We start from the raw sequence: 44326 nt of genomic DNA on the forward strand, positions 1-44326 counted from the left end.
GCGTCATCGTGATGATGTTTGAGCCAGTAATAAAAGGTGGCCGGGTTCAAATCGTGTTGCCGGCAATAGTGTTGTTTAGTTAACCCGCTCTGTTGCCAGGCGTCGAGATGCTGTTGCCGTTCACGGTGAGAATGCCGTTTTGCCATATTTTACCTCAGGTTCGTTTTATTGAGTGAGGGCAGCATGTGGCAGCAGAGTTTTGTTAACAATATGAGTTTGCCGGACGCTTACTAAGCTGCAAGGTATTTTGCTACGACAAACGAGGCGTAACGTTAATCTGGAATACGCCTCGCAAAAAGTATGAGGAGCTTATTTGACTGTAACCTGTCCGTTCATCAGCATAGGGAGAAGCCAGTCGCGGAGCATGGTGAGTTGATGGTTTTCTTTTGTCAGTAATTCAATTTTTTCAAAGACAGATTCTATTTTTATTGCATACTTATCGATTAAATCAATATCATCAGGCAATGCCAGATTAGTATATTCAATATCGCTTGAAACAATTGAGTTAAATACTGATCCAGTAGCCTTAATTTTAAGATGATGTATCAACTCTTTAGTAAGATAATACAAAAATACAAAACTCACTCCTTGTTTCGCTCTCAGTGCATAACATGACTGATTCATAGCCATAGGCACAGCATTCAGGGCAAGGCGACCAACCGATCCTCTTGCAGTAATAAATATTGTATTTTTTTCAAAGAGGCGCGTACTACTGTTTTTTAGACCAAAATCAGTAATGCTGTCCTGCGTATTCAGGCTATAAATATTTTTATCTGAATCCGTTGGCGTAAAAAATGGAATAGATCCGTTCCAATATTCAGGTTTTGTCTTTTTGGGAGTTCCACCGCCTAATAAATTAGCTAAAGACAAGATATTCGAAGCGCACCAACCCGCCGGAATTTCCCGTTTCAGGATTGGGTTATACACCATTTTCCCGCCGGAGGTTTTATACGGTTTGCCATTAGCATCAGGGAAATCAAACTGTACAAACCAGTAGTCGTATAGCGTTTTCGCCATCGCTTCCAGTTCGGTGTTAATGCGGTTGTTGATATTTATTTTCATATCAATTATTTCAAGAACCGTTCGTACTTTTATCTGAATCACAGGATTATTTATAGCAGGAACTGCCATTTCATGAAGCTCATTTCTGTTTACACCCGGCACGGCGCTTTTATCAGATGTACGAATTCGTCCTAAACAACTAAGAAGATAATAAATATATTTGGGGTCATTCCCCTTAAATTCTTGCACATACAAAGCCGTATTATGTGGCCAATAATTCCCCTCAACATAATACATTTCGCCTAGAGTGCCATATCGTCCGGTGACGACTCCGGGTCCCTCAACTTTATATTCATTATGATAGCCTGATGTCCCGGCAGAACTTATTACTGGATACGGACCCGCAACCCTGCTCCTTTCAGGTAAATCATACCCTCTTTTGAGAGTAATCAGATCCCCCAAACGCTTGTAAGTTACTTCACTCATACTTCAACCCCGCCAGTTGCTTCTCAATCTCTACTTCTAACTCGCGTGATTGATTAAACAGACTGTCCAGATTATCGGTAAATCCTTTCATCTTGGCGGCAAACTGTTCCGGCGTCATATCGACATACTCAATTTTCACGTCAAAATATTGCCCGGCGCTGAATGAGTAGTTTTTCGCTGCAATCTCATCATAAGAGACCACCACGGAGAAATCGTCTTCGCGCCACTTGTTATTAAATACTTCGCAGATGCGTTTCTCTTCTTCTTGCGTCAGCACCGTTTTCTGATTTTTACCGTCTTTGACCTTTTCGCCCAGATTCGAGGCGTCGACCAGCACCACGCCCTCTTTGTTGCTGTCGTCAATAAACAGAATCGAGACATTGGTGCCGGTGGTGGCAAAAATATTCGACGGCATGGAAACCACGCCCGCCAGCATCTTATTTTTCACCAGATGCTCACGAATACCCTTATCAATCCCCGACTGCGCGGTGATAAAGCCGGTCGGCACCACCACCGCCGCTTTACCACCCGGTTTCAACGAATAAATAATGTGTTGCAGGAACAGTTGGTAAATCTCCATCTTGTCCCTGGCTTTGGCTTTAATCTTTGGGATCCCGGCGAAGAAACGCTTCTGATTCTCTTTACTGTCCAGATCGTCACGAAAATCGCTGAAATCCATCTTAAATGGCGGGTTGGAAACGATATAATCAAAGCGTTTCAGTTCCCGCCCGTCCTTATGGTAAGGATACAAAATGGTATTGCCCTGAATCACATTCGGAATGGAATGCACCAGATTGTTGAGGATCAGGTTCAGGCGCAACAGGCTGGAAGATTTCTGCGAAATATCCTGAGTATAAATACTACAGCGATCCTCACCGATGGCATGCGCCACGTTCATCAACAATGTGCCAGAACCAGCAGCGGGATCGTAACAACTGACGTTGCGTACCGTGCCCCGCTGTTTTTCCGGAACCAGAATCGCGGCCATAATGCGCGCCACCGCGTGGGGCGTATAATACTCGGCATATTTGCCGCCCGCGTTGCTGTTGTAGTCTTTGATCAGGTATTCAAAGATGGTGGCGTAGAAATCAAATTTCTGGCTAAAGATACGCTCGAAGCTGAAATTGACCAGTTTATTGATGATGGCGCGGCAAAAATCGTCGCGTTTTGATTCATCGGCGATAAATTGGCTAAGGCGGTCAAACAACACCACTTTCGCGCCGCCGTCGGTTTTAACCGCGAACACGTCATTGTTGATGGCTGCGATATCCATCAGGGTATCGTCAAAAGTTTTGGCGAAATCCGCCGCGTTTTGCCGGTTGAACAAGCTGGTAATGAAATGGTGCGGCTTCAGGCGCGCGGTATCGGCGCTCATTCTCAGTTGTAGCTTGTCCAACTGCTCTTCACTCATCTGGCTAAGCGCCCCTTCCCAGCTTTCCGCGCTGGCGACGGCCTTATCCACCTTTTTCGCCTCGAAGGCAAACTTGTCGTTCAGGAACTTGTACAGGAACGCCTGAGTGATAATTTTGAATTCGTTACCGTCGTTGCCCAGGCCGTAGTTGGCGCAAATGCTTTTCAGGCTGTCGATCAGGGCCTTGGTGTTGTCTCTAAATTCCAGTTCTACCACGTACGTGCTCCGGTATTAAATTCGTTCAGGTACTCTGTGACAATCAGACGGTTGATATCGTTCGCAGCCTGTGCCGTCAGTTTGATATGGTGCTGATCTTCAAAATGTTTGAGCACACAGGACACCATCTGCTTTTCAAAGTAACCTTCATTGTTCAGGAGCTGACTGTTATTCAGCACCTTATCATCCGCATCCAGCTTCACATCAAGCAGCGCCGCAAAGATTTTACGTTCCGGCTCGCTGAAGCCGCCGCGCTCCTGTAACCGTTTGTGCGTGCGCGCATACTTAGCATCGCCCCGGTACTTCTGGCGCAGCAGGTTGTTCTGACGGTTCAGTTCCCGGATGCGGTCATGGATTTTATTCAGTGTGCCAATATTCGCAACCATTTCGTCCTGCGTGACTTCGCTGAGTTTCTTTTTCTTAAACAGGCGCTCCAGTTCTTCCTTCAGGGTGATGAATTTCGGGTCTTGCTGATCAAAGTTGCTGGCCAGCGCTTCGCGGGTTTTGCGCAACGTTTCTTTTAGCTTGTCGGCCAGCACCAGTTCTTCTTCGCCGATCTTGACGAATTTGAAAATCACGTCTTCCAGCGCCCGGTTCAGCAGATTTGAAGTATCGGTCCCCTGCTCCAGATCCGCTTTCAGGTTCAGCAGATCAAGGTGATTACTGGCTTCACGATACAGCAGATTCAGTTTGCTGAAATCCAGCGCCTGAAGAAATTCAACATTCCCTTGCTGCCGAATCAAGTTATACAGACTTCTGGCATCGGCTAACGCCTTTTTCAGCGCCAGCGCCGTTTCTCTGTCCTGTATCTGGCTGACCTGATCGGCAAAAATTTCCGCATTTTCGATATCAAAACGGAACAGAACGTCTTTGATATGTTCGATTTCCTGCCGGATTTCTTCCTGTGATTTGAACAGCCGGGAGTAATGCTCCATCTCATCGCCCAATTCGGACTGGAGCTCTTCAAAGTAGGCTTTATTGGTGGCATCGAACTCCTGACGTATGTCGGCAAAATCCACCACATAGCCGTAGCGAAAATCTTTATAGGTGCGATTAACACGGGTCAACGCCTGAAGCAGGTTATGCCGACGGATTACCCGTCCCAGATAGAGTTTTTTCAGGCGTTTGGCGTCAAAGCCGGTCAGCAACATGTTGTAGACAAACAGTAAATCAATGTTGCCGGCCTTGAAATCCTCCACCCACTGTTTGCGTTCCTGTTTGCTGCCCACATCGTGCAGAATCAAGGCGGCACGTTTGACCTTTCGCTTTTCCCGAGCGGTAGCATGATAAACAACGTTTGATTCCGCAGCATGACCAACAGGCGTTATGTTTTCCGGCGCCGACATGGGGGCAGATTCCGTATCGTCCGCATTAAATAAAGCAAACATCTGTTTCGCCTGTTCCGAACTGTCGCAAATCACCATGCCGCCAATGGTGTCGTCATTTAACGCGCCCCGGCTCTGTGCGAAGTCGGTGATGATGTAGTCCAGCATCGGTTTAGCAAAGCTGGGGTGGGCGTAAACATATTTCCGCTCCACATCACCCATTCTGACTTCAACATCCTTTAGCGCCTGCTGTAACACCAGCCGGTAATTGGTGGCTATCTCTTCCCGGATCAGGCGCAGGGTGTAGCCGTCCGCGATAGATGCGTTGTAGTAGTATTTGTGGATGTAATCGCCGAACAGCATCCGCGAGTTATAGTCGTCCCCCAGCAGCGGCGTTCCCGTCAGGCCAATTTTGATCGCGTGAGCATCCGACTGGCTTAAGTTGGCAAGAAAACTGCCTTCAGGGTTATAGCTGCGATGAACTTCATCAAGAAAGTACACCCGCTGAATACTGACATCGTAATCCTTAGTCGAGACGACATCCGGGTCGTCTTTAAATTTCTGGATGTTGACGACGGTGATTTCCGGCGTTCCCTGATGGTTATGAAGTACCTGAGTCGCTTTGATATCGCGGCTAAACGCATCACGCGAGTCGATCAGATGTACGGTAAGACCGCGAGCCGTAAATTCACGCTGCGCCTGTTGCAGTAAGTCCAGACGATCGACAATAAAATAGAACTTGGGAATGACCTGCTTTTTCTGAAAATAATCCGTCAGAAAGCGCACGTTATAATAGGCCAGCGCCGTTTTCCCGCTCCCCTGCGTATGCCAGATAATGCCTTTTTTGACGCCCGCATTCAGCTTGTGCTCAATCGCTTTAGTAGCGAACAGTTGCGGATACCGCATGATGTGTTTCTGTATACCGTCTGGCTCAGAAACATAGGCCAACGCATAACGCAATATAAACGCCAGCCGATCACGGCTCAGTAATGAAGTACAGATGCGGTTCGTCGGTCGATTATGATCTTTATTTGTCTGAAATTCCGGGTTGGTGCGGATCACTTCCAGATTATTATCTTTTAATACAGCGATTTCAGTTTCATCGGACAAGGGTTTGAGCAGCGCAGTCAGATTAAAGAGTTCTTCTTCGCGAAAATAGTTGAACTCGGGTTTGTGGTACGCACTGCTGGCATAGAATGCGCCCTGAAGCGGCTCGGGATCGCCGTCGTCATACTCCATGTTATTGGAGAAGATCATAAATTGGGTGATGTTGGCGAAACGCTTGAATTTAGGGTTCTGAAAACGTTTATTGATACGGTTGCGCTCCGCCAGTATGCCTTCCCGGTTGTTGGGCTTTTTCACCTCGATAAAAACCAACGGCATTCCGTTAACCAGCAGGGTGATATCCGGGCGAAACTCTTCATCGCCATTTTCACAGGTCAGTTCAGTGACCACATGGAAACTGTTGTTGTTGAAGTTTTCGAAATCAATCAGTTTTACGTTAGAGCGATCGGTGAGTTTTTCGAAGAAGGCGCGGCCTAAGTCTTCATTGTCGAGAAGAAGTTTGAGCTCTTCCAACTGGCGGTCAATGTTATCAAGCGCTGTATCGGGATTGATTCTGGCGATGGCAGAAGTGAAAATGTCAGGAAAGATGTTAGTGCCTCTATCCCAGACCTGCTCTTTGAGGGACAAATAGCGGTAACCCAGTCTTATCAAGTGCAGGATGGTTGGGATCTTTACACGGGTATCTTCAGTGAATTTCATCTTATTCCCTGTTTTATCATGCCGTTACTTATCAGGGCATACAGTAGATGCAACGCCTCAGAACGATGAGTAACGACTATTGTTCAGCTTTGCTTCTATGTTACACGTTCCTTTTAAGCCAACCGAATATATTTACGAGCCTTCTTTAGTGAGTAGCCAAGGTTTGTTTTTTTGTTTAAATGTCGATTCAAAGTCGACAAATCAATAAATAATAAAACCAAAACTTGCCATGATTTTTCACTAAATCCATAATAGTTTAAAAATGGACTAAATTGTCTACTCATAGGTGACATTTGGCTAACTATATAAACTGGCTGATGCAGAATACCCTACCCGGTCAGGTGTTGCTCCAGTCATGGCTTAGCCGCAACGGCATAGATCGTAAGCTCTCTTACCGCTATGTACAGAACGGCTGGCTCAGGCGGGTAGCGCATGGTGTTTACTGTCGGACGGGTCGCGAACCCGACTGGGTCGATGCGGTTTCCTGTCTGCAAACCCAGTGGGAAAAACCGGTGCGGATGGCAGGGCTGACCAGTCTTGCGCTACAGGGCCATGCTCACTATGCCGAACCGGGCAGGCCGCAGGTCTGGCTCACGCTCCCGCCTTACGTCAAGCTACCCGGATGGTTCGCCACCTTTAAACAATCCGCCACCTTTATCACGTTATATACGTCGGGCCTGTCCGCTGATGTAACACCATTCATTACAGAATTGAAAATCGGCGATCGGCGAGTAATGGGCAGTTGCCCGGAACTTGCCGCGTATGAAATCGCCAGCGGCGTTCCCGCACAGATCTCGTTTGAACATGCCGACACTCTGTTTCAAGGGCTGAACCTTCTCAGCCCGCGTAAGTTACAGGCACTGCTCTGCGCCAGTCATTCGATTAAAACCAATCGGGTGGTGCTCTATCTCGCGCAACGCAACGGACATCCTTATTTTCAGTATCTCGATCAAAGCCGCATAGATACAGGCACGGGAAAAAGGCAAATCATCCCCAACGGCTGGCTGGAACCGGATTATCAGATCACTGTTCCCAAGGAATTTAAACCAAAAGGAGTCGAAAATGGATCAGCGTGATATTTACGCCCGACAAGTCAAACTGTTGATGACTGCCCTGCCGCATGTAGCGAAAGAATCCTGTTTCGCGCTGAAAGGTGGGACGGCAATCAACCTGTTTGTACAAGATTTTCCTCGCCTGTCGGTGGACATCGATCTGGTTTATAAAACCTTCATGGACCGCGATACTGATCTGTCGGCCATCAATGACGCCTTAATGCGTATTGCGGAATCGCTGAACGGCAGTGCGGGGATAACAGCTATTCGGCAGGAGAATAAAGCCGATGAAAAGCGCATTATCGTTAACGCCGCTGATGCGCAGATAAAGATTGAAGTCAGTCCGGTCTGGCGTGGATTGCTGTTGCCTCCGGCAGAAATGCCGGTGTGTGAGCAGGTGGAAATGGAATACGGTTTTACCACCATGAATGTCGTCTCACTGGCGGATCTTTACGGCGGAAAAATCTGCGCCGCACTCGATCGCCAGCATCCGCGCGATCTGTTTGACGTACTAAATATGCTGAAGAAACCGAGTCTCACGCGCGAGATCTTTGACGGTTTTCTTTGTTATCTGGCAGGGCATCCTCGCCCCATAGCCGAACTGCTGGCCCCTAATTGGGACACGGCGCGGATCGCCACGCTGTACCAGCAGGAATTTTCAGGAATGACGCAGCAAGAGACTTCTCTGGAATCGCTTTTATCAGTAACGACTCTACTGCCGCAGGCGTTGAAATCTCATTTTACCGCTCGGGATCGTCAGTTCTTACTCAGTTATAAACAGAATCACCCTGACTGGTCGCTGTATCGTTATCCTGAAATTCAGCATCTCCCGGCCATTCGCTGGAAACAGCGTAACTTATCGGCGCTGAACGCTAAAAATGCGGCTAAATTTACAGCGGCGGTGAACAAACTGAAGAGGGTTCTGGAGCATTATTTTTAGCTCTGGTTCAGAGAGATCTGTCCTTGATTTAGCGCCCACCTTGTTTTCAAATCAGTCAACGAAAGCGAGGTCACTATGCCAAGACAACAATATACTCCAGAGTTCAAGCGCAGAGCCGTTGCATTGCTGCTCGAAAGCGGCAAGTCTGTTGCCCGTATGGCACAGGAGCTTGATATCAAAGAGAACACGCTCTACAACTGGAAAAAACTCTATCAGGATAAGGCGGGGGCTGCTTTCTCCAACACGCCGCAGCTCTCCGAACAGGAACTGGAGATCCGCCGTCTTAAAGCCAAAATCGCCGAACTGGAAGAGGATAAGCTCATACTGAAAAAAGCGGCGGCGTTCTTTGCGCGGGAAAGCCGCTAAGATACGCCATGGTCACTCAGTTATCGGCTTTCCATGAAGTGAAGCGAATTTGCCTGTTGCTCAATGTCAGCAGGCGGGGTTACCGGTCATGGCGCAATCGCTCTCCCAGCCAGCGACAGTTGGCTGACGACATCCTGAGCCAGAGGCTGATTCAGTTGCATCACGACAGCCGGGGAACTTACGGTATCCGGCGTCTGCAAAGTGATTTACAGGATGAACAGCGTTTTCATGGTAAAAGCCGCATCAGCCGTCTGATGAAACAGTCCGGTCTGAAAGCCGCAGATCAGACGCGCTATAAAGTGACGACGAACAGTCAGCATGATTATCCGATAGCGCCCAACCTGCTAAACCGGGCGTTTAATCCGTCAGCGGCGAATATCGCGTGGGCTACGGATATCACGTATATCCGTACGCAAGAAGGTTGGCTGTATCTGGCGACAGTCATAGACCTGTATTCCAGACGAATAATCGGCTGGAGCCTGAGTAACAGACTGAAAACTCAGGTTGTGATTGACGCACTGGCGATGGCGATAAAACAGCGAAAGCCGACAAGACAGGTGATAGCGCATTCGGACAGAGGGAGTCAATATGCGAGCCATCGATATCGGGATGTACTGAAAGATAACGATTTACGCTGCTCAATGAGCGGAAAGGGTTGCTGTTATGACAATGCGGTCATGGAAAGCTTCTATCACACGCTGAAAACGTAGCTGATGCGGGGAAAAGCCTTTGTCAGTAGAGAACAGGCGATGAACGCGATATTCGATTATATTGAGGTATTTTACAATCGTCGTCGCAAACATTCTACGCTGGGTTATCAAACGCCAGTGGATTATGAAATGGCGGCATAATTAGGTGGGAATAATTTCAGGGACAGATCAGTGTAAATGTGTCGTCGCTTTGCGGCGCAGACCTCAAAAACAGCGGGAAGGTGAAGCAGAGTAGAGGATGACCTTAACCGCAATGCGGTCCGGCATTTTCAAAGGTTGATGCCGGTAAAAAAGGCGACCATCCTGATACATCAGGCGCTTCTCTCAGGTCATGAAGCATTTTGTGCCGGAGGGATATTACTGTGCAGCAAAAGATGCAGATAAGAGAAAACTGTTTTTCCCTTTTAAAGGATTATTTGTTGATTTTTTACATCAGATAAACAGGAGAAACGGCGCAAAATCTGTATCAGATCTGCGCCAATGGGATATCAATAGTAGCGAGAAGGCCAGATTTGCTCCGGCGTGACGCCCAGCGCTTCAGCAATCAGCCGTTCTCCCTTGGGCCAGTGTTTTGTCAGCGCATTCGCCAGCGTGGAAGAGGCCAGCCCCGCGTTACGCGAAACCGCCGCAAGTGTTGTTCCCCGTTTTTTCAACGCCGCAATAATATCGGCGGGATGCCAATCCTGTTGGTTCATGCCGCCTCCTCGTCAATACACTTCACGCCGTCAGCGGTACGTATCCAGCGCGGAGCTTTCAGTTCAGCGGCAAAGTAATCAACCAGTTCCGCCAGGAGCCAGCGCAATTGTTCTTCCGCTTGTGGCGGAAACATCCGGCAAAGCAGAAGCTGAGTCAGGGTAAAACAGTAGTCGCAAAGCGTATCCGCATCCGGGGCGAAACGAGGAGAGTTTGTGGGCAAGGTATCAACGGTCAGGCTGTCTATCAGGTGAGGCGGAATGGGATCGCTTAGGCCCGGTTTCAGCAGCGTAAGACCGGCGGCAAGCCGACCGCAGAGAGCCATCCTTAGAGACGGATCGTCGCTTTCAATCAGGGTTGCGGCGAAGTTTTCGCAGTGATCGGCCAGTACGGTGAAATCTGTATCGGCATTAAAAGGGTGGGAAAGTAACGGATGAGTTTGATCGAGGGTTGTAGCCATAAGGCAGCCTCCAGTATGTGATGTTTAAACCACCACCTAAGAGACCAATCTTACGGGTGGTGGACTGAACGGAGTTGGTCTTACCGGCCATACTGGAACCGGCGCACCTTGCGGTGCCCCCGCCCAGCCCACCATAATTCGGTATAGTTAAGCATACGACATAAAAAAAGACGCAAGGCGCGTCATATGTCGCCAGTATGGTATTCGGGAGACCAATCCCGGCACCTGATTTGCAGGTGCGCGTAAAAGATACCGCGACAAGGAATGAACGGCAAGGATTTTGTCAAGTAAAGAAACCAACATGCACTGAAACAACGAGTTTTAAACGGATTATTCATTTATAATGACAGACAACATCACCGGGAAGCGTGTTATGGCCACTGCAAACATCAACACAGCAATGCTGATCTGGGCGCGTGAGCGTTCCGGTTGTTCTGTGTCTGAATTTGCCCATAAGCTTACGATCGATGAAGAACGTCTGTTGAAGTGGGAGTCCGGCAAGCAAGCGCTAACATTTAATCAGGCCATGCAGTTCGCTGATAAGGCCCATGTCCCTTTTGGCTATCTGTTCTTATTAAAGCCTCCCGTTGAAACGCTTCCGATCCCCGATTTAAGAACGCTTGAGGGTAAACCGGTTAGCCAGCCCAGTGCGGAACTGCTGGATTTGGTTAAGCTCATGCTTCAGCGTCAGGAATGGTACAGGGAGTATCTGAAACAACAACTGGCAGAGCCTAATTCCTTTGTCGGGCGTTTTTCTGCCCGTACTGATGTCAACATCCTCGTTGAGGATATCAGAGGAGCACTCGGGATTGGTCTGTATCCCGAACGCGGCAACAGTGATGATTACTACCGGGATCTGATTAATCGCATTGAATCCCTCGGTATTTTAGTCATGCGGCAGGCAAACTTAGGCCACTTCACTCGTCCTCTTTTGGTTGAGGAATTCCGCGGCTTTGCCATTACTGATGAGTATGCGCCAGTTATTTTCATCAATCATGCTGACGCCCCCGGCGCTTGCTTATTTACCCTAATTCATGAACTGTGCCATATATGGATTGGGCAGTCTGGTATCTCTGATGGTGATAGCCGCACGTCCCGCAGAGAAGAAGTTTTATGTAACGCAGTCGCGGCTGAGTTATTAGTTCCTGCTGAAGAATTCAGCCACCTCTGGCAACGCGATCTTGAGTTGTGGCAGGAAAACCTCCCTCATTTGGAACGGCATTTCCGGGTCAGTCACTGGGTGCTGGCCCGCCGTGCGTTAACTCTGGGATTTATTCAGTATGACGACTACGACCACTTTATTGCTGAGTTAAAGGCTGCATGGTTGGAGCGAGAGAAAAGTGGTAAAGGCGGCCCGACTTATTACAAAACGAAAAAGGCGCAGATCAGCCGGCCATTTTCCCGTGCGGTGGTAGCACAGGCATTGAGCGGTCAGCTTTTATTACGGGATGCCAGTGCGCTTCTTGATGGTATGAAACCAGCTAAAATTCCTGTTTTCGCTAAGGAGCTTGGTATATGAGATATCTGCTGGATGCAAATACTTATATTCAGGCCAAAAATCAGTATTACGGAATGGATATATGCCCTGCTTACTGGGATTGGCTCGATCTTCAGTTTCAGCAGGGCGCAATTGCCAGTGTGGATATGATTGGCCGAGAACTAAAAGACGGCAATGACGAGTTGGCGGAGTGGGCAAAAGCACGCCCCGATCATTTCATCAGCAATGATGATGCCAACACTCAGCAGATTTTCGCTCAGGTTGTTCAGGCCGTCATGACGGGCGATTATAACGCTGGTAATCGTGATAACTTTTTAGCAAAAAGACGATCCGTGGATCATCGCCAAAGCAAAATCCATCGGCGCCGTTGTTGTTACACATGAGTCGTTTGTCGCACTCAATACCAAAAAAGTTAAAGTTCCGAATATTTGCCAGCAGTTTGGCGTGCCTTGTATGAATACTTTCCAGTTTTTGCGTGAGTTAAACGCGCGGTTTGTGCTTGGTTAATTCAATATATAAGTCCGCCTCTCACAATAGCAATCCGTAATAGACGCTTGTCCCGACGTTTACCTGAGCAGCGGCTCCACTCGGCTTTTTCAAAACCAAATGGCATCGGATAATCTTCTGGGTGCATATTTGCACCGTGAGTCAGCGCCCACCGAAAGCGCTGACTCACGGGCTTATTCGCCCGTGGATATGTGGGTAACAGCCAACTTTCTATTAAATCCGCTGATCTGTATGACACGACCTAACACCTGCCCACAGCATAATAAAATTGGACAGGATCCTGACTAATGCCAACGTTAAATTGGATCGGCAAAGAAGCCGTTAATAAGCATCACAAAGATGTTCCCTTTCGTTTGCTTGAGCATGATGCTGATTTATCTCATGGACAAGACGATAGTGGAAATATTATTGTTCAAGGTGATAATCTACAGGCACTAAAAGCATTATTGCCTCGTTATGCAGGCCAAGTTAAATGTATTTATATCGACCCACCTTATAATACTGGAAATGAAGGTTGGGTATACAATGATAACGTCAATAGCCCTGAAATTAGAAAATGGTTAGGGGAGGTTGTCGGTAAAGAAGGTGAAACTTTAGATCGTCATGACCGCTGGTTGTGCATGATGTACCCTCGATTGGTATTGCTAAAACAGTTTATGACTGATGACGGCATTATATTTGTATCCATTGACGATAATGAAATTCATTATTTAAGATCATTAATGGATGAGATTTTTGGAATAAAAAAAAGAGTGGCAACTTTAGTCTGGAGAACAGATGGCAACTTCGATAATCAAGCGAAAATAAAAAATTGTCACGAATATATTCTTATTTATGCGTCTAATCCTGAAAAATTACCTCACCCAAAAGTTATCGATCCGTCCGTTACTAAAGATAGCAAACTAAATCGTGATTTCATTCAAAACACGATAATAAAAAACGGCCCCAAAAACCCGATCAGTAAGGTGATTCTTCCCGCTGGTTTCCCTGCATCAGTTCAAGAGGCTCACATATCAAAAAAACATGACTCATGGCCATATATTTATAACGACGTCATCATTCGAAATGGAAAGCTAACTCATGATGTAACGGTTGAAAGCGGTTGGGCATCCAAGAATCTATTATTAGAGTTTATAGCATCTGGTTTTAAACCTGTATTAGACACAAAAAACCAGAGAACTACTTTCTTCATTACAGCCACAGGTGCAATTGAGTCAAAAAAAGAAAGAGAGAATGCTAGTCATGTTATCACTGTTATCAGTGGAGTGGGAAGTACACAATCACAATCACAAAAGCTATCTGACATGGGATTTAAATTTCCATTTCCAAAACCTGTCGAACTAGTAAAATACTTGATTTCAATGATCGATGATAAGGACTTTCTCGTATTAGATAGTTTTGCCGGTTCAGGCACAACGGCACATGCGGTTCTACAACAGAACAAAGAAGATAATGGAAACCGTAAGTTTATACTTATAGAAATGAATGAGCATATAGCAAAAAACCTAACTACTGAAAGAGTGAAAAAAATTTGCAACGGATATAAAAATAATAAAGGAGTCAAATTTTCAGGTCTCGGAAATGGTTTCAAGTTTTTCAATCTTTCCGCTGAACCTCTATTCCAACCTGAAGGCCCTATTCGAAAAAATGTTACTTTCAATGAGCTAAGCGAATTCGTTTGGTTTATGGAAACCGGATCAGGTTTAACGGTATCACCTTTAGCCAAGAAACAGCCATCCACACCATTCCTCGGTGTACATCAGGAAAAAGCCGTCTTTCTTCTGTACAACGGCATATTGAAAGATCGCTCAGATATTGGCGGTAATGTTCTTAATCATCGTTCCCTGAGGTTCCTTGATGAAATCACTCCACCACATTTTTCCGGTACGCGAATCGTATATGGCGCTCGCTCTCGGTTTGATAAGAAAAAACTCAATCAGTTAGGCATTATCTTCCATCAACTTCCCTATGAACTGGCGGTGAAAACATGGCTCTGAACAGTCTGAAATCATACCAGGAACAACTTCTTGACGATTTCTCTTCGTACCTTTCCCGCTGTAGAGAATTGCAAGATCCAGCAGAGGCTTTCCGCGAATCCACACTCAAAGGTTTCAGCCGAGCACTGCCTTATTACCCCTTACCTGGCGCAGAAGCTATACCTTATGTTTGTTTACGGGTTCCTACCGGTGGCGGGAAAACGCGTATCGCCGGTCAGTCGATAAAACGCGTTAACGAATATTTTCTTGGTATAGAGCACACCCTAATATTATGGCTGGTTCCATCAGATCCCATTCGTGAACAAACACTTCACTCACTGAAGACGCCGGGGGAATTATTATACCAGGATATGCGTGATCTGTTCGGTTCAGTACATGTGTTGGATATCCAGGAAGCTTTATATATACAACCAGCCACGTTAAATACCGGAAACACAATTATCGTCGCCACGATGCAGAGTTTTAAGCAAGATACTGACGATGGGTTGAGAGTCTACCGTCAAAATGGCAGCCTCATGCCACATTTCAGTGGTACTTCATCAACGCAAAAAGGGGAACATTCGCTCATGGATGTCATCAGGCTACGCCACCCTTTTGTTATTGTCGATGAAGCGCATAATCAGGGAACACCACTGGCTGTCGATACTCTTGTCCGCTTTAACCCCGCGTGCATACTTGAGTTAACCGCAACCCCTGACCGTGCGAATCATCCATCCAATGTCCTCAGGAGCGTCTCCGCCGCAACCTTGCAAGCGGAAGATATGCTGAAGTTACCGCTGGAACTCACGGTTCATCCAGAATGGCAACGGTCTATGGCCGAAGCGATTAGCCGGCTAAGGCAGTTGGAAGAAGAGGCTGTCCAGGAATTCCAGCAAACCAGTGAAGAAATCAAACCTATTGTGATGTTGATACAGGCCGAGCGCCAGGCAAAAGAACAAGAAACGTTTACGCCGGAGCGCGTTAAACAGCATCTGATTAATGATTTCAATATCCCCGCTGATACTATCGCCATTGCGACAGGTGCTCAGGATGAATTATCGGGTAAAAAACTGGGTGACCCTGACTATCCCCAGTTCATCATTACTGTCGATAAACTACGCGAAGGATGGGATTGCCCTTTTGCGTATGTGCTTTTCTCTTTCCGCAATACCACTTCCGCTACGGCAGTAGAGCAAATCCTCGGCCGAATATTACGTATGCCGCATGTTAAAAGAAAACAGCATGTGGCGCTTAACCGTTGTTATGCCTACGTCGTATCGTCAGAATTTGCGGCAACAGTTCAGGGATTGCGTGATGGATTAGTACAAAGTGGCTTTGAAAGGCTCGAAACACAAAGTTTGATTCAAACCCATGGAGAGCCACCATTTACAGGAGATCTCTTCTCCCCCCAGGGCGATTTGGTTATTCCTTTACCCGAATCCGAAAATAGTCTCGTCCTTCCTGATGAAACCGCTCTGGAAACCTTACCAAAATCACTTCGCGACAAGCTAGAGATCTCTCCAGAGAGTGGGACTCTGACATTAAAAGGTGGCGCTAATAATAAACAGATCCAACAATTGGCTGACACATTCAAGCATCCAGAAATAGCCAAAGACGTTCTCGATCGGCTTGAAATGGCGTCATCCAGACAAAATGCGCCACTACAAAAGGAAATAACACCTGCGGAGCGGGGACATACTGCCCAAATACCTTTACTCACATACCGGCAATCTGGGTTCTTTGATGTGTTTGATGAAACTCCACTTTTAGATGCTGACTGGGAAATAGGGGACTTTGACCCGGTGCTTTCTGATAACGAGTTCACTCATGATGCAGAAACCATGTATCGCGCTGCATTGAACATTTCTCAATTAGAGAAAATCGAATGTAGTGTTTATGAGCAATTAGATAATCAACTGGCATTATTCAGTAAAGAACATGGCTGGGAAGTCACTGATTTGATTTATTGGCTGGATCGTAATCTACCTTTCCCTTACTCCGAACGGGAAAAAAAGGTCGCATGGATCAACGCAGCAATTGATTATTTGTTGGAAACAAGAGAGTTCTCTCTGGACGAATTAGCCTACCGGAAGTTTCGTTTGCGCGGTGCGTTGGAGCGAAAAATGGCAGCTGGGTTAGTGCTCGCTAAGCAACGCATCTTCAACGACTTGTTTGATGACGAATCACAATTTGCGGTGCTAGACGAACATGCCGTGTCGTTGGAGCCAGGGCGCTATGCTTACGATTTTCGTTATACCGGGTTTATTCAGCTCAAACGTCATTTCTATCCCGTTATCGGTAATCTGAAAGATATCGGGGAGGAATTTGAATGCGCCGAATTTATTGCCAACCGGCTTGATGGTGTCGATTGGTGGTTGCGTAATGTAGAGAAAAAACCAACCTCTTTCTGGTTGCAAACCGCCTCAGACCGATTCTATCCTGACTTTTTGATACAAATGAACAATGGCCCACTCGTTGCTGTTGAGTATAAAGGATCTCATATCAGTGATACCCGAGATAGTCGAGAAAAGAAACGAATCGGAGAACTGTGGGCCAGACGCAGTGAGGGCCGATGCCTCTTTGTCTGGGTTGAAAATAAAGACTGGTCAATAATTCGTAAAGCAGTATCTCATGTAGTCTCCTGATACAGAAATCTGGCGAAACCTGCCTTCAAGAGAGGCAGGTTTACCAGAGCCTATGCCGCTACAGCCGACAGTCAAATATTCCACTGTTCAGGTACTGAAACCGCATACTCGATGCCAATTTCCCTGAAGTGTGCCGCGGCAGACTTGATTTTGGCATTTTCGGAGGGTCTCCTTTTTTGTTCATCCATGGTGCTCTTGGTTTCACGCACCATATAGATCCGATCCTCGCCGTCTTCGGATTTGATGATGGCCCAGTCGGGATTATAAGGGCCAACCGGCGTGTCGATCTGGAATCTTGGCGGTAGTTTCATAAACAGCCTGATATCCTCGCGGTGATCGAGAAACTCTGCGAACTTTCGCTCTGGGCTGTCCGGCCCGCCATCAAACACGACGTAATCAAAATCGGTTTTCTCGGGGTGTTCGACGCGGTACAGATGCTCTTTGAAGAAATCCTTTTCGGCAAGGCCGTCGGCTTGCAACTCGCGGAGTTCATAGATGGAGCCGCCGATCTTTTCATACTGAACGCCTTCGACAATGACGCGCTGTAGTTCACCCTCTACGCAACGGAGTACCATCGCCATAAAATCGTTCGGATTGGAAATGAACTCGTCCAGCCGGCCGCTACCTGTGAGAATATCCACCAGCGTCTTACGCGTAAGAGACGTACCTTGCTGCAACTCACCGATAATGTCCGGCAAGTCATAGCTGCCTTTGAGGTCGACTGTTCGTGCACTCAGTTCTTGCCCTTGCGTGCCGCCACGCAGCACCCTGACACCCGCACGTGTGACATCAATACGTAACGGCTGGATTTTGGGTTCAGCCTTGATCGCTTTTATGCACGCCTCAATCAGCATAGGGTGTTTAACTGTCACTCGATAAGTGGTTTTCTGGCTGATAGCACGCCAAAGCATCTCAAAATCCGGCGAGGCATAGAGTTCTTTGTTGAATTTACGCTTGGCCCGCATGCTTACAGGTTTCACATATTTCTCAATACCCGCATTAAGGATGCACCGGATAATATCTGATTCGTAGGGCCTGAACTCAGCAGGCAAATGTAATGAGAATCCTGCTGCATCCGGCAGAAACATGGAAGTTGCCTTACCATCCTCAATGAACCCTGCGTTTTCCAGATGTTTGAATATGGCAGAAGATGTCTTGAACCCCAGCATGTCATCGGTCATCGCACCATGAGGATCCCTCTTCATCAACTTGGCAAATTCATTAGGTCGTACCTGTCCGATGGCTACGCCCGCCTCCCTGTATTCAGCTTGCAGGTTCTGAGCGAACGTCGCATAAGACTCATTAGCAACCACGGTGAGTTGTGCAACGCTGCGGTCGGTAACACGCTCATAGCCTTTTACTGTTTTCGCCACTGGCAGGCGCAGACCACGTCCCAACGTTTGCCGACGTTCCGTTTCCGCGCCCATTTCACGCAGCGTACAAATCTGAAACACGTTAGGGTTGTCCCAGCCCTCGCGCAGTGCGGAATGGCTAAAGATGAAGCGTACGGGTTCTGCGTCGTCCAGCAGACGCTGCTTGTCTTGCATAATGAGCTTGTAGGCGTCGTCATCTTTGGCCGTTGTGCCTGACGAATCCACAAAGGTCGTGCCACCACGCGTTTTCAGTTGGGAAAAATACGCTCGCCGTAATTCGCAAGGATCCTGCGGCAGCAATGTTTGGTAGACGTCAGACTTGCTACGCTCTTCCCTGAACACCTCATCGAACCACTTGGTGAACTCGCCGTTTGCGTCTTCGTTGTTCACCCCATCGCCGAGAAAACTCGCCACCTTGTCTACGAAAAACAGACTCAATACTTTAATCCCCTTCGGGCGCAACATCGCTTCCTTGCGCAAATGCTCGCGCACGGTTTCCCGAATCATCTCCTTGTAAATCGCGCCCGTTGCGCCCCCCAGGGATTCACCTTCGCATAACAGGTTTCCATTCGGCGTCAGTTCAATACTGGCAGGCGTACCGAAAGCGGTAATGCTCAAAGCATTAATACGCCAACCTGTATAAGCAGGATTTCCCGTGACGTCTGACAACTCCTGGTGCGGCTTGACCTTTTTGCTACGACGTGCGATAGAGCCATCCGCCTTGCGGCAAGCCAGTTCAAGTTTCGCGGCTTTCGTGTCTTTCACTTCCAGCAACTTGACGTAAGGCGCAACATCCGCACCGTGCTGTGCGACTTCAGCCACAACGATCTGTTTCACCAGACCGAGATCGTGCGCATCAACCGGATCGAGCCGGTAGATCTGGTTTCGCCGCTGCTTATGCGTGGCCGAGTAGCGCAGCGTAAATACGGGATCGAGTTCACCCACCGCGGACTGGGATAGCAGTGATTCCATATTCTGTGGTTCATCCATGATAACCACGGGATGCGTGCCTTTCAGGTAATCCAGCGGACGCAAGCCATTGAGTTTGTCGCGCTGCTGGTGAATGATGCGCGTATTCTTGTTACCGCGTATCGCATCGATCGTCATCACCAGTATTTGCACGTTGGTCGCAGTCGCAAAGGCCTGAACTTCCTCGGCTTTGTCGCCGCTGTAGACATTCGCATCGAAAGGCTGCGCCGGATAGAGGCTGCGGAAGTGCTCGCGCATCAGACGAATACTGGTGTTCACCCCTTCACGGATGGCGACGCTGGGAACCAGGACGATAAACTTGGTGAAGCCATATTTCTTTGCCAGTTCGAAAACAGTACGCAGATAAACGTAAGTTTTACCCGTACCGGTCTCCATTTCGATGTCGAAATCCAGTTTGTCATCAACCAGTTTTTCGCTTACCTCCAGCCCGTTGCGATCCTGTACTGTTTGTAAGTTAGCAAGGATAGTGCCTTCATCCAGTACCAGATTATTGCCGATAGCACCAATCTCCTGTTCAATGCCTAAATCCAGCTCACCTTCCCGACTGGCAACGCTGCCACGCAAGGCAATCGCGATCTTGTCGGCATCCTTTGGTTGGCCATCGAACAAATCCACCACGGCGTTGATGGCATCAATTTGATATTGCTGATGCGAATCAAATTGAAAGCCCGTATTTTGAGAATGACTGTTCATCACGCCGTCCTCAGCTCAATACCTTTGCTCCTGGCATATTGAGCAATATTAGTTTTCAGTTCGTCGTCGCCGTGGAAGGCATCTTCCAGAATGATCAGGCGCGTAGGTTCGGTTTTCACCAGTTCCCGCAATTGTTCCAGTGTGGGTTTGGTTCGCTCGTTTAAGTACGCCAGCAGACGCGGCTTGTTGGCATCGCCAGCAATGGCATGGATGTCTAGCCCGGCGATAGTCCGTGTACTGAGGTGTTCGCTCAACGAATAGCCTAGCTTCAGCAGCAGCTCAGTAAGCAGATCGTCTGGACTGGCCTCATCAGTGCTGCTATCGCGCAGGTCGAGCAAATGTTGAGTTAGCTTGTCAGGTTCGATATCACTGGTGACGCGCCATTTGGTGAAATGGGTGTCCGCCAGTTTGTAGGCGCGAAAGCCGGTGTCCACCTGGCTTTCTGCAAAATCGGATTTTATTTTCTCGCCCGCGAGTTCGATGCGCTTACGGGAGATGTCGGCGATAGTGGCAAAGTCTGCCTTGCGCGCTTCTGAAGCTTCAGGAGTAGGTTCGGGCAGTTGCACCATGATGAAACGACGTTTGCCGTTGTCTTCAGCATTAAGCTGCATTACGGCATGGGCGGTGGTAGCACTACCGGCGAAGAAGTCTAGGATGATACAATTGGGATCATAGCGGGTTGCAGCAAGGAATAGTTTTGCCAATAGCTTTGTTGGCTTCGGAAAGCTCATTACATTTTGAAGCCCAAAGATAGCATGCAGCTCATCGAAGGCGTCTTCATTCGTCCCCCAACCATCAGAAAATAAATCGTCCGAAATTAAAAAATTTGCTCCAGAGGAAGAATTCCCTCTCATAGGAAGTAGATCTTTCAGTTTTTTCTCTCTAGGTTCACTGACAATACGCCGAAAATAAAGGTCTTGCGTAACATACAAGCTTTTTTCTTCAGCATAGCTATCCAAGAGTTTTTGGGAATAAATCCAATTACTATCAACTTTGACATCTTCAGCCAAAAAACCGTCTCTGATAACAAGATCTGATAGTAAAATCATCTCCATATTTCCAGAGCTAATCCGGCTTCCCTTTGGAACAACATGATTTTTTGATTTAAATCTACTCGGTATCCCTTTTTTGATGAGGCGTACACCACGAGAATTCGTGGTCTTAATTACAGGGTATGTTTCTACATTTCGTGCAATTTCACCAATAAGTCCATTGAAATTAGAAATGCTTCTAGAATAAACAAAAACATACTCTTTTATATTTGTTGAACTTTCAGACAAAAAGGCTCCTTTCTTTTTCTTTTCCCATACAAGTTGGGCAATGAAATTTCTTTCGCCGAAGACTTCATTACATAGTTTCTTCAGGTTGTCCTGTTCATGGTCATCAATCGAAATAAAAATCACGCCATCATCAGTAAGCAGGTTGCGGGCTAATTTCAGGCGCGGATACATCATATTTAACCAGTTGGAGTGATAACGCCCTTCGGTCTCGCTGTTGGTAGAGACTTTCTTACCTTCCTCATTCACCTGCCGCGTCCACTCCAGATAACTGTCCAGCCCCTCCTTGTAGTTATCGGGATAAACAAAATCGTTGCCGGTGTTGTAAGGCGGGTCGATATAAATCAGCTTGACCTTGTTGTGATAGTGCCGTTGCAGGATCTTCAGTACTTCAAGGTTGTCTCCCTCGATAAACGCGTTCTGCGTCGTGTCCCAGTCTTTTGAGTTGACCAAGTCTGGTTTCAGTGTTGCAGTAGTCGGTGCTTGTGCGGCACGCAGCGCGCGCTTTTTGCCTGGCCAGAACAGACCAAAGCGCTCGTTACTGTCAGCCACATCATCGGCTAGCAGCTCGCGGAGTTTTTCAATATCCAGCTTGCCATCAGCAACAGCTTCAGGAACCAATTCGGCAAGCTGGCCAGCCAGTTCGGTGCGGAAATTCGGGGTAGTGCTCGGGACCTCAAAAAGGTCGTTGCTGATATCGGAAAGTGGTGAACAAAACTCATCCTGTTTGTGCTCGGCCAGAGCATCAATACTGTAACTCGGTTTAGCATTTTTTTTCTGCTCAGAGCTATGCTCAGTAATACGTTCATTTGCCATACTGATAATACGGTTTTTGTTCAGCGGATAGTCAAGGCTTATCGGCTCTTGCTCACTCATGGCGCTAAAAAATCCGTCAGTCTGGTTTTACAGCAGATAAATAAACGCTGAGTTAATAATTGGCTCATGGGATGGGATGTTCGACATCGCATCCCGCCGCCTTCCTGCAACTCGAAATCCATTGGGTATAGATGTATCATGATCCGTAAATATCTTGAGTAAAAAGCGGCTGTATGGACACTCCTTTTCAGATCAACAACAATGAACCGGTAAACCAGCAAATTTATCGTGAGCTGCGCAAAGACATTGTGGAATGCAATATTCCTCCGGGTAAGCTGCTGTCCGAAAAAGAAATATCAATGCGCTTCGACGTCTCCCGTCAGCCAGTCAGAGAGGCGTTTATCAAGTTGGCTGAGGCCGGGCTGGTACAGATACTGCCGCAGCGCGGCACTTTCGTGATGAAAATTTCTGAACAGCGGGTGGCGGATGCCCGTTTCATCCGTCAAGCGCTGGAGTGCGCCATTGTCCGCCGTGCGGCGGCGTCGGTCACCGATGAACAACTGTTGATGCTGGAACATAATTTACGCCGTCAGGAACTGGCTGCGCAGAATGAGCAGATACGTGAATTTCTCAGTCTTGATGATGATTTCCACCAGCGTTTGACGCAGATTGCGAATTGCCTGCTGGCGTGGGAAACCATTGAGTCGATTAAAGCGACAATGGACAGGGTGCGCTTTCTCAGTTTAAGTCAGGTTTCCCCGCCAACGAGCCTGATTCAGCAACATTATCTTATTTTCAATGGGCTGAAAGCCCACGATGCCGATGCAGCGGAAAAAGCGATGCGTTTGCACTTACAGGAAATGATTTACTCGATTACGCCCATTGCCGAGCAAAACAGAGATTGGTTTGAGCATTCGTGAACGGCGGCGCTTTTAGCGTCTGAATGAGAAAGGCACCGGCCATAAAGATTGAAGTAGGCCGGGCTTTCAGTCGCATGGGGCGGAAATTCCCGATATTGAAACCTGATTACTGTATTGGCTGCGGCAGCTTAATCAGCCATAACTCGTTTTCGGATTCAGGCTTCGGTAACGGCGTGATTTCCAGCGTGGTGTCGACCGCTTTGCCGTCTCGTGATAGCTTGCCATCGGCCATCACCTGATAGTCATCTGGCTTGTCCTTTTCTTTCACGGGGGATCGCAACACCGATTGCAGACCGAAATCATTATCGTTAATGACCGCCAGCGTTTGCTTATCCACCATTGTCAATCCTTCGACTTTCTCCTGCCGCCAGCCCAGTTGACGCAAATCCACCAACGTCTGTTTGTGTGCCAGACGTATGCCGCGTGCTTCCAATTCAGCACTATCGTTAAATTCCGGCGATTTTCCGTCGCTATCAAAAGGTGTCAGATCGGTAGCCTGACTAAAATCCACCAGATAGATACGGTTTTGCATTTGCTTATTTTTGTCATTCCCTTGCTCAATAAGCAGAATGCGTTGATTGTCTAACGCGACTATGTCACCGATTTTAGCGTCTTTGGCTTTCTTGTAGCTGTCGGTATCAATGGGATAGCCCACCATACGGCTGGTTCCCGTCTCCGGGTTGAATATCACCAAACGGGTAAATTGCGCTTTGTTCTTGCTTTTACCGTCAATATCCAGCGTGCTTTGTACCGCCATGACGAGAGAACCGTCCGGCAGACGGGTCAGCCCTTCAAAACCCCGGTTAGGCTGACGCCATTTGATGATATTGGGCAGGCCTGTTGCTACAGAGTGTTCAGTTCCAACGGGCGTCGGCCCAAACTTTTGCAGTATTTTCCCGTTTGCATCAATGTGAACCAGGAAAGGGCCATATTCATCGCAGAGCCAGAAACCGCCTTTGCCATCCGGTGTAATCCCTTCGGGATCCAGGCCACGGGTATTGGTGTCAAGAGGAAATAATGCATCATTAAGCGCCACTTCATTGGTTGTGCCAATCAAATCACCCGGCAGCGGCAGGCCGTCAATTGGCCCCTGCTCGTCATGTAAAGGACGTGGATTGGCTGCCTGAGCGCTCTTGCCGTTCACCCGGATAGTCATAACCAACGGGGTATAATCCGGGCTGGCAAAGATTTTTGCTTCTTTATCTCCCGCTTGCGGGGCATCGGCGTTGGGCCCACGATCGGTCAGCGTGGTGAACATGAGATCGTCCCCCTGTTTTCCGATGAAATGAAGGCCGGAACCAATTCCTACCGGTAAACCATTGGGGAAGTTATTGGCGAATTTTCCCTGATAAGCGACGTGTTCCCCCGCAGGAAAGGTGACGACATAACGAGTGACGTTTTCATCGGACGCCAGGGCGCTCAGGGGCAGGAGTCCCACCATTAACAGTGATAATATATTGTTTTTCATCGTATAACTCTTATGAGTGGTGAGTGTCGGAAAGTCCATCGGAGCATAAACAACGGACGTGGCAGTTGTGTGACAACGGCGACGCTATTCCGCCTGAACCCGGTGCCAGCCCAATATTCGGAAATTCAGTGAAACAATATTGGTTGTGACGGCGTGAGGTATTAACCGGTTTTTTTCGGCATCAGGCGGAAGCTGACGGCGATTTGTATTGTGTTACATAACACCAGCAACGCGGTGATCAGAAAGACCCAGCGGAAACCCATCATGGCGGAAACGCCGGAGCCAATCAGCGGGCCGATAACGTTGCCTATGTACATAAACGACTGGTTATAACCAAAGATGCGGCCCGTTACCTGCTGGCTGCTGTATTTCACCAGCAGCGCTTGCACTGCGGGCATGAGCGCGCCGTCGGCAAAGCCCAGCATAAACCTCAGTATGCCGAGCTGGGTTGGTGTTCGAATGACCGACATTGCGCAGAAAAGCAGGACGCTGAACGCCAATGCAACAATCAGTATACGGTGAGCGCCGATCCGATCGCCTAAACGACCAAGACGGGGGGCGGCCAGCAGGGCGGATACGCCCGGCACGGCGGCAATCACGCCGCTGATAAAGGCAATATTATCGTGGTCGGGAGCAATGTCGCGGATGAATAGCGTCAGGATCGGGCTGATGGAACCATTCGCCATCTGAATAATCATGGTGGTGATAAACAGACCCACAATCAGCATCGGGTAGGGCAGGGAAGCAAACACCGCTTTGCCACTCAATCGATTCGCTTTGCTGACTTTAATCACGCTTTCTTTAATGGCAAAAAGCGTAATCAAAAAGCAGATGAACAGCATTCCGCCGGTGATGAAAAAGACGATGCGCAGGCCGATATAATCGGCCATGAAGCCGCCAAACAAAGGGCCGATAATTATCCCGGCGATCTGCCCGGTAGACAAGGTTCCCAACGCCCAGCCGCTCTTTTCCCTCGGCACCTGCGAGGCAATCAACGCCATGGCATTGGGGATGTAACCTGATGTCAGCCCCATCATGGCGCGTAAAATGAACAGTTGCCATACGTTGGCGGCAAACCCTTGCAGCGACATGACGATGGCCATACCCAGCGCGGCGCGCAGCAGCATGAGCTTGCGTCCTTTACGGTCGGCCAGACTTCCCCATAAAGGTGCGACAATCGCAGAAACCAGAAATGATGAACTGAAAATCAGACCAGACCAGAGGCTCAATGACTCGTGTGAGCGCACGCCAAGCTGCTCAATGTACAAAGGCAGAAAGGGCAATATCTGGCTCATGGCCAGGCCGGTGAAAAAACACCCCAGCCATGCAGCGAATAAATTGAGTTTCCAGGTTTCCATGGTGTGCGGGACGAGCCTTAGTCAGCCGGTGGGCAATGGTGAAACTCAAGTGTCAGAACATTAAATATCCGGATATCAATAAATGACGTATGGTGACAGGAATTTCATCCTTTGTTGCGAGCATAACATAGTGTGCTAAGTTGTTGTTCGACAGTCTGGTAACTATTCATTATTTGTCGGACAAGATCATTTTATGGGAACCCGGCCTACGGATAACCTACTCATATAGAAATTTTTCTGCAGATGAGTATCAAACCCAAACGATGAAAATTACCCCCCTCAGCACATCAACAAATACCCCGGAGAGCAGTTCCGCTTGTTCATCTGAATATCAGTCCCCGGATGAGTCAGAATCAGTAGCGGATGCACTACCGCGCCCTCAGCAACAGCCGATCAGAAGGGAGTCCGCTCTCAGGCCTTCCACCGTTTCGTTGAGCAATCAAGTGAATCTGAACAACGTTTCCTCAGGTGTGCTGGCGCATGAGGCCTCTCTGACGCCAGCTATACGGAATGCCACGGAAGGAGAACTGGGACAGACGATGAGCCAGCAGCGTCTCGAATCGCGGATAACGCCGCGGCTGCAACAGGCGATGAAGGGACATGATGCCCATTTCCGGCAGAATGAGCGGAGAGAGGGGTTCAATAAGGAAAAGCCTATTGAGCACAATACTGGGCAGCAGCGCCTTGAACATCTGGACTTGCCGCAGGCGATCAGCCATATCCGGGATACGTTGCGGTACGAAATTATTATGCCGCTTGAAGTATTTATGAAGCAGCTACGGGCTATCCTGAAAACGCTACGGGATGACGGGTTGCAGATAATACGATTGTGGAATGGTTATCAGGTGCCACATACTCTGTACGCAGGGATCAATGTCAAGATGCGTGACCCTGAAGTACCGGAGGGCGAAGGAAATTTTGAACTGCAATTCCGTACGCCGCAGAGCTTGCGCACCAGGTTGGAAATGCAAGATAGCGATGAAAGGTTGCGGGAGCTGCCGGTCGAAACGCCAGAGGGTAACGAACAGGACGTCGGCACGGCATCTATGGAAGAACCGGAGCAGAGGGCAGAACCGCTGCGCGAGGCGGCGGCGAGGGTGCCGCATCCTGAAGATATTGATACCCTGCCGTCATTCAGCCGGGAACCCGGATGATCCCGTACCTGATGGCAAGGGGACGCAATGCCGTGTTTGCCACCGCGCTGCGGTAACGTAAAGACGACATAATCAAACTTATTTCCATCATGTTGATGGGCAATCCATTGAGGAGTTCTCCATGAGTATTATCCGTTATGGTGCTGGTGAGTTGGGAGCAGGTGGGCAACCTTTACCTTTTGCGCGTGCGGTAGAAGCGGATGGTTGGTTATACGTTTCAGGGCAGGTGGCGATGGAGCGCGGTGAAATCATCGACGGCGGTATTGTTCCTCAGTCTCACAAAGCGTCCAAAACCTGATCGCCATCCTCAAGGAAGCGGAATACGGACTGGAGGATGTGGTGCAGGTCGGTGTATGGCTGGACGACCCGCGTGATTTCTGGAGTTTTAACCGTATATTCACCGAATATTTTGGCGCTGCGGCACCCGCCAGAGCCTGTGTTCAGTCCTGTATGGTGATAGATTGCAAAGTCGAGATAGAGTGTGTGGCTTATAAAGCTAAAGCCCCGCGTTGACCGCAACAGAGCACGAAATGGGTAAAGAGGTTTTATAATGACAGCGTCCATCATCCAGCGTATTGAACTGGAGATGGACTTGATTGTTGTGCCAAATAGGCGTGTGTTTGAGGATATGTTATTTTATTCAGTATTTTGAGGGATAAGCATTTTTTTCATTGAAATGATGAAGTAGCCTTTTTGCCTGAGTATTTTCCCGCCTCTGTCAGCACTCATCATTGCCAATTGGAAAAAATCATCACCCGAGATATCAAAACTCAACTTTATTTTTTTAACAATCCCGGCTTTAATGAGTTCTTCTGCTTCGTGAAATGTTGATGCCTGAACTGGTGACATAACGACTCCCTCCGAGAAGTATATTAGGTATAAATATTACATATATAATTTATTTTTATTTCAAAAATATGACAGTATTTTTATATTTTAATGAAGGGTGATGCTTTTTTATCGGGTTGAATTATCATTGCTACCCACCGAAACACTCATGATTATCCATCGTTCCTGCTACTGAGTGCTGAATAAATGATGTGAACAAAATGACTGCGCCAATAACGTCTATCAGGATAGCCTATTATATTCCGGCAAAATCGAAGGGCGCTGCTTTCTTAAATTGTTCAGAAACCTGCCCGGAGTAGATCGTGCTTTGATTTTTCCCCAGGTCTAGTTTCATGGCGCTTCCGTCGCGTGGAGAAAAATCAATTTTTCTCAGATCGACCCAAAAGATATTGGGGGACAGAGCCGATTCAAAGAAGTATTGCATGGATTTATGGTCAATCACGCTACGCCACCGGGTTGATGCGATATTCGGTTCATTCGACATGGCATAACCATAGGGAACGGAAACATTTCGTATCACACTGAATGTGCTGGCCAATGCCTTATCATGCCCCTCATTTTTAGGAATATGATCCACATAGAATGAGGCGCGCACAAAGCGGTCTGCCGCCCGATTGGTGCCTGGCAACATGACATTTCCGCCTATCTGTTGCCAGTATGCATTGAGCGCCAATTGCTGGTTGAAAACCGGCGAATTGGTCATCACCTGATATTCCCGTTTATGGTGAATCACCTGTTTGCCATCGATATATTCAATAATCGCACTATCGCCTGATGAATCGGATAATGCCAAATGAAGTTTTGCCAGTCGTTCTTCGTCAGGAACGTTGGCGGTGACCAGCGTAAATTGATCCTGCTGCAGAAACTGAACTGCCTCTTTCACCGTCGCAAAGTTATCCAGTACGTATTGCGCCCAGGCCGCTACGCTTAACCCTGGTTTTTGAGCCGTAGGGGCAGCGGCAGGATATTCAGACTCTGCCAGCCATAGCAGATTAGCGGCCAGGCCTTTCTCATTAACGCCATCTGTTGTGGAAATATCATAAGCGGTTGCAATGACGCTACCATATTTGGAGACCCATTTAAGCGTGTGCTGCCCTCCGCCTCCTGAACGATGCAGTTCACGCGGGAATATCCATAAGTTTGTTTCTACATCTTTTTTCCAGTCCATTGAGCGAGCGGTAATCGTGTTATTATCATCACCCAGATAGACTAGCCTTGTGCAGGCAAACGATATTGATGAACTGAGTATTAATGCACTCAATAATATAATGCAATTAAAATAGTTAATCTGCTTGTTAATTTTCATCATGTTTTTTCTTTGCTGAGATTATTTTGATTTTAGGTTGTATTTTTAAATTTGCCTTAATGATTTTTATTTTTTCTCTTTTTTTAATGGTGGTTAAGTCTTAACAGGATAATTATTGATGGGGTTTAATAAAAAATATTATATTGTTACGTGATAACTTCTTAGATCAGGCCCTTCCCCGAATGCCGCGCTGCGTAAAACCATGCAAACGCCTGTGCCGTGGGAGCAGGACAAATGATTTCTGCCCCTGAGCCACTCCATACCGAACATGTACTCTCCTCATTATGCCGCACCCGGACACTTTCGCCGCAATATGCCAGAGCCGATCCCGCTGGTTGTGCTGGGCCGTCTGGCGATAGGTGAATCATTACACGCATAAGGCGTCGGGCGGGCGCTGGTGCGGGACGCCGGACTGCGAGTAATTCAGGTGGCGTAGGCTATCGGCACTCGAGGGGGGTTAGTTCATGCATCGTGTCGCTATCCCCCCGCCCACCTTCAGGGAGGACTACTCCAGGCAGCGCAACAAGGCTTCCACACAGCGCAGTAGAAAGAGAACTGAGCAACTTTGCGAAACGCCATATATAATTAAGCCATGCTTAAGTATTATGAAGACGTAATGGCTTATGACTATGGACGTTTTTGGACGAAACAGAACGAAAAAAGTGTTAATTTTCAGTTTGTTTTTTTCATTGTCCGCTTCTGCCGTTGCTGACGATGATAATAATGATGACGATAGTGACCTGAAAAGTTCTTATGCCAAGCTTCTCGATCTATCGACCGTTGATGACGTAAGTACGTCTAAATTACGTGCGGATGATGGATTTAACTATTCGAAAATCGTGATCCCGTACGCTACCGACTATTATCCACTCGGTGGGGATAGTTCTGCGGCATGGTTTATAAAAGCCGGTTTTTTGGAGGTGAAAGGTGATGCTATCCCTATTGATGACAGCCGGTTTACACCTCGTTGGCATGCGCTTTCCATTGTTACCGGGCCATCATTTAAATACCGGATTCAAGAACGGTTCAATTTGGTTGGCAAGCTTGGTATCGGATATTCCCGGTTAATTAATGATTCGCCGTATTCAGGCGACAGCGTGATAGAAAATGCGTTAAGAGATGAAAAATTATTAGATTGGGAAATCGATGCGTATATTATTTCCCCATCTATTGGCATTGAATATAAAAAGATATTCAATTCAGGCGATGTGTTTGACGTATATACCAATCTCTCATTCACTCATGTGTCAAGTTTTAATAACAATAACAACGATCTTAAAATTTCCGATAATTCAGGCAGTTATTCTATCAAAACAGACTATACCTTTACTGATGTGTTTCATGCGTTCAACAGGCGTATCAACTTTGTGGTATCGAATAAGTTTGGCGGATTTTTTGGTTCAAACTACCGCGATCTCGGATTTGGATTTGTCAATGAAACACAAATGGCGATCGAGGTGCCCACCGATCCTTTCTTTAAAGGAAATAAAATGCGTATTGGTATAGGTTATTTATACAATGATTATGCGCAAGGTGTTTCTTTGGTTCTCAGCCTTTGATCTGCGGTGGCCACTGAACCGCTTCACGCCGGATTGGTCGGCTCATGCGAACAGGGGCCTGAATGCGCCCTCTAATTTGTTGTATTGTCTTTCCCTTTGACCAATAGGGAAGACAATAATAGTGAAAAAACGTATCAAAAAGATGCTGTTAGGTAAGGCGCTGGATAAGTATTTTTCAACGGTATCTCGACATAAGCGAGGACAATTGCAGGAGTTTTACCGGATAAATGTCATTAAACGCTCACTACTGGTTGAGCGGAATATGGATGAAATATCATCAGTTGATATCGCCGAATATCGGGATAGCAGACTCTCTCAGGTTAATCCACGTACAAAAAAACCTATCAGTGCTAATACGGTCCGTCTCGAAATGGCATTACTGTCCGCGCTGTACAACCTGGCAAAAGTTGAGTGGGGGACATGCACGGGTAATCCCGTAGAACACGTAAGAAAACCCACCGTTTCTTCTGGCCGAACGCGAAGGCTCACATCTCAGGAGGAGCGACGTATTACCCGTTATTTTAAAGATAAAAACCCAGAGGTATTGGCCATTTTTCGGTTGGCCATCGAGACGGCAATGCGGCAGGGTGAAATATTGTCATTACGCTGGGAGCATATTGATCTTCGTCTTGGGATCGCACATTTGCCACTCACTAAAAATGGCTCGGCACGTGATGTGCCTTTATCTTCAAAGGCTAGGCAGGTGCTGAAAGATAGCTATGTCGCAGGATGTCATGGAACGGGCAGGGTATTTACTTACTCTTCAAGCGGCTTCAAAAGTGCCTGGCGTACTGCATTACAGGTTATGGCGATAGAAGATCTTCATTTTCATGACCTGAGGCATGAAGCGATTAGCCGGTTATTCGAGTTGGGGACTTTAAACGTCATGGAGATAGCCGCGATATCAGGACATAAGTCGATGAATATGCTTAAAAGATATACTCATCTTAGCGCGGCGCATCTTGTGAGTAAGCTTGATGCCAGTAAAAAACAAGCCCAGAAACTGGCTTCGATATTTATCCCTTATCCAGCAGATATTGAGACTAATAGTAATGGTCAGGTGACGATGACATTCTCTGATTTTGATGATTTATCTGTTACAGCTTCTACATATGATGATGCGCTTAAAGTGGCCTCTGTTGAACTGCTTAGATTTCAGGCGATCGCTGCAAAGAATGGCGAGCGTCTGCCTCCACCTGGTCATATTTCGGTAAACATGACTGAACGCGTTCTAATCAACCCGCTTTAAATCTAAACTGGCGATATTGATTCGATATCGCCGTTTTTTGACGCAGATTGCAGGCTTTGCTGACCTGCTGGCTAAAGCCGGTGTCTCAGTACGCTAACTCTGCCGGAAGCATGCTGTTTTCGACGCCACGTTTTACATATCACACTGATAATCCGGTGTGTTTTAGTGATTGTTGTACATAACATATGGATGTTACGGGTCATTGATTCGATCGTAAAACTTAATTTAGCACTTCAGAAAGAGGATGCCTGCTGATTCTGCCTGATGCCGCACCGGATTATCAGGCAGATCATTACCGAATACGTCACGCAGGCTTAACAACGCCATGACTCTGTCCTGGCCGTCTGCGCTTTGTGCAACCCGTTGCGCCAGCTTTTCCTGCAATGGATCGCTGATTTCGATGGGTTGCCCCCTATCGTCCACGCCGCCGACGTAACGCATCCATCCCGCAACGCCAAGCGCCAGTAAGTCAAAAGACTCGCCCTTAGCCAGATGGACACGAATAGAATCCAGCATACGCTGCGGCAGTTTCAGCGTTCCGTCCATTGCAATTTGCCAGGTACGGTGTTTCAGGCCGGTATTCCGGTAGCGCTGGAGCAGCGACTCGGCATAGGCAACCAGATCGACATTTTCGACATGCAGCGTGGTTGCCTGCTCATCCAACATAAGCTGACGTGCAGCCTGTACATAGTCCTGATCCTGCATACACTCATCAATGTACTGATAGCCCGCCAGATAGCCGAGGTAAGCCAGAAAAGAGTGGCTGCCATTCAGCATTCTCAGCTTCATTTCTTCATAAGGCAGGACATCCGTCACCAGTTCAGCGCCGACTTTCTCCCATGCGGGACGTCCGGCAACAAAATTATCCTCAATAACCCATTGTCTGAAAGGCTCACAGGCAATACCCACCGGATCTTGAATACCACCGATAACCTGCGCGATCTTCGCCAACGTATCCGGCGTGATGGCCGGAACAATCCGATCGACCATGGTGGAAGGGAAACTGACATTATTTTCTATCCACTTCGCCAGAGCCGCATCCTGCGCGTTAGCCAACGCGAGAACGACATTCCGGGTGACATTGCCATTATTCGGCATATTGTCACAGGACATCACGGAGAACGGCATCAGGGATTTTTCCCGACGTAACCGCAGCGCTTCAATAATCACGCCGGGCGCAGAATGAGGTTGCCGTGGGTGAGCCAGATCGCGCTTAATCAACGGGTGATTAACATCAATGGAGGCTGTTGACGGTAAGTAGCAATAGCCTTTTTCCGTCACCGTCAGTGAAACAATGGCAATATCCGGCTGTGTCATCAAGGCCATTACGTGATCAATACCCTCGGCTTCACCGTGGAGAGCCTGACGAACAACACCGACAATACGGCTTGCCCAGTGACTGGCGCTCATTTCACAGACGGAATAGAGTAAGTCCTGTTGTTTCAGATCGGCAATTTGCAGCTCACCGCCAATCAGGTTAACTTCGCCATATCCCCAATCACTGCCGTGCTCTGTGGCCAGTTGATCGGCGTAAACCGCCTGATGAGCACGATGGAAGGCACCGAACCCCAAGTGTACTATGCGGGTTTTCAGTAAACTGCGATCATAGGCAGGGACAATCGTTCCCTGCGATACGTTCTGAAGATTGCTTTGTGAAAGATTCATCGAATGAGTCTCATTTGAAATTCAGTAAGCGAAAAGGATTTATTACGCCCTGCATGTTTGTTATCTGACTTAGAAATTAATGGCAATATTTATTCCGGCATAATGAAATAACAGCCAACGGTTGGTATCGCCATAACCATATTTTATTTATTGTCTTTTATACGGCATCCTCCAGATCACCGAGATCGCGATCTTTCACTTCCGGCATACAGATAGCCGAGAATAGCCCTATCAGGGAATAGATAATTAACATAACCGCAATCGGCCACCAGGAACCGGTTATATTACAAAAGATCCCGGCCAACACCGGGCCAAACCCAACGGCAACCAAACCGCCTGTTTCTTTGGAAATAGCCATTTGCGAGAAACGATTTCGCGCCCCAAAGATTTCTGCCATCGTAATATTTTCGAGAGCAAACAACCCCAATACAGCAAAGTTATGGATAACAATAATGCAGATGATAATAGTGTTAACTTCGGAACTTTTATCCACGATAAATGATAGCATTGGGTAAGCCAAAAAGATCGCAGAGATATTAAGAAGAATATAGGGTGCTCGGCGGCCAATTTTATCAGAAAGCCAGCCCAATAACGGTATAGTAATAAACCCGATGGCAGAGCTGATCATTAGGGCATCTGTCGGAATATATTTCTCAAATAAAAGCGTTTGAACTAAGTAACCGGCCAGAAACGTTTGAATCAGACCTGAATTACCCGCCTGACCAAAACGCAACCCCGTCGCCAGCCAGAAAGATTTACTTTTAAACATTTCCAGAATGGATTTACTTTCGACAACCGTCGTTTCAGCAACCGAAACGCCATCAGGGGTTTCATTAACTTTTTCAAATACCGGGCTTTCTTTAAGATTCATCCTTAACCATATGGCAAAAAACATCACCACAACACTGCATAAGAACGGTATACGCCAGCCCCATGCTAATAGTTGTTCTCTATCCAGGAAGAAAAACATAATCGCCCATATCGCCGTAGCACTGAGCGTGCCACAGTTCGTTCCCATAGCAACTAAAGAAGAAATAATCCCGCGCTTACCTTTCGGAGAGTATTCCGCCAGCATAGTGCCCGCACCGGATATTTCAGCCCCTGCGCCTAATCCCTGCACGATACGCAATGTCACCAGCAAAATGGGGGCGAAAATGCCAATCTGAGCATAGGTTGGTAAAATGCCGATGAGCGTCGTACAGATCCCCATCATCGTGATGGTAATAAACAGAACTTTCTTTCTTCCTATGGTATCGCCCATTCTTCCGAAAATAAAAGCACCGACAATACGTGCAACATACCCCGCACCGTAGGTTCCCATTGCCAGAATTAATGCCATCGCCGCTGATTGCTCAGGGAAAAATATTTCATGAAAAACTAATGCTGCGCCTAGCGAGTACAACTGAAAATCCATAAATTCCAAAGCAGTTCCCAACCAGCCGGATACTGCCGCTTTGACTAAATCAGTAGTACTCCGTTCAGGCTTATTCTGTCTGGTCTCTATTTGTTTCGTGTTCATATTTATACTCTCTACGATTGTAGTTATATGTATAGCACTGCCGTCAATAGAGTTAAATTGTGCTACACCTTACCCTGAACGTTATGAAATAAGACTCAGGGCTATACAGAGGAAAATAATTGTTATAAAAAACCCTTGGTGTTGTATCGCCTGGTTATTCCTCCTCTTTTTTAATTATCGGTATCGATATCTGGCAAAACGGGTTATTAAAGAACTCACTGATTAAATTTCAACAACACCTTACAACAGCTTTTCTGGTCTTTTTCGAACACCTCAATTGCATTAACTACCTGTGCGTAATCGAATTGATGCGTAATTAGCTTTAACGGGTCGATCTTTTTGTTTTGCAACCATTCAATGACTATCGGAAATTTATTCGCATTGAGTCTTGAAGAGAAAATAGAAAGCTCTTTACTGGTAACACCTTGTTGAGTTATCTGGCAAGGCTCGCTGGAAAATCCCATAATAGCGATGCGGGCCGCTGGCGAGGCAATGGTTATCGCTTCTTGTAAAATCGACGGATGACAAGCCGCGTCAATAATCAGCGTTGGCCTAATATCCAGTTTGTCCAATTCATCCTTTAATGATAATGAGGCGTTATTAATCACGTTATCCGCACCACAGCGCTGCGCCATAGTTAAACGCTCGGGGATGCGATCAACAACAATAACGTTTTTAACCTGATAAACCCCTTTTAAAACCTGAACGGATGTCAATCCCATCGGCCCGGCGCCGTAAATCAAGGCAATATCTTGTTCGGTTGGTTTAATTTGCGCCGTCACATTCGCGGAGATGGTATAAGGCTCCACCATCACCGCAAATTCATCAGGGATCGCATCCGGGATTGGATAGGCGTTTTTTGCCGGTACGGCGGCATACTCGCTAAATCCGCCATCACGATGCACGCCTAATACCACCAAAGACGTACACACGTTTGGTTTGCCGACAGAACAAGGGTAACAGTGTCCGCAACTCACCACCGGATCAACCGAAACCCTTTCACCGATACGTGATGTATCAATACCTTCACCGACCGCGTCGATGACGCCAAAGAACTCGTGGCCAATCACTCTCGGATATTTGGCAAAAGGATTGTGACCACGATAGATATGGCTATCTGAACCACAAATTCCGGCTAATTTCACCCTGACTCTGACATCGCCTTTCGCTGGCTGAGGAACCTCTCGTTCTTCAATCACTAAATCGTCCGGCTGTTTCACCACAACGCTTTTCATATTTTTCACCTCTGTCACCAATTCCACAACGTGCCATCTTCCAGACGCGCCACCGGTAAATAGGCGGGTTCATAGGGATATTTGGCGGCCAGTTTTTCATCAAATTCGATACCCAGCCCTGGCTTATCGCCGGGGTGCATATAACCCTTATCAAACACCCAGCTATGGGGGAACACCTCCAGCATTTGTTCGGAATAGCCCATGTATTCCTGTACGCCAAAATTGGGCACCCAGAGATCGAAATGCAGTGCGGCAGCCATACAGATAGGCGACAAATCAGAAGGGCCATGAGAGCCGGTACGGACCTGATATAAAGAAGCAAAGTCAGCAATCCGCCGCATACCGGTAATACCGCCGGTATGGGTAATCGTGGTGCGGATATAATCGATTAACTGTTCTTCGATCAGTTGTTTGCAATCCCAAATGCTGTTAAACACTTCTCCGACCGCAATCGGGGTAACCGTATGCTGGCGGATTAAACGGAAACATTCCTGATTTTCAGCGGGGGTTGGATCTTCCATCCAGAACAAGCGGTAATCTTCAATGCTTTTACCGAAGCGGGCTGCCTCTATCGGTGTCAGCCGGTGATGCATGTCATGCAGCAAATGTTCCGAGAAACCAAATTTCTCACGTACCGCGTCAAACAGCGTTGGGGTGAAATCGAGATATTTTTCTGTTGACCACAATTGCTCTTCAGGCCAGTTACCCTTGGTTGCCGGCTCATAAGCCAGGCCTTTGCCTTTTGCCATTCCGTAGGTGGTTTTCATACCGGGGACACCGCACTGCACCCGAATGGCTTTGAATCCCATATCCCGATGTTTGGCGTAGTCATCCAGCACTTCATCGATGGTATGGCCGGTGGTATGGCAATAAACCATCACGCCAGTGCGCGATGCGCCCCCCAGTAACTGATAAAGCGGCATATTGGCCACTTTGCCTTTAATATCCCACAGCGCCATGTCCACCGCCGAAATGGCCGACATGGTCACCGGGCCACGACGCCAATAAGCGCCTTTATAAAAATACTGCCAGATATCTTCAATCTGTTGCGCATCACGCCCAATCAACTGCGGGCAAATATGATCCTGTAGGTAAGAGGCGACCGACAGTTCACGACCATTGAGTGTCGCATCACCAATACCGGTCACACCGTTGTCTGTGGTAATTTTCAGGGTGACGAAGTTACGCCCTGGGCAGGTAACAAACACTTCTGCGCTGACAATTTTCACTTTACATATCCTTCTCTACTCATGGTGCTCATGCCTTTCATGTCAACTACCATACAAGTATATCAATACGGGTAATTTGAATTACTTCACATTTACGCATTCACGATCCGGCGGCAGTAATGGCGCGTCTTCAGGTCAGGCTTACACGGCACTGAGGATGAGTCGGAGAGACAATAGAGAGGAAGGTTTTCATTTCAAAACGGTGCCGGCAACATCCATTTATTATTAACTGAGGCACTGTTTAGATCACGCCATTATTGGCATTACCCCCTGAAATAATGAAACCTGGCGTTTACCCAAAAGCATTAACTCGATATAAATCAGAGGATATTTTTAAGAAACAAACACCGATCACAAAATCACTATTTTAATCGCCACTAAATTAACAATATTTAAATAAAAAATTACTGAAAAGGAAAATTTTTTGCAAACCATCAATCTTATTATGTGGCAGATTATTCATACCCTATCGACTTGCAATATTTGAACGCGTTATCTAAATAAAAAACAGTTATAGTAGATTAAGAGCGGTTTCCTATAAATATACAAAGAAGTAAATGTGACTGAGAGCACAATCATCCCTTTGTCCCTATGGTCAAATAAAAACGAATAACAAAAATATGGATTATGGGTAAGTTAGCCGCCTGTTCCCGAATATGTTAAGCCATAAAACCACCTCTGATGCCAGATTGGCGCCATTTTCCCGAGTTGGTTTTTGTGGATATCGCTACTACTTTTCTGCCTGACTGTCGTTTCAATGTGAAGGTATGTTATGGAAGAATTCTCTCGTCGTCGTTTTATCGCTTACCTGGGAAGCACTGTTGTTGTAACCGGGAATTCCAGCCTCGCGCTTGCGCAAACTACGGATCAACCCACGAAAACCGCTAAATCAACCTCCGTTAAATATGGCCTGCTGCACAATGAGCAACGCTGCATTGGTTGCAATGCCTGCATTGGAGCCTGTAAAACCACCAACAACGTACCGGATGGCGTAACCCGGCTGGAGATACTGAAAACCGTCGACATGCCCGCAGAAGGGAAGAGCCGGGCATTCAAACAATATTTCCGCAAATCGTGCCAGCATTGCGAGAATCCGCCTTGCGTATCCGTCTGCCCTACCGGCGCATCATTTAAAGACGCATTAACCGGCATTGTCGACGTCAATGATAAACGCTGTGTCGGTTGCCGATACTGCATCGCCGCCTGTCCTTATCATGTGCGTTTCATTAATCCTGTCAGCAAGACAGCGGATAAATGTAACTTTTGCCGGGAGACCAATCTGGCGGCGGGCAAACAACCCGCCTGCGTTGAAATATGCCCGACGAAAGCGCTGGTATTTGGCGATCTGAATGATCCCGAAAGCGATATTTCCAAAATGATTAAGAGCAACGCTACCTATCGGTCAAAAGTTTATCTTGGCACCGAACCACAACTTTATCGCGTACCGGGCAGACGGGGAGAAATAGACAATGCTTAGTGCCTTCCATTTTGACACCCTGGTATGGGACTGGCCTATCGCCATTTATCTGTTGCTGGTAGGGATTTCCGCGGGGATGGTTTCACTGTCCATTTTGATTAAGTTTTATGTGCCCACCGAATATAACGGCAGCAATAATATTATAAAATCAACCGCCATTATTGCTCCGCTGGCCGTCATTATCGGGCTGATGATTCTGATTTTTCACCTGACCCGCCCAATGACATTCTGGTATCTGATGGTTTTCTATAGCCCGACCTCCATCATGTCGCTGGGCGTGATGTTATTTCAGGTCTACTTTGTGGTGATCGCTTTATGGATTATCAACCTCTACCGTGAGGGCTTACTCCATCTGATAGATACTAAAATCCATCGCCCGGCGTTGACCAGGCTTACACAAAAGATCACCGGATTTATTGCCAATCAAGCCGGTCTGATTGAAAAAGTACTGCTGGTGTTGGCCGTGCTGCTCGGGTGCTATACCGGTTTTCTGCTGTCCGCGCTGAAGTCGTTCCCGCTATTAAACAACCCGGTATTACCTGTATTGTTCCTGGCCTCCGGCACCACCTCCGGTATTGCGGTGGCGATGCTGGCCAACGCCATAAGCCGTAATAGCGCTGGCAATACCGCAACCATGCACTTTATTCATAAAATAGAGAACCCGGTTATCTATGCCGAAGTGTTTCTGCTGTTCGCCCTCTTTGTCGGCCTTTTTCTGGGCGGCGGGCAAAAAACGGTGGCGGCGCATACCGCGCTCACCGGTTTCTGGGGCGGCGTATTCTGGATCGGTATCATCGGGCTGGGGATTGCCGTACCGTTAATCGCCAGCGTTATACGCAAAAACCAGCAACCAGGCAGAGGTAATCTCGCGGCGATGGCGGCGTTAAGCCTGTCAGGCGTTTTCTTATTACGACTGTTCGTGCTCTATGCCGGACAAATGACGGTGGCCTGAGCCGATGAATACGTCATGGGTCTTATTCTGGATCGCATCCATCACCTTTTTCATGCAATCCCTGGATACCACCATGCTGTATATCGCCATTCCCGCCATTGCTGATTCACTGCATCAACCGGTGTTGCGTATGGAAATGATCGTCATTTCCTACGTCATCACCGTGGTGGCCTTTACCCCCGTCAACGGCTGGCTGGCTGAACGTTTAGGTGAAAAGAAAACCTATCTGCTGGCGATCGGCATATTTATGCTGGGTTCGCTGTCGTGCGTAACAGCCAACTCTATTATTAGCTTGAGCGCCTTTCGTTTTATTCAGGGAATCGGCGGCGCACTGATGTTGCCTATCATCAGAACCGTCATATTAAGAACAACACCGCAGGCCATGAAACTGATATTCCTTAACCGGATTACCTTACTCGGTTTATTGGGTACGATGATCGGGCCTGTATTAGGCAGCTTTCTGGTTAATATTTTTTCATGGCGGGTTATCTTTATCGCCAATATCCCGCTCTCTTTTATCTGTCTTTTTTTAGCGAAAAAACATATCCCCAACGAATCAGTCAGCGTGGAGCGCCAGGCCGACCCTTACGGGCTGGTGTTACTGGTATTAATGCTGTTTCTGACCGCGTTCACGCTCACCGCGATGCCAAAAAATATTATTCCCATTCCCGTCTCCCTATTACTTTGTTTGTCTGGAACCGGTTTGGCTTTTCTTTATTTCAAACGGGACATGACCAAAAGAGAGAGGTTATTTCCTGCTTCGCTATTTGAGATAAAAACGTTCTCTATTGGCATCTTTGGCGGAATTTCGACACGGGTGTTACTGTCGTCCACCCCCGTGGTGCTATCGTTAATGTTACAAACAAAACTAGACTGCAAGCCCGTGGAAACCAGCATGATTCTGCTGCTTTTTTCTACCGGCGCGTTGCTGTCAAAAGTGCTTTTCGAACCGATGATTAAGCGGACGGGTTACCGTAGACTGTTAATGACGACGACAGGGTTTACGTCTATATGTATTCTGGCCATGAGTTTCGCCGCGCAGGAAAAATCGATGATGCAGATTGGCATTATCGCCACCATTCTGGGCATATTAATCTCAACACTGCATTCCGCAGAAAACACCCTGGCATTCAGTAACCTGAGCAACTCCACTTATAATAGCGGCAATAATGTTTTGACCATAACGCAATTAATCTCGGTAATGATAAGTATGGCGCTCACCTTTCCGGTATTACGCTTTCTGTCCCAATTTGAAGTTATCTTTAATTTAAATAGCTTTAGCCTGTTATTTTTCTTACTTGGCATTGGATTACCGATTTGCTGCCTGATATTCAAGCATCTTAATGAAGATGACGGTCATCATTTTATTCATGGGAGATAAAAGAGAACGCGAAGATCGTTGGCAGGCATACCATTGGTCAATCCCCGGCTTTACGAAACGTCAGATTAAAACGATATTCCCCCGGCAAGTATGCCGGCACTGGCCCACCCTTCAATGGCAGAATGCCATGATAACGCAGTCGAGACTCACCACCCCAGACCACCACATCACCATGCACCAGCGGCAACCGCTGCGCCCGATCGTTACGCGCCATGCCGCCAAATAAGAACACCGCACTTAGCCCCAGAGAGAAAGAGACGATTGGCTGGCGGTAGTCATGCTCATCTTTATCCTGATGCAGCGATAATCGGGCGCCAATCTGGTAGCGATTAATCAGGCAGGCGTCGGGTTCAAAATCAACAAAACCGGCTTCACTGGCGGCACTTTTCGCCAATTGAGCAAACACATCCGGCATATCCGGCCACCGTTGCCCACTGAGCGGATCAACGGGGGAATAGCGATAACCCGTCTCATCAGTTACCCAACCAAGCGCCCCACAGTTGCTCATGGCCACCGACATGGTATAGCCGCCCGGCGTCACCATGTGGCGGAATGGCGCTCGCGCAGTCACGGCATTAATCGCTGACACTAATGCCGGCGCCTGCTCATAAGCAAACCCCCGCAGGATAACCGCGCCAGCCGCCAGTTGTTCCGTCCAGCGCCGCGGTTCGTCCTGCCCGAATAAATCAAGATTCATGACGCGCAGACTCCTCCGCTTCTTTTGTCAATAACGCTCTCTTGCGCTCCACACCCCAGCGATAGCCCGATAATGAACCATCGGTACGAACCACCCGATGGCAGGGGATGGCCACCGCCAGACGGTTCGCTGCACAGGCCCCCGCCACCGCCCGCACTGCGGCGGGTGAACCAATCCTGGCGGCAATGTCGCTATAGCTGGCGGTTTCCCCGGCAGGAATATCCCGCAGCACCTGCCACACCCGCTGCTGGAAGGCCGTCCCGCGAATATCAAGCGGCAAGTCCAGCCCGATTGCAGGCGCATCAACAAAGCCCACAACCTGCGCCATGCGCTGTTCAAATGCCGTATCCCCGCCCACCAGCAGCGCGTTGGCAAACATATCCTGCAAGTCATTGACCAGTTGCTGAGGATCGTCCCCTAACAGGATGGCACAAATCCCCCGTTCGCTTTCGGCCACCAGGATGTCCCCTACTGAACAGACGCCAATGGCAAAATAGATCGTCATTCCTCGCCCGTGGTGTTGAAACGTTTTCGGCGTCATCCCCAGTTGCGCATTGGACTCGGCATAGAAGCGCCCATTACCACTATAGCCCGCATCCACCATCACGCCGGTAACGGTGTTATTTTTCGTCAGTTGTTGACGAACCTGCTGCTGACGGTGGGCTTTGGCGTAATGCTTTGGCGTAACGCCGGTTATCGCTTTAAACAAACGGTGAAAATAAAAGGGGCTTAATCCCACCGCTTTCGCCAGCGCATTCAGCACAGGCGCCTTATCTGCCTGTTCTATCATCCGGCAGGCCTGGGCTATTTGTTCCGTCTGCTGCGCTTCCCGCGATATCCTGCCCTGGCGGCAGCGTTTGCAAGGGCGAAACCCCGCCGCCTGCGCCTCGTCAGCCGTGGCAAAGAACACCACATTCTCACGCCTGGGCTGGCGTGAAGCGCAGGACGGCGCACAATACACCCCGGTCGTTTTTACCGCATAAATAAAGCTGCCGTCCGCCGCTTTATTACGCATGAGCACCGCCTGCCAGCGTGGATCGTCATCCTGATGGCTTTTATCGATAGGTTTCATTGCTCCTTCGCCTCCCACATAATTAGGTTCCGTAAACCTTATCTCAGACCATAAGATGAATGCCCATCACGAACACGCCCAACTCTTGCTTTTTAATTCCAGATCCTGCCCACTGCTACAAGATCACCATACAATCACCTATGCTCAGGTTCCTGACGCTTGATTTTATCACTCCAATCGATGGAAAAACGTTTATGCCATCCAATCACTTTCACCGTCAGGCCAGAGAACACCTCAGCGCCATTAATGACCGATGGGCAAATCTGATATCACACATTGGCGACTGCCGTCATCAAACCACACCTCACAGAGAACCCTATGAGGCATTAATTCGCGCAGTGGCTTACCAACAACTGACCACCAGAGCCGGTGATGCTATGGTGGCGAAACTGTTGCGTGTTCATGACGAGACAGGGCAAAATTTTCCCAGCGCGGAGCAAGTGGCCGCCTGTTCCAGCGAAACGCTAAGACAGTGCGGCTTTTCCGCCCGTAAGGCCGAAACGCTGCGCGCTATTGCGCAAGGCGCACTCAATGGGTTGGTTCCCACCCTCCAACAAGCAGCCGCAATGGACGATGAAACCCTTATCGAACAACTTTGTTCGTTAAAAGGCATTGGACGCTGGACGGTAGAAATGTTTCTGATTTACTCCCTCGAGCGCACTGACATTATGCCGCTGGACGATCTGGGTATTAAACAAGGGCTGCGCTATGTTTACGGGCTGCGGGAAACACCAACCCGTCATACCCTGCTTGAGTTGAGCCGCTCCTGCCAGCCTTACCGCACCATTGCATCCTGGTATTTGTGGCGGGCCCCGTCATTACCAGCGTATCAGGAATTTAAAAGGTCACTCCGGCAGAACCTCCCAAACATACACAAATCCCAACCCACAAGACTAAGCCCGATCCCGTTTGCCGTCTTCTTCTTTGAAAAAAAAAAAAAAACAATTTCTTATACTCCCATGTTATGCTATAGATACATCATACTTCTCTTATACGTCTAATCAAATTCACGACACATGATAGCTGCATCCTAGCA

Annotated in this window: 35 protein-coding genes and 3 pseudogenes; 20 read left to right on the forward strand and 18 right to left on the reverse strand. The window is 47.9% G+C overall.

Annotated features, from left to right (window positions below):
* From tnpA to BIY29_RS15005, 4 genes are all read right to left on the reverse strand, one after another.
* Positions 1–146: IS66 family insertion sequence element accessory protein TnpA (tnpA, locus tag BIY29_RS21030; protein WP_420808423.1), on the reverse strand; the 146-nt coding region annotated here is incomplete at its 3' end.
* Between the two features lie 163 nt (positions 147–309).
* Entirely contained in the window at positions 310–1488 is a 1179-nt protein-coding gene (locus tag BIY29_RS14995) for a restriction endonuclease subunit S (RefSeq protein WP_121575898.1), read from the reverse strand.
* Positions 1481–3115, reverse strand: a complete 1635-nt coding sequence (locus BIY29_RS15000) for an HsdM family class I SAM-dependent methyltransferase (RefSeq protein ID WP_121575899.1) — start codon at positions 3113–3115, stop codon at positions 1481–1483. The genes BIY29_RS14995 and BIY29_RS15000 overlap by 8 nt, the downstream gene beginning before the upstream one ends.
* Positions 3109–6204 carry a type I restriction endonuclease subunit R gene (locus BIY29_RS15005; RefSeq protein WP_121575900.1) on the reverse strand — a complete coding sequence of 1032 codons (3096 nt, stop codon included), beginning with the start codon at positions 6202–6204 and terminating at the stop codon, positions 3109–3111. The genes BIY29_RS15000 and BIY29_RS15005 overlap by 7 nt, the downstream gene beginning before the upstream one ends.
* 293 nt (positions 6205–6497) lie before the next feature.
* Here BIY29_RS15005 and BIY29_RS15010 point away from each other — a divergent pair, with 293 nt between their 5' ends.
* From BIY29_RS15010 to BIY29_RS21035, 5 genes are all read left to right on the forward strand, one after another.
* Positions 6498–7280 (forward strand): type IV toxin-antitoxin system AbiEi family antitoxin domain-containing protein, encoded by a 783-nt coding sequence (locus BIY29_RS15010; RefSeq protein WP_121575901.1) that lies wholly within the window; start codon positions 6498–6500, stop codon positions 7278–7280.
* Entirely contained in the window at positions 7267–8196 is a 930-nt protein-coding gene (locus BIY29_RS15015) for a nucleotidyl transferase AbiEii/AbiGii toxin family protein (RefSeq protein WP_121575902.1), read from the forward strand. The genes BIY29_RS15010 and BIY29_RS15015 overlap by 14 nt, the downstream gene beginning before the upstream one ends.
* Positions 8197–8271: 75 nt before the next feature.
* Entirely contained in the window at positions 8272–8562 is a 291-nt protein-coding gene (locus BIY29_RS15020) for a transposase (RefSeq protein WP_121575903.1), read from the forward strand.
* An 8-nt stretch (positions 8563–8570) separates the two neighbouring features.
* Positions 8571–9272, forward strand: a complete 702-nt coding sequence (locus BIY29_RS15025; RefSeq protein WP_121575904.1) for an IS3 family transposase — start codon at positions 8571–8573, stop codon at positions 9270–9272.
* A gap of 3 nt (positions 9273–9275) precedes the next feature.
* Complete coding sequence (locus BIY29_RS21035) at positions 9276–9413, forward strand: IS3 family transposase (RefSeq protein WP_121575905.1); 138 nt, start codon at positions 9276–9278, stop codon at positions 9411–9413.
* Positions 9414–9760: 347 nt separating this feature from the next.
* Here BIY29_RS21035 and BIY29_RS15035 read toward each other — a convergent pair whose 3' ends face one another.
* Together BIY29_RS15035 and BIY29_RS15040 are read right to left on the reverse strand one after the other, a co-directional pair.
* Positions 9761–9967, reverse strand: a complete 207-nt coding sequence (locus BIY29_RS15035) for a helix-turn-helix domain-containing protein (RefSeq protein WP_121575906.1) — start codon at positions 9965–9967, stop codon at positions 9761–9763.
* A complete protein-coding gene (locus BIY29_RS15040) occupies positions 9964–10425 on the reverse strand; it encodes a hypothetical protein (RefSeq protein ID WP_121575907.1) in 462 nt (153 codons plus the stop codon). Before BIY29_RS15040 ends, BIY29_RS15035 begins: the two co-directional genes overlap by 4 nt.
* A gap of 373 nt (positions 10426–10798) precedes the next feature.
* On the opposite strand from BIY29_RS15040, the gene BIY29_RS15045 reads away from it, so the two are divergent.
* The 5 genes from BIY29_RS15045 to BIY29_RS15060 all read left to right on the forward strand — a co-directional run bounded on the left by BIY29_RS15045 (position 10799) and on the right by BIY29_RS15060 (position 17051).
* Entirely contained in the window at positions 10799–11944 is a 1146-nt protein-coding gene (locus BIY29_RS15045) for an XRE family transcriptional regulator (protein WP_121575908.1), read from the forward strand.
* Positions 11941–12306 (forward strand): DUF4411 family protein, encoded by a 366-nt coding sequence (locus BIY29_RS15050; RefSeq protein WP_205680351.1) that lies wholly within the window; start codon positions 11941–11943, stop codon positions 12304–12306. Before BIY29_RS15045 ends, BIY29_RS15050 begins: the two co-directional genes overlap by 4 nt.
* The gene (locus BIY29_RS21040) at positions 12281–12430 is read left to right on the forward strand and encodes a DUF4411 family protein (RefSeq protein ID WP_420808424.1); all 150 of its coding nucleotides are present in this window, start codon (positions 12281–12283) and stop codon (positions 12428–12430) included. Before BIY29_RS15050 ends, BIY29_RS21040 begins: the two co-directional genes overlap by 26 nt.
* 287 nt (positions 12431–12717) lie before the next feature.
* A complete protein-coding gene (locus tag BIY29_RS15055; protein ID WP_121575909.1) occupies positions 12718–14427 on the forward strand; it encodes a site-specific DNA-methyltransferase in 1710 nt (569 codons plus the stop codon).
* Positions 14418–17051 (forward strand): DEAD/DEAH box helicase, encoded by a 2634-nt coding sequence (locus tag BIY29_RS15060; RefSeq protein ID WP_121575910.1) that lies wholly within the window; start codon positions 14418–14420, stop codon positions 17049–17051. The genes BIY29_RS15055 and BIY29_RS15060 overlap by 10 nt, the downstream gene beginning before the upstream one ends.
* 71 nt (positions 17052–17122) lie before the next feature.
* On the opposite strand, the gene BIY29_RS15065 is transcribed toward BIY29_RS15060, so the two are convergent.
* The gene (locus BIY29_RS15065; protein ID WP_121575911.1) at positions 17123–20107 is read right to left on the reverse strand and encodes a restriction endonuclease; all 2985 of its coding nucleotides are present in this window, start codon (positions 20105–20107) and stop codon (positions 17123–17125) included.
* Positions 20107–22260, reverse strand: a complete 2154-nt coding sequence (locus BIY29_RS15070; protein WP_240630159.1) for a site-specific DNA-methyltransferase — start codon at positions 22258–22260, stop codon at positions 20107–20109. The genes BIY29_RS15065 and BIY29_RS15070 overlap by 1 nt, the downstream gene beginning before the upstream one ends.
* A gap of 173 nt (positions 22261–22433) precedes the next feature.
* Here BIY29_RS15070 and BIY29_RS15075 point away from each other — a divergent pair, with 173 nt between their 5' ends.
* Entirely contained in the window at positions 22434–23120 is a 687-nt protein-coding gene (locus tag BIY29_RS15075) for a GntR family transcriptional regulator (RefSeq protein WP_121575912.1), read from the forward strand.
* A 106-nt stretch (positions 23121–23226) separates the two neighbouring features.
* Here BIY29_RS15075 and BIY29_RS15080 read toward each other — a convergent pair whose 3' ends face one another.
* Both BIY29_RS15080 and BIY29_RS15085 read right to left on the reverse strand, forming a co-directional pair.
* Entirely contained in the window at positions 23227–24588 is a 1362-nt protein-coding gene (locus tag BIY29_RS15080; RefSeq protein ID WP_121575913.1) for an esterase-like activity of phytase family protein, read from the reverse strand.
* Between the two features lie 161 nt (positions 24589–24749).
* Complete coding sequence (locus BIY29_RS15085; RefSeq protein ID WP_121575914.1) at positions 24750–25946, reverse strand: multidrug efflux MFS transporter; 1197 nt, start codon at positions 25944–25946, stop codon at positions 24750–24752.
* Positions 25947–26389: 443 nt separating this feature from the next.
* On the opposite strand from BIY29_RS15085, the gene BIY29_RS15090 reads away from it, so the two are divergent.
* Entirely contained in the window at positions 26390–27100 is a 711-nt protein-coding gene (locus BIY29_RS15090; protein WP_147437163.1) for a hypothetical protein, read from the forward strand.
* 121 nt (positions 27101–27221) lie between these two features.
* Positions 27222–27613 (forward strand): annotated as a pseudogene (locus tag BIY29_RS15095) (RidA family protein).
* A gap of 123 nt (positions 27614–27736) precedes the next feature.
* On the opposite strand, the gene BIY29_RS15100 reads toward BIY29_RS15095, so the two are convergent.
* Together BIY29_RS15100 and BIY29_RS15105 are read right to left on the reverse strand one after the other, a co-directional pair.
* The gene (locus tag BIY29_RS15100) at positions 27737–27949 is read right to left on the reverse strand and encodes a hypothetical protein (RefSeq protein ID WP_121575916.1); all 213 of its coding nucleotides are present in this window, start codon (positions 27947–27949) and stop codon (positions 27737–27739) included.
* A gap of 235 nt (positions 27950–28184) precedes the next feature.
* The gene (locus BIY29_RS15105) at positions 28185–29258 is read right to left on the reverse strand and encodes a linear amide C-N hydrolase (RefSeq protein WP_121575917.1); all 1074 of its coding nucleotides are present in this window, start codon (positions 29256–29258) and stop codon (positions 28185–28187) included.
* A gap of 286 nt (positions 29259–29544) precedes the next feature.
* Here BIY29_RS15105 and BIY29_RS20680 point away from each other — a divergent pair.
* From BIY29_RS20680 to BIY29_RS15125, 3 genes and pseudogenes are all read left to right on the forward strand, one after another.
* Positions 29545–29688 (forward strand): annotated as a pseudogene (locus BIY29_RS20680) (GNAT family N-acetyltransferase); the annotation flags it as partial.
* A 190-nt stretch (positions 29689–29878) separates the two neighbouring features.
* Positions 29879–30814, forward strand: a complete 936-nt coding sequence (locus tag BIY29_RS15120) for a hypothetical protein (protein WP_147437164.1) — start codon at positions 29879–29881, stop codon at positions 30812–30814.
* A 121-nt stretch (positions 30815–30935) separates the two neighbouring features.
* Positions 30936–32063 carry a site-specific integrase gene (locus BIY29_RS15125; protein ID WP_121575919.1) on the forward strand — a complete coding sequence of 376 codons (1128 nt, stop codon included), beginning with the start codon at positions 30936–30938 and terminating at the stop codon, positions 32061–32063.
* Positions 32064–32288: 225 nt separating this feature from the next.
* On the opposite strand, the gene BIY29_RS15130 is transcribed toward BIY29_RS15125, so the two are convergent.
* The 4 genes from BIY29_RS15130 to manD all read right to left on the reverse strand — a co-directional run bounded on the left by BIY29_RS15130 (position 32289) and on the right by manD (position 37711).
* Positions 32289–33728 (reverse strand): mannitol dehydrogenase family protein, encoded by a 1440-nt coding sequence (locus tag BIY29_RS15130; protein WP_121575920.1) that lies wholly within the window; start codon positions 33726–33728, stop codon positions 32289–32291.
* Positions 33729–33885: 157 nt separating this feature from the next.
* Positions 33886–35247, reverse strand: a complete 1362-nt coding sequence (locus BIY29_RS15135; protein ID WP_121575921.1) for an MFS transporter — start codon at positions 35245–35247, stop codon at positions 33886–33888.
* Between the two features lie 215 nt (positions 35248–35462).
* Entirely contained in the window at positions 35463–36482 is a 1020-nt protein-coding gene (locus BIY29_RS15140; protein ID WP_121575930.1) for a Zn-dependent oxidoreductase, read from the reverse strand.
* A gap of 14 nt (positions 36483–36496) precedes the next feature.
* Complete coding sequence (manD, locus tag BIY29_RS15145; RefSeq protein WP_121575922.1) at positions 36497–37711, reverse strand: D-mannonate dehydratase ManD; 1215 nt, start codon at positions 37709–37711, stop codon at positions 36497–36499.
* A 772-nt stretch (positions 37712–38483) separates the two neighbouring features.
* On the opposite strand from manD, the gene BIY29_RS15150 reads away from it, so the two are divergent.
* The 3 genes from BIY29_RS15150 to BIY29_RS15160 are packed head-to-tail and all read left to right on the forward strand — an operon-like array spanning position 38484 to position 41521.
* Entirely contained in the window at positions 38484–39188 is a 705-nt protein-coding gene (locus BIY29_RS15150) for a 4Fe-4S dicluster domain-containing protein (protein WP_121575923.1), read from the forward strand.
* Positions 39181–40140: a cytochrome c nitrite reductase subunit NrfD gene (nrfD, locus tag BIY29_RS15155; RefSeq protein ID WP_121575924.1), complete on the forward strand. Its 960-nt coding sequence runs from the start codon at positions 39181–39183 to the stop codon at positions 40138–40140. Before BIY29_RS15150 ends, nrfD begins: the two co-directional genes overlap by 8 nt.
* A gap of 4 nt (positions 40141–40144) precedes the next feature.
* Positions 40145–41521, forward strand: coding sequence for an MFS transporter (locus BIY29_RS15160; RefSeq protein ID WP_121575925.1), 1377 nt, complete (start codon positions 40145–40147; stop codon positions 41519–41521).
* Between the two features lie 37 nt (positions 41522–41558).
* Here BIY29_RS15160 and alkB read toward each other — a convergent pair whose 3' ends face one another.
* Entirely contained in the window at positions 41559–42218 is a 660-nt protein-coding gene (gene alkB, locus BIY29_RS15165) for a DNA oxidative demethylase AlkB (protein ID WP_121575926.1), read from the reverse strand.
* Positions 42208–43290: a bifunctional DNA-binding transcriptional regulator/O6-methylguanine-DNA methyltransferase Ada gene (ada, locus tag BIY29_RS15170; RefSeq protein WP_121575927.1), complete on the reverse strand. Its 1083-nt coding sequence runs from the start codon at positions 43288–43290 to the stop codon at positions 42208–42210. The genes alkB and ada overlap by 11 nt, the downstream gene beginning before the upstream one ends.
* 194 nt (positions 43291–43484) lie before the next feature.
* Between ada and BIY29_RS15175 the strand changes: the two are divergent.
* Positions 43485–44144, forward strand: a pseudogene (locus tag BIY29_RS15175) (DNA-3-methyladenine glycosylase family protein); the annotation flags it as partial.
* Positions 44145–44326: the final 182 nt, after the last annotated feature.

It is taken from the genome of Brenneria alni, from assembly GCF_003666245.1.
Classification (GTDB): Bacteria; Pseudomonadota; Gammaproteobacteria; order Enterobacterales; family Enterobacteriaceae; genus Brenneria; species Brenneria alni.

What these genes read in the sequence shown, in the direction of transcription:
- BIY29_RS14995 (WP_121575898.1), bottom strand. Translation starts at nt 1,488, where the DNA reads ATGAGTGAAGTAACTTACAAGCGTTTGGGGGATCTGATTACTCTCAAA.
- BIY29_RS15005 (WP_121575900.1), bottom strand. Translation starts at nt 6,204, where the DNA reads ATGAAATTCACTGAAGATACCCGTGTAAAGATCCCAACCATCCTGCAC.
- BIY29_RS15015 (WP_121575902.1), top strand. Translation starts at nt 7,267, where the DNA reads ATGGATCAGCGTGATATTTACGCCCGACAAGTCAAACTGTTGATGACT.
- BIY29_RS15020 (WP_121575903.1), top strand. Translation starts at nt 8,272, where the DNA reads ATGCCAAGACAACAATATACTCCAGAGTTCAAGCGCAGAGCCGTTGCA.
- BIY29_RS15025 (WP_121575904.1), top strand. Translation starts at nt 8,571, where the DNA reads ATGGTCACTCAGTTATCGGCTTTCCATGAAGTGAAGCGAATTTGCCTG.
- BIY29_RS21035 (WP_121575905.1), top strand. Translation starts at nt 9,276, where the DNA reads ATGCGGGGAAAAGCCTTTGTCAGTAGAGAACAGGCGATGAACGCGATA.
- BIY29_RS15035 (WP_121575906.1), bottom strand. Translation starts at nt 9,967, where the DNA reads ATGAACCAACAGGATTGGCATCCCGCCGATATTATTGCGGCGTTGAAA.
- BIY29_RS15040 (WP_121575907.1), bottom strand. Translation starts at nt 10,425, where the DNA reads ATGGCTACAACCCTCGATCAAACTCATCCGTTACTTTCCCACCCTTTT.
- BIY29_RS15045 (WP_121575908.1), top strand. Translation starts at nt 10,799, where the DNA reads ATGGCCACTGCAAACATCAACACAGCAATGCTGATCTGGGCGCGTGAG.
- BIY29_RS15050 (WP_205680351.1), top strand. Translation starts at nt 11,941, where the DNA reads ATGAGATATCTGCTGGATGCAAATACTTATATTCAGGCCAAAAATCAG.
- BIY29_RS15055 (WP_121575909.1), top strand. Translation starts at nt 12,718, where the DNA reads ATGCCAACGTTAAATTGGATCGGCAAAGAAGCCGTTAATAAGCATCAC.
- BIY29_RS15060 (WP_121575910.1), top strand. Translation starts at nt 14,418, where the DNA reads ATGGCTCTGAACAGTCTGAAATCATACCAGGAACAACTTCTTGACGAT.
- BIY29_RS15065 (WP_121575911.1), bottom strand. Translation starts at nt 20,107, where the DNA reads ATGAACAGTCATTCTCAAAATACGGGCTTTCAATTTGATTCGCATCAG.
- BIY29_RS15070 (WP_240630159.1), bottom strand. Translation starts at nt 22,260, where the DNA reads ATGAGTGAGCAAGAGCCGATAAGCCTTGACTATCCGCTGAACAAAAAC.
- BIY29_RS15075 (WP_121575912.1), top strand. Translation starts at nt 22,434, where the DNA reads ATGGACACTCCTTTTCAGATCAACAACAATGAACCGGTAAACCAGCAA.
- BIY29_RS15080 (WP_121575913.1), bottom strand. Translation starts at nt 24,588, where the DNA reads ATGAAAAACAATATATTATCACTGTTAATGGTGGGACTCCTGCCCCTG.
- BIY29_RS15085 (WP_121575914.1), bottom strand. Translation starts at nt 25,946, where the DNA reads ATGGAAACCTGGAAACTCAATTTATTCGCTGCATGGCTGGGGTGTTTT.
- BIY29_RS15100 (WP_121575916.1), bottom strand. Translation starts at nt 27,949, where the DNA reads ATGTCACCAGTTCAGGCATCAACATTTCACGAAGCAGAAGAACTCATT.
- BIY29_RS15105 (WP_121575917.1), bottom strand. Translation starts at nt 29,258, where the DNA reads ATGATGAAAATTAACAAGCAGATTAACTATTTTAATTGCATTATATTA.
- BIY29_RS15120 (WP_147437164.1), top strand. Translation starts at nt 29,879, where the DNA reads ATGACTATGGACGTTTTTGGACGAAACAGAACGAAAAAAGTGTTAATT.
- BIY29_RS15130 (WP_121575920.1), bottom strand. Translation starts at nt 33,728, where the DNA reads ATGAATCTTTCACAAAGCAATCTTCAGAACGTATCGCAGGGAACGATT.
- BIY29_RS15135 (WP_121575921.1), bottom strand. Translation starts at nt 35,247, where the DNA reads ATGAACACGAAACAAATAGAGACCAGACAGAATAAGCCTGAACGGAGT.
- BIY29_RS15140 (WP_121575930.1), bottom strand. Translation starts at nt 36,482, where the DNA reads ATGAAAAGCGTTGTGGTGAAACAGCCGGACGATTTAGTGATTGAAGAA.
- BIY29_RS15150 (WP_121575923.1), top strand. Translation starts at nt 38,484, where the DNA reads ATGGAAGAATTCTCTCGTCGTCGTTTTATCGCTTACCTGGGAAGCACT.
- nrfD (WP_121575924.1), top strand. Translation starts at nt 39,181, where the DNA reads ATGCTTAGTGCCTTCCATTTTGACACCCTGGTATGGGACTGGCCTATC.
- BIY29_RS15160 (WP_121575925.1), top strand. Translation starts at nt 40,145, where the DNA reads ATGAATACGTCATGGGTCTTATTCTGGATCGCATCCATCACCTTTTTC.
- alkB (WP_121575926.1), bottom strand. Translation starts at nt 42,218, where the DNA reads ATGAATCTTGATTTATTCGGGCAGGACGAACCGCGGCGCTGGACGGAA.
- ada (WP_121575927.1), bottom strand. Translation starts at nt 43,290, where the DNA reads ATGAAACCTATCGATAAAAGCCATCAGGATGACGATCCACGCTGGCAG.